At 34.4% G+C, this 57,671-nt stretch carries 56 protein-coding genes and 1 tRNA gene (2 of these 57 cut by a window edge); 42 read left to right on the top strand and 15 right to left on the bottom strand.

The genetic code is table 11. The features are described from left to right. The 20 genes from AC0NBN_RS15405 to AC0NBN_RS15310 form a co-directional block, all read left to right on the top strand. A protein-coding gene (locus AC0NBN_RS15405; protein ID WP_160813602.1) for an adenylosuccinate synthase crosses the window boundary here: on the top strand, positions 1 to 857 show its 3' portion. It extends 430 nt beyond the left edge of the window; only the last 857 of its 1,287 coding nucleotides appear in the window; its start codon lies off the left edge, out of view; it ends in the stop codon at positions 855 to 857. 322 nt (positions 858 to 1,179) lie between these two features. Further along, positions 1,180 to 2,028 carry an energy transducer TonB gene (locus AC0NBN_RS15400; RefSeq protein WP_160813604.1) on the top strand — a complete coding sequence of 283 codons (849 nt, stop codon included), beginning with the start codon at positions 1,180 to 1,182 and terminating at the stop codon, positions 2,026 to 2,028. Between the two features lie 165 nt (positions 2,029 to 2,193). Beyond that, complete coding sequence (locus AC0NBN_RS15395) at positions 2,194 to 2,967, top strand: ParA family protein (RefSeq protein ID WP_143884158.1); 774 nt, start codon at positions 2,194 to 2,196, stop codon at positions 2,965 to 2,967. A gap of 62 nt (positions 2,968 to 3,029) precedes the next feature. Next, entirely contained in the window at positions 3,030 to 3,920 is an 891-nt protein-coding gene (locus AC0NBN_RS15390; RefSeq protein ID WP_160813606.1) for a ParB/RepB/Spo0J family partition protein, read from the top strand. Beyond that, the gene (locus AC0NBN_RS15385) at positions 3,921 to 4,559 is read left to right on the top strand and encodes a DUF5683 domain-containing protein (RefSeq protein ID WP_160813608.1); all 639 of its coding nucleotides are present in this window, start codon (positions 3,921 to 3,923) and stop codon (positions 4,557 to 4,559) included. A gap of 22 nt (positions 4,560 to 4,581) precedes the next feature. After that, a complete protein-coding gene (gene dapB, locus AC0NBN_RS15380; RefSeq protein WP_160813610.1) occupies positions 4,582 to 5,283 on the top strand; it encodes a 4-hydroxy-tetrahydrodipicolinate reductase in 702 nt (233 codons plus the stop codon). A gap of 120 nt (positions 5,284 to 5,403) precedes the next feature. Next, positions 5,404 to 7,089 (top strand): signal peptidase I, encoded by a 1,686-nt coding sequence (lepB, locus tag AC0NBN_RS15375; RefSeq protein ID WP_160813611.1) that lies wholly within the window; start codon positions 5,404 to 5,406, stop codon positions 7,087 to 7,089. Positions 7,090 to 7,153: 64 nt separating this feature from the next. Next, on the top strand, positions 7,154 to 7,762 hold the full coding sequence (locus AC0NBN_RS15370) for a WbqC family protein (protein WP_160813613.1): 609 nt from the start codon (positions 7,154 to 7,156) through the stop codon (positions 7,760 to 7,762). 40 nt (positions 7,763 to 7,802) lie between these two features. Beyond that, positions 7,803 to 9,482 (top strand): S8 family serine peptidase, encoded by a 1,680-nt coding sequence (locus AC0NBN_RS15365; RefSeq protein ID WP_160813615.1) that lies wholly within the window; start codon positions 7,803 to 7,805, stop codon positions 9,480 to 9,482. Between the two features lie 186 nt (positions 9,483 to 9,668). Next, positions 9,669 to 10,166 carry a lipocalin family protein gene (locus AC0NBN_RS15360; protein ID WP_160813617.1) on the top strand — a complete coding sequence of 166 codons (498 nt, stop codon included), beginning with the start codon at positions 9,669 to 9,671 and terminating at the stop codon, positions 10,164 to 10,166. Positions 10,167 to 10,184: 18 nt separating this feature from the next. Continuing rightward, complete coding sequence (locus AC0NBN_RS15355) at positions 10,185 to 10,874, top strand: YiaD family glycine zipper/OmpA-like lipoprotein (protein WP_160813619.1); 690 nt, start codon at positions 10,185 to 10,187, stop codon at positions 10,872 to 10,874. Positions 10,875 to 10,983: 109 nt separating this feature from the next. Continuing rightward, positions 10,984 to 11,868: a UbiA prenyltransferase family protein gene (locus tag AC0NBN_RS15350; protein WP_160813621.1), complete on the top strand. Its 885-nt coding sequence runs from the start codon at positions 10,984 to 10,986 to the stop codon at positions 11,866 to 11,868. Further along, entirely contained in the window at positions 11,868 to 13,175 is a 1,308-nt protein-coding gene (locus AC0NBN_RS15345; protein ID WP_160813623.1) for an FAD-binding oxidoreductase, read from the top strand. The genes AC0NBN_RS15350 and AC0NBN_RS15345 overlap by 1 nt, the downstream gene beginning before the upstream one ends. Continuing rightward, the gene (locus tag AC0NBN_RS15340; protein WP_160813625.1) at positions 13,176 to 13,901 is read left to right on the top strand and encodes an SDR family NAD(P)-dependent oxidoreductase; all 726 of its coding nucleotides are present in this window, start codon (positions 13,176 to 13,178) and stop codon (positions 13,899 to 13,901) included. A gap of 3 nt (positions 13,902 to 13,904) precedes the next feature. After that, positions 13,905 to 14,492, top strand: coding sequence for an HAD family hydrolase (locus tag AC0NBN_RS15335; protein ID WP_160813627.1), 588 nt, complete (start codon positions 13,905 to 13,907; stop codon positions 14,490 to 14,492). A 24-nt stretch (positions 14,493 to 14,516) separates the two neighbouring features. Continuing rightward, entirely contained in the window at positions 14,517 to 14,975 is a 459-nt protein-coding gene (locus AC0NBN_RS15330) for a hypothetical protein (RefSeq protein ID WP_160813629.1), read from the top strand. Between the two features lie 2 nt (positions 14,976 to 14,977). Continuing rightward, the gene (locus AC0NBN_RS15325; RefSeq protein WP_160813631.1) at positions 14,978 to 16,153 is read left to right on the top strand and encodes a cysteine desulfurase family protein; all 1,176 of its coding nucleotides are present in this window, start codon (positions 14,978 to 14,980) and stop codon (positions 16,151 to 16,153) included. A 67-nt stretch (positions 16,154 to 16,220) separates the two neighbouring features. After that, the gene (gene trxA, locus AC0NBN_RS15320; RefSeq protein WP_040995543.1) at positions 16,221 to 16,538 is read left to right on the top strand and encodes a thioredoxin; all 318 of its coding nucleotides are present in this window, start codon (positions 16,221 to 16,223) and stop codon (positions 16,536 to 16,538) included. 103 nt (positions 16,539 to 16,641) lie between these two features. Next, a tRNA-Asp gene (locus AC0NBN_RS15315) sits at positions 16,642 to 16,715 on the top strand. 63 nt (positions 16,716 to 16,778) lie between these two features. Further along, a complete protein-coding gene (locus AC0NBN_RS15310; protein WP_143884135.1) occupies positions 16,779 to 17,111 on the top strand; it encodes a zinc ribbon domain-containing protein YjdM in 333 nt (110 codons plus the stop codon). 63 nt (positions 17,112 to 17,174) lie between these two features. On the opposite strand, the gene AC0NBN_RS15305 is transcribed toward AC0NBN_RS15310, so the two are convergent. Next, a complete protein-coding gene (locus AC0NBN_RS15305) occupies positions 17,175 to 18,110 on the bottom strand; it encodes an ABC transporter ATP-binding protein (protein WP_160813633.1) in 936 nt (311 codons plus the stop codon). 127 nt (positions 18,111 to 18,237) lie between these two features. On the opposite strand from AC0NBN_RS15305, the gene AC0NBN_RS15300 reads away from it, so the two are divergent. Beyond that, positions 18,238 to 18,897 (top strand): YceI family protein, encoded by a 660-nt coding sequence (locus AC0NBN_RS15300; protein ID WP_143884133.1) that lies wholly within the window; start codon positions 18,238 to 18,240, stop codon positions 18,895 to 18,897. Between the two features lie 397 nt (positions 18,898 to 19,294). Further along, a complete protein-coding gene (gene pheS, locus AC0NBN_RS15295) occupies positions 19,295 to 20,305 on the top strand; it encodes a phenylalanine--tRNA ligase subunit alpha (RefSeq protein WP_160813635.1) in 1,011 nt (336 codons plus the stop codon). A gap of 63 nt (positions 20,306 to 20,368) precedes the next feature. Here pheS and AC0NBN_RS15290 read toward each other — a convergent pair whose 3' ends face one another. The 5 genes from AC0NBN_RS15290 to AC0NBN_RS15270 form a co-directional block, all read right to left on the bottom strand. After that, positions 20,369 to 20,710: a YkvA family protein gene (locus tag AC0NBN_RS15290; RefSeq protein ID WP_143884132.1), complete on the bottom strand. Its 342-nt coding sequence runs from the start codon at positions 20,708 to 20,710 to the stop codon at positions 20,369 to 20,371. Between the two features lie 82 nt (positions 20,711 to 20,792). After that, positions 20,793 to 21,332: a TlpA disulfide reductase family protein gene (locus AC0NBN_RS15285; protein WP_160813637.1), complete on the bottom strand. Its 540-nt coding sequence runs from the start codon at positions 21,330 to 21,332 to the stop codon at positions 20,793 to 20,795. A 191-nt stretch (positions 21,333 to 21,523) separates the two neighbouring features. Further along, positions 21,524 to 22,522 carry an alpha/beta hydrolase gene (locus AC0NBN_RS15280; protein ID WP_160813638.1) on the bottom strand — a complete coding sequence of 333 codons (999 nt, stop codon included), beginning with the start codon at positions 22,520 to 22,522 and terminating at the stop codon, positions 21,524 to 21,526. Between the two features lie 70 nt (positions 22,523 to 22,592). Then, positions 22,593 to 23,063, bottom strand: a complete 471-nt coding sequence (locus AC0NBN_RS15275) for a VanZ family protein (RefSeq protein ID WP_160813640.1) — start codon at positions 23,061 to 23,063, stop codon at positions 22,593 to 22,595. Between the two features lie 183 nt (positions 23,064 to 23,246). Beyond that, positions 23,247 to 24,875 (bottom strand): carboxyl transferase domain-containing protein, encoded by a 1,629-nt coding sequence (locus tag AC0NBN_RS15270; protein WP_160813642.1) that lies wholly within the window; start codon positions 24,873 to 24,875, stop codon positions 23,247 to 23,249. Between the two features lie 367 nt (positions 24,876 to 25,242). On the opposite strand from AC0NBN_RS15270, the gene AC0NBN_RS15265 reads away from it, so the two are divergent. The 3 genes from AC0NBN_RS15265 to AC0NBN_RS15255 are packed head-to-tail and all read left to right on the top strand — an operon-like array spanning position 25,243 to position 27,988. Next, a complete protein-coding gene (locus tag AC0NBN_RS15265) occupies positions 25,243 to 26,121 on the top strand; it encodes a DMT family transporter (protein WP_160813644.1) in 879 nt (292 codons plus the stop codon). A 12-nt stretch (positions 26,122 to 26,133) separates the two neighbouring features. Further along, positions 26,134 to 27,216 carry a putative type IX sorting system protein PorV2 gene (locus AC0NBN_RS15260; RefSeq protein ID WP_160813646.1) on the top strand — a complete coding sequence of 361 codons (1,083 nt, stop codon included), beginning with the start codon at positions 26,134 to 26,136 and terminating at the stop codon, positions 27,214 to 27,216. Between the two features lie 16 nt (positions 27,217 to 27,232). Beyond that, on the top strand, positions 27,233 to 27,988 hold the full coding sequence (locus AC0NBN_RS15255; RefSeq protein ID WP_143884125.1) for a hypothetical protein: 756 nt from the start codon (positions 27,233 to 27,235) through the stop codon (positions 27,986 to 27,988). Between the two features lie 65 nt (positions 27,989 to 28,053). Here AC0NBN_RS15255 and AC0NBN_RS15250 read toward each other — a convergent pair whose 3' ends face one another. Next, positions 28,054 to 28,623 (bottom strand): fasciclin domain-containing protein, encoded by a 570-nt coding sequence (locus AC0NBN_RS15250; protein ID WP_160813648.1) that lies wholly within the window; start codon positions 28,621 to 28,623, stop codon positions 28,054 to 28,056. Positions 28,624 to 29,050: 427 nt separating this feature from the next. On the opposite strand from AC0NBN_RS15250, the gene AC0NBN_RS15245 reads away from it, so the two are divergent. Beyond that, a complete protein-coding gene (locus tag AC0NBN_RS15245) occupies positions 29,051 to 29,524 on the top strand; it encodes an RNA polymerase sigma factor (RefSeq protein WP_089745199.1) in 474 nt (157 codons plus the stop codon). Positions 29,525 to 29,529: 5 nt separating this feature from the next. Further along, positions 29,530 to 30,390 (top strand): anti-sigma factor domain-containing protein, encoded by an 861-nt coding sequence (locus AC0NBN_RS15240; protein WP_160813649.1) that lies wholly within the window; start codon positions 29,530 to 29,532, stop codon positions 30,388 to 30,390. 61 nt (positions 30,391 to 30,451) lie between these two features. On the opposite strand, the gene uvrC is transcribed toward AC0NBN_RS15240, so the two are convergent. Continuing rightward, positions 30,452 to 32,245: an excinuclease ABC subunit UvrC gene (gene uvrC, locus AC0NBN_RS15235; RefSeq protein WP_160813651.1), complete on the bottom strand. Its 1,794-nt coding sequence runs from the start codon at positions 32,243 to 32,245 to the stop codon at positions 30,452 to 30,454. A gap of 176 nt (positions 32,246 to 32,421) precedes the next feature. Between uvrC and hutH the strand changes: the two genes are divergently transcribed. Continuing rightward, a complete protein-coding gene (hutH, locus tag AC0NBN_RS15230) occupies positions 32,422 to 33,909 on the top strand; it encodes a histidine ammonia-lyase (protein WP_143884121.1) in 1,488 nt (495 codons plus the stop codon). A gap of 137 nt (positions 33,910 to 34,046) precedes the next feature. Beyond that, a complete protein-coding gene (locus AC0NBN_RS15225; protein WP_160813653.1) occupies positions 34,047 to 35,258 on the top strand; it encodes a type IX secretion system plug protein in 1,212 nt (403 codons plus the stop codon). Positions 35,259 to 35,327: 69 nt separating this feature from the next. Here AC0NBN_RS15225 and hemH read toward each other — a convergent pair whose 3' ends face one another. Together hemH and AC0NBN_RS15215 are read right to left on the bottom strand one after the other, a co-directional pair. After that, positions 35,328 to 36,350, bottom strand: a complete 1,023-nt coding sequence (gene hemH / locus AC0NBN_RS15220) for a ferrochelatase (RefSeq protein WP_160813655.1) — start codon at positions 36,348 to 36,350, stop codon at positions 35,328 to 35,330. A gap of 96 nt (positions 36,351 to 36,446) precedes the next feature. Beyond that, positions 36,447 to 37,325, bottom strand: a complete 879-nt coding sequence (locus AC0NBN_RS15215; RefSeq protein ID WP_160813657.1) for a NifU family protein — start codon at positions 37,323 to 37,325, stop codon at positions 36,447 to 36,449. Between the two features lie 162 nt (positions 37,326 to 37,487). On the opposite strand from AC0NBN_RS15215, the gene AC0NBN_RS15210 reads away from it, so the two are divergent. Continuing rightward, positions 37,488 to 38,003: a gamma carbonic anhydrase family protein gene (locus AC0NBN_RS15210; RefSeq protein WP_143884117.1), complete on the top strand. Its 516-nt coding sequence runs from the start codon at positions 37,488 to 37,490 to the stop codon at positions 38,001 to 38,003. A 52-nt stretch (positions 38,004 to 38,055) separates the two neighbouring features. On the opposite strand, the gene AC0NBN_RS15205 is transcribed toward AC0NBN_RS15210, so the two are convergent. Next, positions 38,056 to 38,496 carry a hypothetical protein gene (locus tag AC0NBN_RS15205; RefSeq protein ID WP_143884116.1) on the bottom strand — a complete coding sequence of 147 codons (441 nt, stop codon included), beginning with the start codon at positions 38,494 to 38,496 and terminating at the stop codon, positions 38,056 to 38,058. A 131-nt stretch (positions 38,497 to 38,627) separates the two neighbouring features. Between AC0NBN_RS15205 and AC0NBN_RS15200 the strand changes: the two genes are divergently transcribed. Then, positions 38,628 to 40,757, top strand: a complete 2,130-nt coding sequence (locus AC0NBN_RS15200; protein WP_160813737.1) for a helix-turn-helix domain-containing protein — start codon at positions 38,628 to 38,630, stop codon at positions 40,755 to 40,757. Between the two features lie 70 nt (positions 40,758 to 40,827). On the opposite strand, the gene AC0NBN_RS15195 is transcribed toward AC0NBN_RS15200, so the two are convergent. Next, on the bottom strand, positions 40,828 to 41,454 hold the full coding sequence (locus tag AC0NBN_RS15195) for a helix-turn-helix domain-containing protein (RefSeq protein ID WP_160813659.1): 627 nt from the start codon (positions 41,452 to 41,454) through the stop codon (positions 40,828 to 40,830). Between the two features lie 115 nt (positions 41,455 to 41,569). Between AC0NBN_RS15195 and AC0NBN_RS15190 the strand changes: the two genes are divergently transcribed. The 5 genes from AC0NBN_RS15190 (at position 41,570) to AC0NBN_RS15170 (ending at position 50,537) form a co-directional block, all read left to right on the top strand. Continuing rightward, on the top strand, positions 41,570 to 41,971 hold the full coding sequence (locus tag AC0NBN_RS15190; RefSeq protein WP_143884114.1) for a YbjN domain-containing protein: 402 nt from the start codon (positions 41,570 to 41,572) through the stop codon (positions 41,969 to 41,971). Between the two features lie 13 nt (positions 41,972 to 41,984). Beyond that, positions 41,985 to 42,686, top strand: coding sequence for a PspA/IM30 family protein (locus tag AC0NBN_RS15185; RefSeq protein ID WP_160813661.1), 702 nt, complete (start codon positions 41,985 to 41,987; stop codon positions 42,684 to 42,686). A 3-nt stretch (positions 42,687 to 42,689) separates the two neighbouring features. Beyond that, positions 42,690 to 43,331, top strand: a complete 642-nt coding sequence (locus tag AC0NBN_RS15180) for a hypothetical protein (protein ID WP_160813663.1) — start codon at positions 42,690 to 42,692, stop codon at positions 43,329 to 43,331. A 219-nt stretch (positions 43,332 to 43,550) separates the two neighbouring features. Continuing rightward, positions 43,551 to 45,560 (top strand): SPFH domain-containing protein, encoded by a 2,010-nt coding sequence (locus tag AC0NBN_RS15175; protein WP_160813664.1) that lies wholly within the window; start codon positions 43,551 to 43,553, stop codon positions 45,558 to 45,560. Positions 45,561 to 45,725: 165 nt separating this feature from the next. Continuing rightward, positions 45,726 to 50,537: a DNA repair ATPase gene (locus tag AC0NBN_RS15170; RefSeq protein WP_160813666.1), complete on the top strand. Its 4,812-nt coding sequence runs from the start codon at positions 45,726 to 45,728 to the stop codon at positions 50,535 to 50,537. Between the two features lie 35 nt (positions 50,538 to 50,572). Here the strand turns inward: AC0NBN_RS15170 and AC0NBN_RS15165 are convergent, their stop codons facing one another. Further along, positions 50,573 to 50,914, bottom strand: a complete 342-nt coding sequence (locus AC0NBN_RS15165; protein ID WP_160813668.1) for a helix-turn-helix domain-containing protein — start codon at positions 50,912 to 50,914, stop codon at positions 50,573 to 50,575. A gap of 27 nt (positions 50,915 to 50,941) precedes the next feature. Next, the gene (locus AC0NBN_RS15160; RefSeq protein ID WP_143884108.1) at positions 50,942 to 51,361 is read right to left on the bottom strand and encodes a transposase; all 420 of its coding nucleotides are present in this window, start codon (positions 51,359 to 51,361) and stop codon (positions 50,942 to 50,944) included. A gap of 925 nt (positions 51,362 to 52,286) precedes the next feature. On the opposite strand from AC0NBN_RS15160, the gene AC0NBN_RS15155 reads away from it, so the two are divergent. The 5 genes from AC0NBN_RS15155 (at position 52,287) to AC0NBN_RS15135 (ending at position 56,249) form a co-directional block, all read left to right on the top strand. Next, positions 52,287 to 53,345: a toxic anion resistance protein gene (locus AC0NBN_RS15155; RefSeq protein ID WP_474468756.1), complete on the top strand. Its 1,059-nt coding sequence runs from the start codon at positions 52,287 to 52,289 to the stop codon at positions 53,343 to 53,345. A gap of 108 nt (positions 53,346 to 53,453) precedes the next feature. Beyond that, the gene (locus AC0NBN_RS15150; RefSeq protein WP_143884106.1) at positions 53,454 to 54,479 is read left to right on the top strand and encodes a TerC/Alx family metal homeostasis membrane protein; all 1,026 of its coding nucleotides are present in this window, start codon (positions 53,454 to 53,456) and stop codon (positions 54,477 to 54,479) included. A 111-nt stretch (positions 54,480 to 54,590) separates the two neighbouring features. Continuing rightward, the gene (locus AC0NBN_RS15145; RefSeq protein ID WP_160813672.1) at positions 54,591 to 55,025 is read left to right on the top strand and encodes an FKBP-type peptidyl-prolyl cis-trans isomerase; all 435 of its coding nucleotides are present in this window, start codon (positions 54,591 to 54,593) and stop codon (positions 55,023 to 55,025) included. A gap of 110 nt (positions 55,026 to 55,135) precedes the next feature. After that, on the top strand, positions 55,136 to 55,546 hold the full coding sequence (locus AC0NBN_RS15140) for an Rrf2 family transcriptional regulator (RefSeq protein ID WP_160813674.1): 411 nt from the start codon (positions 55,136 to 55,138) through the stop codon (positions 55,544 to 55,546). 52 nt (positions 55,547 to 55,598) lie between these two features. Next, the gene (locus AC0NBN_RS15135) at positions 55,599 to 56,249 is read left to right on the top strand and encodes an NAD(P)H-binding protein (protein ID WP_160813676.1); all 651 of its coding nucleotides are present in this window, start codon (positions 55,599 to 55,601) and stop codon (positions 56,247 to 56,249) included. Between the two features lie 85 nt (positions 56,250 to 56,334). Here AC0NBN_RS15135 and AC0NBN_RS15130 read toward each other — a convergent pair whose 3' ends face one another. Then, positions 56,335 to 57,324 (bottom strand): M23 family metallopeptidase, encoded by a 990-nt coding sequence (locus AC0NBN_RS15130; RefSeq protein WP_160813677.1) that lies wholly within the window; start codon positions 57,322 to 57,324, stop codon positions 56,335 to 56,337. 223 nt (positions 57,325 to 57,547) lie between these two features. Here AC0NBN_RS15130 and AC0NBN_RS15125 point away from each other — a divergent pair, with 223 nt between their 5' ends. Next, positions 57,548 to 57,671, top strand: the 5' end (the start) of a protein-coding gene (locus AC0NBN_RS15125) for an NAD(P)H-dependent glycerol-3-phosphate dehydrogenase (RefSeq protein ID WP_143884101.1). 917 nt of this gene lie beyond the right edge of the window; the window shows 124 of its 1,041 coding nt (coding positions 1-124); the start codon lies at positions 57,548 to 57,550; its stop codon lies off the right edge, out of view.

Genomic DNA, 57,671 nt, shown 5'->3' with positions numbered 1-57,671 from the left:
GAATAAGAATGGTAGATTTACTTAATCCTGAAATTTTAAGAGAAAAAATTGAAAAAAACCTAAAAGTAAAAAATTCTCTTTTTGAAAAATACTACGGAAAACCGACATTAGATGTTGAAGAGATCTATAACGAATTTCTGGAAATCGGAAAGCAGCTTCAGGACAGAATTGTTGATACTGAAATTGAACTTAATGAAGCTATTCAGCAGGGTAAAAATGTACTTTTTGAAGGTGCACAAGCTTTAATGCTGGATATTGATTTCGGGACATATCCTTATGTGACATCATCTTCTCCATCAACAGGAGGAGTTTGTACCGGAGCCGGAGTTCCGCCGACTTCGCTCAAGAATCTAATTGGTGTAGCAAAAGCTTACTGTACTAGAGTAGGTAACGGACCGTTTCCATCTGAACTTGATAATGAATTGGGTGAAAAGATCAGACAAATTGGGCATGAATTCGGTGCTACGACAGGCAGGCCAAGAAGAACAGGCTGGTTAGATTTAGTATCATTAAAACATGCTTGTATGATCAATGGTATCAACAATTTAGTGATTACAAAACTAGACGTACTGACAGGAATAGACACCATTAAAATTGCTACAAAATACAAAACAGAAGACGGTAAAATCATAGATTATTTTACATCTTCCACTACCAAGCTATATGATTACGAAGCGATGTATGAAGAGCTTCCGGGCTGGACAGAAGACATAACCAAAGCAAGAAGTTATGATGAACTTCCTTTAAATGCTCAGAAATACATAGAATTTATAGAGGAATATTTAGGAATTAATGTCTATCTCGTTTCGGTAGGCCCTGAAAGAAGCCAGAACATTATCAGAAAAGAGTTGTTTTAATATTTCAAAAATATAAAAAAGAGACTGTCATTTGATGGTCTCTTTTTTTTGGAGCTAATTCCCGCTATCGCTACTCGCTTTTTCTAATTTCGGCGGCTTTCCGCCGGAATTAGAAAAGAGCTCAGATATGCCGCTCAATCGGGGCTAACAGGTTGTGCTAATTATTATTCAATGGATAGTTAAATTTTATTTTTATTACGTTTTTGATTTAATTTTCTGTTTTGTGCTAATAAATTGGCAAATATTTTGATATTAATCATGATAATTGAATGATTTATTGAAAACTGATAATTGTTCATCTTAACAATTAAATTTTACTGTGATGAAACACCTAGAACACAATCAGGAATTTAGGCTTAATGAAATCCTTTTCCAAAACCGTAACAAAGCGTATGGTGCGTATGCTTTAAGAAACGAATCAGACAGAATTTTAACTAAAGCACTTATCATAGGAGCAAGTTTATTAGCTACTGTAGCTGTAACTCCGCTCTTAATTAATGCTTTTAAAACAACTGAAGTATATGTCCCTTTTGAGCCTGTCTATAGACCGGTAGATATTATTCCTGTAGAACCTGAAAAACCAAAACCTACTGAAGTTGTAAAGCCTGCCCAGCCTGCACCGCCACCAAGCATAAAGCAATTTGATTCACAGGTGGTTACTCCCACCAGAAATGCAGATGAAAGTAATTTGGTAACGGAAATACCAAAGGATGCGATTGCGGGATTAAAAAATGATTTTGAGGCAAAACCTGCTGACCAGAATATCTACACTCCGGTAAGTGTTAACTCTGGATTGGGTACAATTGCTCCTCCAAAGATTGTTCCTCCTGCTGAAAGCGATTCTGATGATGCAGTGAAAAATCCGGACATACTTGTTATAAATGCAGATTTTGAAGGGGGAATTAATGCATTCAGAAATAAGGTTATGAATAAGTTTGATATATCACCATTTCAGGATGAAGGAAGCATAAGCACAACCGTTACATTTGTTGTAGAAAAAGACGGAACAATTTCAAATATTAAAACCAACGGGAAAGATGCAGGATTTAACGCTGAAGCTATTAGAACAATAAAAGCAGTAAAAGGAAAATGGATTCCAGGTAAAAATAAAAAAGGTGAACCTGTGAGAAGTTTATTTAAATTTCCTATCTCAATGAAATTTGATAGTTAGTTTGCATAAAAACCTATATATATAGTTATCCACAAAGAATTTTTTTTGTGGATAATTTTTTTACGATGTAATCTTCTTATTAACAATATTTTAACTCAATTTTCGTTTTAGCTATTCTTTAATAGCAGAGAAAAAAGTGTATTTTTGAGCATTAAAGTTTGAGCAATGGCAAAAATTATAGGTATCGCTAATCAGAAAGGGGGTGTAGGAAAAACAACAACCGCCGTCAACTTAGCTGCAGCATTAGGTGTATTAGAAAAGAAAATTCTTATTATTGATGCAGATCCGCAGGCAAATGCAACTTCTGGTTTGGGTGTGGAAGAAGTGCAGTATTCTACCTATAATCTTCTGGAGCATAGTGTCGATACTAGAAACTGTATTCAGAAAACCACTACTCCAAATTTAGATATTGTACCCTCTCATATTGATTTGGTTGCAGCAGAAATTGAATTGGTTGATAAAGAGAATCGGGAATATATGCTTAAAGAAGCATTAAAAGGAGTTAGAGATGATTATGACTATATCATCATAGACTGTGCACCAAGTTTGGGTTTGATTACAGTAAATGCTCTTACAGCGGCAGATTCTGTTATTATTCCTATCCAATGCGAATATTTTGCCCTTGAAGGTTTGGGGAAACTTTTGAATACTATTAAAAACGTACAGAAAATACATAATAAAGATCTTGATATTGAAGGGTTGTTGCTTACTATGTATGACAGCCGTTTGAGACTTTCTAATCAGGTGGTGGAAGAAGTGAATTCTCATTTTCCTGAAATGGTGTTTGAAACCATCATCAGTAGAAATGTAAGATTAAGTGAAGCTCCAAGTTTTGGTGAAAGTATCCTGAATTACGATGCAGAAAGTAAAGGCGCAATTCAATACATTCAGCTGGCAGAAGAAGTTTTATTAAAAAACGAAAAATTAGTTAAAAATTAATATGATTTTTGTAGTGAATAATTAATTCATCAATTATCATTTATAATAATCATTTATAAAGAATGAAGGACAAAAAAAGAGCAATGGGACGTGGTTTAGGAGCTATCCTGAGTGCAGAATCCAAAGCTACAGTCAATACGGCGACCGATGAAGGTGCAGATAAATTTGTTGGAAACATTATGGAAGTTCCGATAGAAGATATTTATCCTAATCCTACGCAGCCAAGAACTTATTTCGACGAAAAAGCATTGAATGAGTTAGCACAGTCTATTAAAAATCTTGGGGTAATTCAGCCGATTACTCTTAGAAAAGACCGGGAAAAATTCGAGATTATATCGGGAGAAAGAAGATTCAGAGCGAGTAAAATTGCAGGTCTGTCTTCTATTCCGGCATATATCCGTCTGGTAAATGATCAGGAGCTTTTAGAAATGGCTTTGGTTGAAAATATCCAGCGTGAAGATCTGGATGCTATTGAGATTGCTTTAACATATCACAGACTTTTGGAAGAAATAGGTCTTACCCAGGAAAATCTAAGTCAGAGAGTAGGTAAAGACAGAAGTACTATTACCAATTCTATAAGATTGCTAAGATTAAGTCCGGATATTCAGAATGCTATCAGAAGCGGAGAGATTTCTGCAGGACACGGAAGGGCAATTATCAGCCTCGAAAGCGAAGAGCATCAGAAAGCACTTTTTGATATGATCATCAAAGAAAAGCTTAATGTCCGTCAATCTGAACAGGCAGCTACTGCTTTGAAAAATCCTAAATCTCCTGCTGCAAAAAGAGCAAAAGCAGAGCTTTCTAATAACTATAAAAGAGCACAAAAAACAATTGCAGATATTCTTGATGTAAAAGTAGAAATTAAAACGACGGGCAGCGGAAAGAAGGGTAAAATTGTTTTAGATTTTAAAAATGAAGATGAGCTGGAATATATCTTATCGCATATTAAATAAATGAAAAAAAATCTTTTCACTTTCTTTATTTTTTTATCAGGTCTGATTTTTTCACAAATCAACCCGAGAGACAGTATAAGACTTGAACATTACGCTACCGACAGTATTCCTGTAGCAAAACCTCAGGCTCCTGCAAAAGTTATTCAGGAAATAGAGAGAGTAAATGCACCTGCAAAAGACAGGGTATCCAAACTAAATCCTACAAGAGCAGGTTTATATTCTGCGGTACTTCCGGGTTTAGGACAGACTTATAACAAAAAATACTGGAAAATTCCTATTGTTTGGGGAGCTGTAGGAACCGGAGTGGGAATTGCCATCTGGAATCAGAACAGATACAAAGAATATCGGGAGTATTATATTGCAAAACTAAACGGAACTCCAAATGAATTTTTGACGAGATTTCCGAATCTTGACGCCGTTGCTTTAGGAAATGCACAGGATCGTGCAAAAAGGCAAAGAGATTATGCCATTGCAATTACAGGATTGATTTATATTTTAAATATTGTTGATGCAGTGGTAGATGCTCATTTATATGAAGGAAGAAAAGACCCGGATCTCACCTTTACGCCTGCAGTAATTTACGATGATTACAATTTAAACCCGCCTAAAACAGGATTGGCATTTACCTATAGATTTTAAAGAAAAAATAGATTTTACTAGAATGAGAATAGCACTAGTCGGATATGGAAGAATGGGCAAAATTATAGACGATATTGCCACTAAAAGAGGTCACGAAATTGTTGCCAGACTGAAGGAAACACCGACTACGGAAAACCTTAATAATCCAGATGTTGTCATAGAGTTTTCGTTGCCGGAAGTTGCTTTTGATAATATTAAATCTTGCCTTGAAAATAAAATTCCCGTAATCTGCGGTACAACCGGCTGGCTGGAAAGAAAATCAGAAATTGAAAATATTGCTGTTCAGAATGAAACGGCATTTTTATATGGCTCCAATTTCAGTTTGGGTGTAAATTTATTTTTTGCTTTAAACGAAAAACTGGCAGGACTCATGAAAAATGTTGATCAATACACCTGTCAGATTGAAGAAATTCATCATATTCACAAACTGGATGCGCCAAGCGGAACAGCTATTTCTTTGGCAGAAGGAATTATCGGTAATTCGGACAAATATGATGCTTGGAAGCTCGAAGAAACTCAGGAAAAACAATTGGGTATTTTCGCGGTAAGAGAAGATGAAGTTCCGGGCACACACAGCGTTTATTACCGAAGTGAAGTAGACGAAATAGAAATTAAGCATACCGCTTTCAACAGAAATGGTTTTGCATTGGGAGCAGTTGTTGCAGCAGAGTGGATCAAAGATAAAAAAGGAAATTTCACCATGAAAGATGTTTTAGGACTTTAGTTTTGTAACAAAATTCCTACCTTGCAAACTAATAACAATGAATGATGATATGCAAATAGTAAATCTGTTATCATCTATCGCTCATCATTAATCATTTATATAGATTTAGGCACAAAATTTATGAATTACTTTTTAACGTATACAGTTTATGTCCTCATTTTGTCAGTACTGATGGGGATTTCCACATGGAAACTGTTTAAGAAACTAGGGTACAGTCCGCTTTTTGCATTCATACCTTTTTATAATTATTTTATTATTCTTAAAGAGACAAAACATCCGAAATGGTGGGCGGTTTTATCATATTTACCAATTGTGGGACCTATTATGATGAGCGTTTTTCATTTGTATCTGATGAAAAAGTTTGGGAAAACTCTTTTTAAAGATCAGTTGCTGACCGTAATCTTGCCTTTTATCTATATGGCAACGGTAAATTATTCAAGAGATGCTGAGATAGAGGATGAAAACGAAATCTATCTGACTCAGGAAGAAAAAGAAGCAAAAAAGAAAGATTCTTTTATAGGATCTATTACTTTTGCTGTTGTTTTTGCTACCATCATTCATACTTTTGTTACTCAGCCTTTTGGAATTCCTACAGGTTCAATGGAAAGAACTTTGCTGGTTGGAGATTTTCTTTTCGTTAACAAATGGAGCTACGGTTACAGGCTTCCGATGCGCCCATTAGCAATTCCTTTTCTACAAGGAACAATTTATGACCTCCAAAAGGATGGTAACCCCAAAAATGACGGAAAATCTTATGTAGAAGCTGTAAAATTACCTTACGAAAGAATTTTCCAGTTCAACAAACCGCAAAAAAATGATATTGTCGTTTTCAATTATCCACGTGATTCTGTGCACGTTTCATTAGACAGAGCCGATCCCTATGTAAAAAGATGTGTTGCTGTTGCAGGAGATACATTTGAGATGAGAGACGGCAGAATGTTTGTGAACGGAAAACCGGAAACAATTTTGGGAGATCAGGAAGTGCAGCACTCTTTTCTTATAGAAGCAAGTAGCGAAATTGATGTTCCTGCACTCTATAAAAGATTAGGTTTTATTACAGTGGCTGTTTTAGATAAGGAAAGATATTTTTCACCAGAAAAAGCTAAGAAGTATAAAATAAATCCTAATAATATCATTTACATGATGAATTTGACTTCTTCTAGGCTTGAAGAAATTAAGGCGTTACCACAAGTTGTTTCTACTCATGAAGAAATAATGGAAAGAGGAGAAGGCGGGATAACTTACAAAAACATAGAACGAACAAAAATTGATACAACAAATTCTATTTTTCCTATTAATAAAGGTTGGAATCAAGATCAGTACGGACCTTTAACAATTCCTAAAAAAGGCGATGTAGTTACCATCAATCAGGAAACTTTGCCGGAATATCAGTGGATCATCAAAAATTACGAGCATAATACACTGGAAAATAAGAACGGTAAAATTTTTATCAACGGAAAAGAAACCAATCAATACACAATTCAGCAGGATTATTATATGATGGTTGGGGATAACCGTGATGCTTCATTGGATGCAAGATTCTTTGGTTTTGTTCCTGAAGAAAATATTGTTGGAAAACCAATGTTTACATGGATGAGTATTGAAGGTGTATTTAGTGATTCTCAATCGTCTTATCAAGCAGATGGATGGAGGATCCGTTGGGATAGAATGTTCAAAGCAACTAATACAGGAGAAGCTAATAAAACATCTTATTGGTGGATTGCGGCAATGATTCTTATATTGTTTTTCGGATGGGAATATTTCGTGAAATTATTCAGCAAAAAGAAAGACAGCGACGAGATTTAATGATAATTTTAAAAAAAATAAATGAAGTATTTGAATAAAGTACTTCATTTTTCTATAAAAAACTATGCAAAATATATTACTACCCGTATTTTATTTACCGCCTGTTTCATGGTTTTCAGAATTTTTAAATGCTGAAAATAAAATTATTTTTGAGCAGTTTGAAAATTTTCCTAAGCAAACCTACAGAAACAGAACCAATATATTCGGAGCGAACGGGAAACTTTCATTAATTATCCCAATTAATCATAACGGAAGCAGAATTTTTAAAGATATAGAAATTTCTTACAGGGAAGATTGGCAAAAACTTCATTGGAAGTCTATAAAAACAGCCTATCAAAGCTCGCCATATTTTGAATATTACGAAGATAAACTGATTAAGCTGTACGAAAGCCGAAGTAAGTTTTTACTTGATTTTAATCTGAAAAGTATTGAGATCGTTCAGAATATTTTAAAAACAGAAAAGGCATACTCTTTGAATAATGAGTATGTTAAATTTCCGGAAGAAGTTAACTTTAGAGAAAGATTTTCGGCAAAAAATCCTTCAGAATACGAAATGAATGAATATTACCAGACATTTTCTGATAAGATGGGTTTTCTAAAAGATTTGTCGATTTTAGATCTAATTTGTAACAAAGGTCCGGAATCTGTTACTTATCTTAAAGAGATAAAGTAATTATTTAAATTAATTTTCAAAAAGAACAATAAATCTAAATATGAAAAAGGTATTTTTAGCAGCGGTTTTTTTAGTAGGTTTTACCTATTCATCTGCTCAGCAGATTTCTGATAAAAAAGAAGATAAAGATTTGATGACGTGGTATCACAAAGATTTTGCAACGTCAAATGTGTATGGAGTAAATACAGAAAATGCATACAAGTTTTTAGAATCAAAAGGTTTAAAACCTCAAACTATTATTGTAGGTGTTTTAGATAGTGGTGTTCAGGTTGATCATCCAGGTTTAGTAAAAAACATGTGGACAAATCCTAACGAGATTCCAGGAAATGGAAAAGACGATGATGGAAACGGATATATAGATGACATCCACGGATGGAATTTTATCGGAGGGAAAAATGGAGATATTGGTGTTGATAATATGGAAGTTACCCGTGTTGTTGCAAAATACAAACCTGTTTTTGAAGGGGATGACTCTACAAAAAACAAAGCAAATCAGGCAAAAATGCCGGAGGAATTTGCAATGTATATGAAATCTAAGGAAATTTTCAATAAGAAAAGTGTAGAAGGAAAACAGCAGTTCAAGCAATTCGAAATGATTAGTCAATCGATTCCAACGATAGTATCACTTTTAAATGGAAAGCCTTTGACAACAGAAAATATCAAAGGAATTACTCCGAAAAAACAGGAAGAGGCAATTGCATTGGAAATTCTTAAAAGTCTGGCAGGAAATCCTGAATTTACGGGTAAATCTCCACAGGAAGTAGGTGATATGATTGCAAAAGAAATAAAACCTGCGCTTGATCATTTTGGTCCGATGGCAAAACAATATGATTTAAGTTTTGATCCCCGTAAAGAAATTGTAGGAGATAATTATGATGATTATTCTGAAAAAGCATACGGAAACAATCATTACGAAGGTCCTGATGCAGAACATGGAACACACGTAGCCGGGATTATTGCAGGATTGCCTCAGGGAAAAGAAGTACAGTATGGAGTAGCTTCCAGAGTGGCAAAAATTATGACGGTAAGAACAGTTCCTAATGGCGACGAGAGAGATAAAGATGTAGCCAATGCTATCCGGTATGCTGTGGATAATGGAGCTAAAATTCTCAATATGAGTTTCGGTAAACCTGTTTCTCCAGGGAAGAATGTGATTTGGGATGCTTTCAAATATGCAGAAAATAAAGGTGTTTTATTGGTAAAAGCGGCAGGTAACGAGAATGAGGATGTTGCAGAACATCTGGCTTATCCTACTAACTTTAAAAACGTTAGTGATGCAGCTCCTTTTGTAAATAATGTAATGGTTGTAGGAGCCAGTACGAATAGAAACGAGGATCTGAGAGCAGGGTTTTCTAACTATAACAAAAAAATGGTAAATGTCTTTGCTCCTGGTGAAGAAATTTATTCTACGGTTCCTAAAAATGATTACAGTTATCAGCAGGGAACTTCAATGGCATCACCTGTTGCAGCTGGAGCAGCAGCAGTTCTGTTGGCATATATGCCCAATCTGAAACCTCATCAGATCATAGAAGCTTTAGTGAAAACAAGCAACATCAGTAAAGAAAATGAATTTGGAGAAAAATCTCAGGCAGGTGGCGTAATTGATGTTAAGAAAGCAGCAGAATATGCCTATAGCAATTTCTATGATGGAAAATCATCATCTCAGAACTCAAAAACTGGTAATAAGAAAAAAACTTCAAGAAAATCTGTAAAGAGATAGTTATCAGTTAGTTTTAAAAGAATAATTTATTTAAGCCTGTTTTTACAGGCTTTATTTTTTTGTTCATGAATTAAATTGGCACGGTTTTTTGTAGTATCTTTAAATGTTAAAATAAATAAACGGAAAGTGAATCTATTGTAATAAATGCTTTTGATTTACTTTAACATTAATAATAAACATTAAACTATGAAAAAACTATTACTTGCAGGCATAGTGGGAACTTCACTTTTTGCAGTGTCTTGTTCCGGAGTTAAAAAGGCAGGTGAGGCTCAGAACCAAAGAGCTGAATTTCTGAAAATGAAAGGTGATTGGCAAATCGTTAGTATAGACTACGATAAGTCTTATAAAATAAAGCCTTTTGACGAAGGAGCCGATGCTCAATGCTTTATTGGCAGTCACTGGAGATTTATTCCTAATAATTATTCAGGATCGTACACATTGAACGGTGGCGGATCTTGTCCAAAACTTATCCAGCCGATTAAGGTTGATATCAAATCCAATGTATTTAGTTTTAAAAAAATTGCAGAGGGAACAAAAGCTAAGCAAAACACGGTAGGATATACATTAAATCTAATTGATAGAGGTACTGATGAGTTTTCTTTAGAACAGAATGTTCCATTTGAGGGCAACACAATTAAGGTCGTATACAATTTTCAGAGAACAGGTATGGATTTTACCAGATAATTTTTAAAAATATTTACAATGAAATTTAATAAAACATATATTAGCGCATTATTTTTATCATCAGCTTTAATCTTGTCAAGCTGTGAAGCAGTACAAAATTCTAATCACCAGCAAAGAGGAACCGCAGTAGGTGTCGCTTCTGGTGCAGTAATTGGCGGAATTTTAGGAAATAATGTAGGAAAAGGAAAAAATGCGGCTTTAGGTGCAGTTTTAGGAGGAGTTATTGGTGGTGTTGCAGGTAATGTTATCGGTAGTAAAATGGATAAGCAGGCAAAAGAGATCAAAGACACTCTTCCTGGTGCGGAAGTTGAAAGAGTAGGTGACGGTATCAAAATTACTTTAAATGAAAGTATTGTTACTTTTGCATTCGATTCTTCCAATCTTACTGCTTTGGCAAAGACTAATCTTGATAAATTATCAGAGGTATTAGTTAATAATCCGGATACCAATATCAATATTTATGGTCATACGGACAGTAAAGGTTCTGATGATTACAACCAAAAGCTTTCTGAAAGAAGAGCCAATGCTGTAAAATCGTATTTAGTATCAAAAGGTATTGCGGCAAGCAGAATGTTTGCTTTAGGAGAGGGTGAGGCAATGCCGATTGTATCAAATGATACCGATGAAGGAAGAGCAAAAAACAGAAGAGTTGAGTTTGCTATTACTGCAAATGAAAAAATGATTAATGACGCTCAAAACGGTCAGTAATACATTTAATAAATAAATATTATTTCAAAAAACCGCCATGGCGGTTTTTTTTGTATTTTTATACGTAATTTTTTTATAAATCAGTATTTTTGCACTCGAAACTACATAAATGAAGAAATATCTAAAGCTACTTCGTGTAGAACAATGGGTGAAAAACCTGTTTGTCTTTGTACCATTATTCTTTTCCGGGAATATTAATAATATAGATTTACTGTCCAAAAGTATTTTTGCTTTTGTCATATTTTCTTTAGCTGCCGGAGTTGTTTATATTCTGAACGATTATAATGATATTGAAGCAGATCAGAAACATCCGGAAAAGAGAAGAAGACCATTGGCAAGCGGAGCTGTTTCCAAGCAGAAAGCAATAGCCATTCTTACCGGATTGATTATTACAGATATTCTTTTAGTATTATTTGCTCACTTTTTCTTTCATATTGAGGTGTGGAGATTTGCTTTAATCATCATCTTTTATTTTGTGATGAATCTGGCATATACTTTCAAGCTGAAACATGTTCCTATTATAGATATTTTTATTATCGCCATAGGCTTTGTCCTTCGTGTTCAGGCAGGAGGGTATATTACAGGAATTTTCATATCACAATGGGCAACATTGCTCACATTTGTTTTAGCATTGGTATTAGCAATAGGCAAAAGAAGAGGAGAACTGATTAATGCACAGATTTCAGGTAAAACCAGAAAGTCCTTAGATGGTTACAATGTTCAGTTTGCAGATATCACGCTTTCAATTTCAGTGGCTCTGGCAATTGTCTGCTATCTGATGTTTACTTTATCACCAGAAATTCAGGGAAGGCTGCATTCTGCGGTTTTTTATACGGTTATTTTTGTTGTATTTGCTTTTTTGAGATACCTACAGCAGACTTTGGTGTACAATCGTACCGAATCGCCAACCAAAATAGTTTATAAAGACCGTTATATACAGGTTACTTTAATATTGTGGGTAGCTGCATTTTTAATTTTAATCTATTTTAAATAATGAAGCCGGATTTCACACAAAAAGTTTCAAACTGGGGTAATTTTCCTGTGGTGGAAAAGCAAATGAAGTCGGAAGACAGCTTTAGAAAAATTAAAGAATTTATTCAAGACCACAATGAAGTTATCGCAAGAGGCAACGGAAGATGTTACGGTGATGCTTCTTTGGGTGAAAATATTTTCTCAACCAAAAAGCTCAATAAGTTTATCAGCTTTGATAGGTTAAACGGAATTATTGAATGTGAATCAGGGGTTCTTTTGTCAGATGTTTTGGAAATTTCTGTTTCGCAAGGTTATTTTTTAATGGTGACACCCGGAACCAAATTCATTACAATTGGCGGGGCTATTGCTTCAGACGTGCACGGAAAAGGGATTCACTGTTTTTCAGAATGTCTTATAGAGTTTAGTCTGATGAATGAAAGTGGAGATGTTTTAAAGTGTTCAAGGGATGAAAATTCTGAAAAATTTTGGGCAACAATTGGAGGAATGGGACTTACAGGAATTATTCTGTCGGCAAAATTCAGGCTTAAAAAAATTGAAACAGCGTATATTCGTCAGGAAAGTATAAAAGCGAAAAATCTGGATGAGATTTTTGAATTGTTTAAAGAATGCGAAAGCTGGACCTATAATGTAGCATGGATTGACTGCCTTCAAAAAGGTGAAAACATTGGAAGAAGTGTACTGCAAAGAGGTGAATTTGCTTTGAAAAATGAGCTTCCGGAAAAATTTAAAGGAAAGCCGCTTCGTTTGAAAACAAAAAAATTACCAGCCGTGCCCTTTTATTTTCCGGGTTTTGTGCTTAACAATCTTACGGTAAAAATTTTCAATTTTTTAATTTACAATAAGCAAAAAAATAAAATTGTAAAGAATATTATACCCTACGAAAGCTTTTTTTATCCCCTCGATATTATAGAAGACTGGAATAAAATTTATGGTAAGTCCGGCTTCATACAATACCAAATGGTTATTCCTAAAGAAAAAGGAAAAGAAGGAATGAGAAGAATATTAGAAACTATTGCTAATTCTGGGAACGGCTCTTTTTTGGCAGTTCTCAAATTTATTGGTAAAAACAATCCAATGGCATATAATTCATTTCCATTCGAGGGTTACACTTTAGCATTAGATTTTAAGGTTAATAATAAATTAAAAAAACTTGTGGCTGAGCTTGATCATATTGTAGAAGAATTTGGCGGAAGAATTTATCTTGCCAAAGACAGCATGAGCAAGTCTTCTTTAACGGACTATCTGCGAAATGTAGAAAGCTCAAAGTTTGTATCTCTGCAGCATAAAAGAATCTTAAATAATAAATAAATGATTGTTCTCGGTACAACATCCGAAGTTGCCCAGGCTTTTGTAGAAAAAGCTTTGCAGGAAGGGGAAAAGTTTGAAAAAATTTATCTCTTCACATCAAATCTGGAGTCTGCAGAAAGATTTGCCAGACATATTGATGTGAAATTCTTACAGCAATCAGAAGTTATTGAATTAGATTTAACAAAAGAAATAAAATATTCTGAGTTTGAGCACATCAATTCCAATGTATTATTTTGTGCAACAGGGTATTTAGGAGAAGGAACGGAAGAGGGTTTATACGATAATAAAAATACAGAAAGGATTATCGAAATTAATTACTCCAAGCTTGTTCCTCTGATTAATTATTTTGCCAAAAAGTTTGAAAGCAGAAGATTAGGAACCATCATCGGGCTTTCTTCTGTTGCAGGTGAAAGAGGAAGGCAGAGTAATTTTATTTACGGAAGTGCAAAAGCGGCATTCACAGCTTATTTGAGCGGACTGAGAAATTATCTTTTTGACAAGAAAGTCCATGTAATGACAGTAAAACCAGGCTTCATGGCTACAAAAATGACAGAAGGTCTGCCACTTAATCCAAAATTGACAGCAACTCCCAAGCAGGCGGCAGAATTCATTTTTAAGGCATACAAAAAGCAGAAAGACGTTGTGTATGTTTTGCCGGTGTGGGGAATTATTATGATGATTATCCGCAATATTCCGGAGTTCATATTTAAAAAATTAAAGCTTTAAGTAATGAAAAAACTGTATTGTTTTGATTTTGACGGAACAATTACCTATAAAGACACAATGTTCCTGTTTCTCCGATATTATAATCCGGTGAAATTCAGAATGCAGTTTATCAGGCATATTCCGCTGTTTGTTCTTTTAAAATTGAAACTGGCAGATACTGAAAAAGTGAAAAAAAGTTTCATTGGTTCTGTTCTGAGAGGTCAGCTTCAGTTAAAAATAGAAGAAAAAGCTAAAAAATTTTTTGAGGAAAATTATCCTAAAATCATCAGAGAAAACGCCTTGGATTTTATTAACAATATAGACAGAGAAAATACTCACAGTCTTATGGTAACTGCATCTCTTGATATTTGGGCTAAACCTTTTGCAGAAAAACTGAAGATGCAGCTGGTTTCTACTCAGGCAGAGTTCAGAAATGGTATTTTTACAGGAAATTTTATTGGCATTAATTGTAACGGAAATGAAAAGCTGGAAAGAATAAAAAAAGAAATTTCCGGACATAAGTATGATAAAATCATTGCTTTCGGTGATACTTCCGGAGATAAGACAATGTTAAAATGGGCAGATGAAGGTCATTACCGATTTTTTCATTAATTTTGAAGAATCAATAAAAATAAAATGAACAAATTGCTAATTTTGTTTTTTGCAACAATACTGAGTTGTACAGGAACTACAGCACAAAAAACTTCGAGTATGCAAAATCAGGCAGAAATTCTTGTTTCTGAAACTCAGGGCGGAACAGAAAAACAAGGATTCAGAATTTTAAATAACCGACAGGAATTGGCAGACGAAATCAAAGACAGGTATACTGCATCCGGACAAAGTCCTATAATAGAAACACCCACTTTCCCGAAAGATAAGAAAGTAGTGGTTTATTATATGGGAACTTTCAGTTCCGGGGATCACCAAGTCAATGAAATTAAAAATATTTCAGTAAAAAATAACACCCTTTTTATAGAAATACCAGAATATGAATCTGGTGGAATGGCAATTCAGGTAATGTCAAATCCTTGGTTTGTGTTTTCGGTTCCGGCGAGTTACCAATTTACTTCTGTACAACTAAAATCTTCAAAGTAAAAATGAATAAAATATATTTGGATAACGCTGCAACAACACCTCTTTCTGATGAGGTAATTGATGCAATGATTGATACCATGAAAATCAATTTCGGAAACCCGTCATCTACCCACAGTTTTGGTCAGGAAGCAAAAATCCTGATAGAAAATGTAAGAAGACAGGTCGCAGATTATCTTCATGTAAGTCCGGCTGAAATTATTTTTACTTCATGCGGAACGGAGTCCAATAATATGATTATTAAATCTTGTGTAGAGCATCTCGGCGTAGAAAGAATTATAAGTTCTCCTATGGAACATAAATGTGTTTCCGAAAGTATTCTGGATATGAAAAGCAGAAAAGGAGTAGAGGTAAATTATATTCGTCCCAATGAAAAAGGAGATATTGATCTGGCAAAATTAGAAGAACTTCTAAAATCTTCAGATAAAAAAACACTGGTAAGTTTAATGCACGCCAATAATGAAATAGGAAACCTTATTGATTTAAAAAAGGCTGCACAGATTTGCAAGGAAAATAATGCACTGTTTCATTCAGATACTGTGCAGACAATGGCTCATATGCACCTTGATTTTTCTGATATTCCTGTAGATTTTGCTTCATGCAGTGCACATAAATTCCATGGTCCGAAAGGAATCGGATTTGCTTTTGTTCGTAAAGCAACAGGTTTGAAAGGCATTATTACAGGAGGACCACAGGAAAGAAGCCTGAGAGCAGGAACGGAAAATGTTGCAGGAATTGCAGGTTTAGGAAAAGCATTGGAACTTTCCATCCAAAATATGGAAGATTATGCTGCTCATATGCAAAGCATTAAACAATATGCTGTAGAAAAACTTTCTGATGAAATTCACGGAATAAAATTTAATGGTAGAAGCGCAGAAGCTGAGAAGAGCTTATATACAGTAATAAGCATTTTACTTCCGTATAAAAATCCGCTTATCGGATTACAGTTGGATATGAAGGGTATCGCAGTTTCGCAGGGGAGTGCCTGTTCTTCTGGAGCTTCTAAGCCTTCTATGGTCATGATGATGGTACTGTCTGAAGACGAAATGGATCATTGTACACCACTGCGTGTTTCTTTCAGTCACTTAACTACAAAAAGTGATATTGATACACTTGTACAAGCTTTGAAAGAGATTTCAAAAGATTTTGTTATAGAAAATACAAATGTTGAGCATAGATAGTCTTATGGCTCAATAGTTGTAAATTTGTATCTATAAATTAGAATATTAATAATAAAAAAATAAAAACATGGCTTTAGAAATTACAGATAGCTCGTTTCAGGAAACAGTTTTAAAATCAGATAAACCGGTATTGGTAGATTTTTGGGCAGTATGGTGCGGACCATGCAGAACATTAGGACCAATCATTGAAGAAGTAGCCAGCGATTTTGAAGGAAAAGCTGTAGTAGGAAAAGTAGATGTAGACAACAATCAGGAAATTTCTATGCAGTACGGAATCAGAAATATTCCTACAGTATTGATTTTTAAAAACGGAGAAGTGGTAGATAAATTGGTAGGAGTAGCTCCAAAAGAAGTTATTGCAGAAAAATTAAGTGCACACTTATAAAAATAATTAATTTGATAATGAATGCTTTCCGGATTCGGGAAGCATTTTTTTGATCTGATGTTTGTAAAATAAGTTAAAAAGTGTATTTTTGCAGTACCAAAATGATCCGGTAGTTCAGCTGGTTAGAATGCCGCCCTGTCACGGCGGAGGTCGCGGGTTCGAGTCCCGTCCGGATCGCAATCCTGTAAGATATTACAGGATTTTTTTATTCATTAACCTTAAATAGCATTAAAAATCATTATGAGCGATACTATCATTTGTCCTAAATGTCAGTCAGAATATACGTATGAACAAGACGGAATGATGGTTTGTTCCCAGTGCTTTCATGAGTGGAATCCTTCTGAAGCAGCAGATGAAGATAAAATTTTTGATGTTAACGGAAATGAACTACAAAACGGAGATTCTGTGGTTGTAGTAAAAGATTTACCTGTAAAAGGGGCTCCGAAACCCGTAAAAGCAGGAACTAAGGTGAAGAATATACGTTTGAGACCGGGATCTGATCACAATATCGACTGTAAGATTGATGGGTTTGGAGCAATGGCTTTAAAATCAGAATTTGTGAAGAAAGCATAAACACAAGGCTATTATATATCAAATAGCTATTGTCTCCTGTGCTGGCTGAATTTGAGGTGAAAGTTAGATGAAAATGATTTTTACTGTACCTTCAATCTGTTTATCAGTAAACATCAAAAGTTTTTTATTTTTGTATCTGATTTTATTCCAGTAATGGTTTCCTGCAAACCTGCTTTCGAGAACTTCGGCAATACTTCCATTTTCTGAGATTTTGATCTGGTGCGGATAATAAAAAAAACTGTCGACTTCCAGTTCTTCCATTTCATTGGGTGAAAACAGGTTTACTTCTCCAAAAAGTTTTGCAACATATTCATTTTTTGGATTTTGATAAGTTGCTGCTGCATTATCGTTTTGAATTAAGTCACCATTTTTAAGAATAACAATTTCGTCAGTCCATGCAATAATATCCTGAAGTTCATGCGTAGAAATAATAAGGCTGATATTATTTTCTTTCACATATCTGAAAAGTTTCTCCCTAAGCTCAATTTTTCTGGCAAAATCAAGATTGCTGAATGGTTCGTCAAGCAAGAGTAACTTGGGCAAAACAGAAAGTGCTCTTGCAATGGCAACTCTCTGCTGTTGTCCTCCGCTCAGATTTTTAGGTAAAACTTTGGCAAATTCAGTTAATCCTACAACATCAAGCAGTTCTTCAATTTTTTCTTTTTTCCGGGTCAGATTAATATTTGAAATAAATTTTCCCACATTGTCAGCTACAGTAGCATAAGGCATGAGATCGAAACTCTGTGCTACAGACTTCATTTCAGATTCTCCCGGGACAAGATTTCCTTTAGGACCTAATAATTTTCTTCCTTCAAAAACAATATCACCTTTTTCCCAATCATGTAATCCATAAATGAGACTCAATAAGGTGGATTTCCCACATCCGCTTTCTCCGGCTAATGCAATAATTTTACCTTTTTCAAACTGAAGGTTGAGGTTTTCAAAAAGTTTTTGATCTTTTGAATAGGAAAAATGAAGGTTCTTTATCTCAAGTAGCATATTGCAAAAATAAGGTTTTTAGGTTAAGCTGGCATATTTTTAGTAATTTAGCAACAGCAAACTTATATAGATTTAAATTGAGAATCAATCAGTTTTTATGAAATCTGACAATAATAAACTTTTAAATATGAAAAAAAATATCTTATCTTTTGCTGTTACTGCATTTTTTCTGTCAATTATCATTGTTTCATGTTCTAAAGAAAAACCTGTTACAAGTGATTCTAATGAAGTTTCCACCACTAAAGAGGGTGCCAGGTTTGTAGTAGATACTTTAAACAGTAATATAGAATGGAAGGGATATAAAGTTTTTAAAACAGAAAGTTCAAGCCACTTTGGAACCATAAAATTTGAAAGCGGAGTAGTTACCGTGAAAGATGGAAAACTGGAAAGCGGAAATTTTGTTGCCGATATGTCTTCATTAACCTCAGAAGATTTGAAAGACAAAAAAGATGATCTTGAAAAGCTGAACGGTCATCTCAAAAGCGCAGATTTTTTTGAAGTTGATAAATTTCCAACCTCTTCCTATGAAATTACTAAAGTGAGTCCGACTGCTGAAGGTGATTATAACACAGTTCTTGATGGAAATCTTACGATAAAGGGAATTACAAAGCCTGTGCAGTTTAAAGCAAATGTGGCTGTAAAAGGAAATGAAGTAAGTATTGCTACAGAGCCAAAAGATATCATGAGAGAAGAATTTGGAGTTAAATTTCAGTCACCGGTTGAAAATGGAGTGATTAAAAACGAAATAACGCTGCAAATGAAAGTTAAGGCGCTAGAAAGAAAATAATTGTAGATTCTGATGAGTAAAGCAATTCTAATATTAAGTATTATCTGCATGATTTTTTTAGTAAGTCTGCAGTTATTCTTTTACTTATCTTTTAATCACCAGATTATCCGTATTTTGGGAGAAATGTTTACAATACCTTCGGTATTATTGTTAATTTTTCTGTTTTTCTTTAGTTTGATCAATTCATTAAGAACGAAAAAAGAATATTATTTAATTTTTGCCATCAATTTTTTTACGGTTCTCACAATTACGGTCACTACAATAATAGATCCAAAGTAATGATATCAAATAACAAAAGTCTGTTTCTGAGTGGAGTAGATTTTTTTATAATATTAGAAAAGGTTTTTAAGCCGAAAAGCGTATTTTTGCAAATACATTTTTTTTGAAAGTAAAAGCGATGATTGATAAGATAGAAGATTTACTTGAAGAAGTAAAAAACTTCAGCACTACAGGTAAAGACGAAATAGAGAGCTTCCGGATCAAATTTAACGGTAAAAAAGGAATTCTGAATGATTTTTATGAAACATTGAAAGAAATTCCTAACGACCAGAAAAAAGAATTCGGACAGAAAATCAATACTCTTAAGCAGGCTGTTAATGCTAAGCTGGAAGATTTAAAAAATGCTTCCGAATCTTCTGTTGTTGTTGAAAAAGAAGATCTTACACGACCTGCTTTCCCTTTGGATTTAGGTTCCCGTCATCCTATCAATCTTGTTAAAAACAGGATTATAGAAATTTTTAGATCCATAGGTTTTGCAGTTGCAGACGGTCCTGAAATTGAAGATGACTGGCACAACTTTACAGCACTCAATCTTCCTGAGTATCACCCTGCAAGAGATATGCAGGATACCTTTTTTATCGAACAGAATCCTGATATTTTACTTAGAACGCATACCTCATCTGTTCAGATAAGATATATGGAAGAAAATCAGCCGCCAATCAGAATTTTATCTCCCGGTAGAGTTTTCAGAAATGAAGCGGTTTCTTCTCGTTCCCACTGTATCTTTCATCAGATTGAAGGATTGTATATTGATGAAAACGTAAGTTTTGCAGATCTTAAACAGACCATTCAGTTTTTTACGACAGAACTTTTTGGAAAGTCTAAAATCAGAATGAGACCATCATATTTTCCTTTCACAGAGCCAAGTGCAGAAATTGATGTGTATTGGGGTTTAAACTCTGAGACAGATTACAGAATTACAAAAGGAACGGGATGGCTCGAAATTATGGGCTGCGGAATGGTAGATCCTGCTGTTCTGAAAAATGTTAATATAGATGCTGAAAAATATTCCGGTTATGCTTTCGGAATGGGAATTGAAAGAATTGTAATGTTATTGTATCAAATGAGTGATATCAGAATGTTCTTTGAAAATGATATAAGAACTTTAGAGCAATTTAAAACTTTATAAAAACAATAGTATTAATATTTAATGCTTTTAAATAGTAAAAAACCATCTTTACGATGGTTTTTATTATTTTACAATATCTGTGTCAATGATTCTCGTTTTGCTGAATTTCTGTTCTGTTTCCCAAAGAAGAAATTTGTCTACTTCTTTTATAAGTTTGGGAATGGTAAATGATAAAACTGCGAGATCGTCTAAAACTCCTACAACAGGGATGATAAAATCAGGAACCAGATCTATGGGAGAAATTACATATAAAATTCCCATTAGCGGCAAAATCATATTGATAGATTTTACAGGATACAATCCTTTTCTCCAAAGATTAACCATTCTGAAAATATCTGGTATTTTTCGCACAAATCCCTTGTGGCTGATTGCTTCTTTTGCTAAACTGATTTTTGAATACTTCATTTTTTGTGTTTGTTTTTATAACTTCAACATCATATAATTTCCAAATTGCGTACCAATGCAATATAAAATTTCGTTAAAGTTATTATTTGATAATATTGTCGATAAACTGATGCACAGACTCTGTATTCCAATCGGTATAAGCATCTTCTTTTATTAAAATTCTTCCGTTCTGATCCAAAAGGAATGTAGTAGGAAAAGCTTTTGGAAGCACCTTTTCTGAGATTGGGCTTTGGGCAATATATACAGGAACACTATAATTATTTTCCTGAAGAAATTTTCTCACTTTGGCTTCGTCATCTTTCATTGCAATTAATACAAAATTGATGTTTTCTTTTCTTGAATCATACAGCTTCTGGATAGTCGGCCATTCTTTAATGCATGGAGGGCACCAAGTTCCCCAAAAATTCAGGAATAGAGGTTTATTTTTGAAGTTTTTAAGATTGGTACTTGGAACATTAATTCCCTGTAAATCTATATCGTAATCAACTTCACTTATGTGAACTGCACTCTCAATGGTAGCAACCGGGAAAAACTGATCTTTCAGAAAGCTTTTAACTCCCGGAATGAAGGCTATAGCAGCAATTATAATGATGAGAACTAAATATATAAGGTTTTTTTTCATAGTAACAGTAAAATATAAGTCATTCTAAATCAGGTTTCTTTTTGGAGAATTTACTTAATGCAGATTCGTTAGAAATCTGGTTTTCAACCGACAACAATATTAAACATTTTGAAAGAAAACTGCAAAAGAATTTATCTCAATAAATCGCTAATTTATAAAAATCTACAATCACAAAGCAAAGCTGTTAAATATTACTTTTTTTGTTGGTCAATGATAAAATTTACCATGAGATTGCTGATCTCTTCAAGTTCTGCTTTGTCTGTAGTACTGAAACCGTGATTTCCTTTTTTAATAATGATAAGCTTATTTTCAGTATCGGCTTTTTTGAGCATTTTATGAAGTCTTTTTGAATGTCTTACCGGAGCAATTTTATCTTTATTGCCATGAATAATAAGGGTCGGCACAGTAATTTTATTATAGGAAAGGGGAGAAATATTTTCACAGAATTCTGCAATCTCTTTTCTGTTTTCTTTAGCATTCATTCCTGTAATTCCCATAATGAGTTTACTACGGAGATCAATAATTTTTTGTGAAATTAACCCAACAGCAAAAAGCAACGGCTGTGGAGCACGGGTATGAAGAAGCCTATTCATATCAGTAGGTCCGAAATTATCAACAACATAATTTACCTTTGCTGAGTAGGGAGAAAGAATGGGATCACCCGGAAATTGTATGTCTTCTGTATAAGCGCTCAGCAAAGAAAGATGAGCTCCTGCAGAAACACCCCACATTCCTATATTGTCGGAGTCTAACTGATACTGGTCTGCATTTTTTCTGATCCATCGCACTGCGTCTTTAGTGTCTTCTATCGGAGCGGGGAAATGAATGTTTTCACTGACTAAACGATAATTGATGCTGATTATCGCAAAGTTTTTATCTAAAAGTTTAGAAATGGTATTTTCTACATAATTATCAGCGTAGATTGTTTTGCTTCCTTCTACCCAAGCTCCTCCATGAACAAACATTACGACAGGAAATTTTTTTATCCCGGTTTTTTGTGGTGTATACAAATCAAGTAATATTTCTCTTCCGCTTTCGTCGGTTTTATAAATTATATTTTCCTGTACATTTGCCTTTTCAAACAGAAGGGTAGTTTTTTGCCGTTGAGAAAATAGTAAAGCTGAGAAAATCAGAAATTGTAATACAAGTATTTTCTGTAAAAATGCTTGATGTAAAGAGGTTGATTTCATAATGATGATAAATGAAATGTAAGTGCAATATTTGTGCAAAGATCAGCTGCACGCACAACAAACTTCATCGTTATGATACTGATGATAGAGTCTTACCTTTTTCCAAAAGATCAAAGTGAAATTTTATATTGGCAATATTTTTCCAGGTTGCATATTTGAAAAGAGTAAAACCAAGCAGCATTCCGAAGGTGTTGAGAAAGACATCATCTACATCTGCCACTCCTCTTCCTGATAAAAACTGGGCAGATTCTATCAAACTTATTGAAATAAGAAAAAATATAGTGATCGGAAGAAACCGGTTGAATTTTTTAATGCATAATCCCAGCCATCCAAACGGACTGAATAAAAATATATTCCCTAAAATATTTACAATAAAATCCGGATTTTTGATTTCGTTATTGGTGAAGAAATTTTGAATTGTGAGAAATGGCTTGTGCTGAAAGTAGGCGATCTCGGAAGGCTCTCTTCCGGAAGCATAAAACATCATGTACAATAAAACAGCCGTATAAATGGTAATAAAAACTGCAAAGTATCTTTTCATAGGTTTCCTTTTAAGGATTAGTAATAAAAAAAGTTTGTAGTTATTAGTTCAGATGTTCTTAACACCAATTATCTCACCTTTATTTCATGCTTTAAAAAAGTTTATTATTTTTTACGAGTATTTAACATAATAAAAAGCCTTACTTCATAAAAAGTAAGGCTTGTAAGTATTTTGGTTAAAAATTTAAACCTGAATAACTCCCAGGTTAAATTTTTCTGTGATAGGAGAGTGGTCGGCGGCTTCAATTCCCATTGAGATCCATTTTCTGGTATCTACAGGATTGATGATGGCATCAGTCCACAATCTTGCCGCAGCATAGGTAGCCTCTGTCTGTTTTTTATATTTTTCTGAGATTGAATTTAAAATTTCTTTATGCTCTTCTTCAGTAATTTCTTTTCCTTGCTTTTTTAAAGTGGATTCCTGAATTTGTGCTAAAACTTTAGCAGCCTGTGCTCCGCCCATTACAGCAAGATCTGCCCATGGCCAGGCTACGATCAATCTTGGGTCATACGCTTTTCCGCACATTGCATAGTTTCCTGCTCCATAAGAATTCCCGGTAATAATAGTAAATTTTGGAACAACTGAATTTGAAACCGCGTTCACCATTTTAGCTCCGTCTTTAATAATTCCGCCATGCTCAGATTTTGAACCTACCATAAAACCGGTTACATCCTGTAAAAATACCAAAGGAATTTTTCGCTGATTGCAATTGGCAATAAATCTTGTTGCTTTATCTGCGGAGTCGGAATAGATCACTCCTCCAAACTGCATTTCTCCTTTTCCGCTTTTTACCAGTTTTCTTTGGTTGGCAACAATTCCTACAGACCATCCATCAATTCTTGCAGTTGCACAAATGATGCTTTTGCCGTAATCAGGCTTGTATTCTTCGTATTCTGAATTATCTGTAAGACATTTGATGATATCTAAAGTGTCATACTGATCTGCTCTGGAAACCGGCATGATCCCAAATATATTTTCCGCTTTCTCTTTTGGCGGGAAACTTTCAATTCTGTCAAATCCTGCTTTTTCATAGCTTCCGACAGATTTCATGATGTTTTTTATACGATCTAAAGCGTCCTTATCATCTTTAGCTTTATAATCTGTAACACCCGAAATAGCACAGTGTGTTGTGGCTCCGCCTAGAGTTTCATTATCAATAGACTCACCGATTGCAGCTTTTACCAGATAACTTCCGGCAAGAAAGATTGAGCCTGTTTTGTCTACAATCATCGCCTCATCACTCATGATTGGAAGATAAGCACCTCCTGCAACACAGCTTCCCATTACTGCTGAAATCTGAATAATGCCTGCAGCACTCATTTTTGCATTATTTCTGAAAATTCTGCCAAACATTTCTTTATCCGGGAAAATTTCGTCCTGCATTGGCAGATAAACTCCGGCTGAATCTACAAGGTAAATAATTGGAAGCCTATTTTCCATCGCAATTTCCTGTGCTCTGAGGTTTTTCTTGCCTGTAATCGGGAACCATGCCCCGGCTTTTACCGATGCATCATTGGCTACAACAATGCATTGTCTTCCGGAAATATATCCCATGACAACAACAACGCCGCCGCTTGGACACCCGCCGTGTTCTTCATACATATCGTATCCGGCAAAAGCTCCGATCTCAATAGAATCTGAATCTTTATCAAGAAGATAATCAATTCTTTCTCTTGCCGTCATTTTCCCTTCTTCACGAAGTTTTTGAAGTCTCTTTTCACCGCCTCCTTTTTTTATTACATTTAAAAGACGGTTGATTTCTGACAATTTTAATTTATTCTGATCCTCTCTTTTATTAAATTCAATATCCATGAAATCTTTATTTTAAACTGCCTAAAGATACTATTTTTGGTAAAAATATGGCAAAATGATTGTGATCATATTTAAGTTTTTGGTTTTCAGAATTTTATGAAAAGTTTAACAAACTTATGTTTTGTTATGTTCATAATATTTTCTAATTTTACAACAGAGTAACAAAGGTTATACTTTGGTTATACTCTAAGTTCCTAGTTTATTTTTTTAATAGTTTATTATTTGAAGGCCCTGAAAGTTTCATAGACTTTCAGGGTTTTTGTTTTGAAGATGATTTTTGTTTAAATATATTATTGCTTCTTTAGATTATTGTTAAAAATATAAAAAGGTATTAGTAAATTTGCAGTTTGGTATTTTAAGATGATTCATGCAGAAATTAGCACTTTTCAGATTACATTTTATTGTTTTTCTATGGGGATTCACCGCAATATTGGGTAAAATGATTACCGCTGATGCGCAGATTCTTGTTTTTTACCGGATGCTTTTTGCTTCTGTATTTCTCTATGTATTCATTAGAATTTATAAAAAAGAAAGTATAAAAGTCTCAAAGAAACTCTTTTTTCAGCTGGCTGGCGTAGGTTTTTTCATGGCGCTTCACTGGTACTGTTTTTTTTATTCAATAAAAGTTTCCAATGTTTCCATAGCGTTAAGCTGTCTTTCTCTTTCTACGCTGTTTGCCTCTATTATGGAGCCTTTGGTTTATAAAAGAAAAATAGATGTTTCTGAAGTAATTATGGGGATTGTGATTGTTACCTGTATTTTGCTTATTTTTAAAACTGAATTTCAATATAAAGAAGGGATTTTCTTCGGAATTCTCTGTGCTGTTTTCGGAACTGTTTTTTCTGTTTTCAACGGAAAACTTTTTGGCAAGACAAGCTCAGGGAATATTATTTTTTATGAAATTTTTTCCGGATGGTTTATTTTAATGCTTTTTTATCTCATCACCGGACAAATTGTTCATATCAACGAAATAAACTATAAAGATTTAGCGTTAATAGGCTTATTGGCAAGTGTGTTTACGGCTTATCCGATGTTTGAATCTGTAAAGCTGATGAAATATATTTCGCCGTTTACATTAATTTTAACAGTAAATTTGGAACCAGTCTACGGAATTATATTAGCTTTTTTTATCTTTGGAGAATCAGAAAACATGAGTTCCGTATTTTATATCGCCTCATTGGTTATGATTCTGGCAATTGTAGTAAATGCCATAATTAAAAACAGAAAACAGAAAAAACTTAATTAAGCATCAATTTATATGATGAAAAAATATTTTTTATTATTGACTTTAATGATTGCAGTGACATTTCAGTCGCAGATCATCAGAAAATATTCCAACGAATTTCTCAATATCGGAGCCGGAGCAAGAGGAATTGGTATGGGAGGAGCTGTGATCACCAATCAGGATGATGTATACTCTCCAATGTGGAATCCCGCAGGATTAATGGGCATTCAGAAAGACTGGCAGGGAGCAGCAATGCACGCAGAATATTTCGAGTCTATTGCAAAATACGATTACCTTGCCTACGCCAAAGTTCTGGAAACCGGTGTTTTCGGTGTTTCGATTGTAAGACTTGGGGTAGATAATATTCTTAATACAACACAGCTGATTGATACAGAAGGAAACATAGATTACGATAAAATTACAAGATTTTCTCAATCTGATTATGCAGGTATTGTTTCCTATGCTTTTAATCCGGGCGGTAATCCTAATCTGGATGTTGGGATCAATGCTAAAATTGTTTACCGAAATGTAGGTAAATTTGCAAACGGTTATGGATTCGGATTTGATATCGGGGCTATTTATAAATTGGATAACGGCTGGAAGTTCGGAGGGATACTTCGTGATGCAACTACGACAGTGAACTTCTGGAATATCAATCAGAATGAATTATCAACGGTTGTCAATGGCGAAGAGTTTAACCCTGCTCCAACTGATAAAATGGAACTTACGATGCCAAAACTTAATGCAGGAGCAAGCAAATTGTTTGAAATCAACAGCAGTTTGTATGTGTTACCGGAGGCAGGAATTAACGTAGATTTTGCTAAAACAGCAGCGCTTCTTTCTACAGATTTTGCAAGTATTACCCCTTATGCCGGTGCCGAATTAGGGTATCAGAAAATGATTTTTGTTCGATTGGGAGTCAATAGATTCCAGTCCATTACCGATATTGAGGATCTTAAAAGAAAAGTTTCGTTTCAGCCGAGCGCAGGTATAGGAATAAGATACAGAGGTCTTACGTTGGATTACGCCATCAGCAATTCAGGAATCGGTGGTTCTAATTTTTATTCTAATTTCTTCTCTTTAAAACTTGATATGGGAGAGTTTAGAAATGATTAACTATTTTAATTTCAGCATGAAAAAATTATCTTTGGCAATACTTACTGCAGGTTTTACAATGACATTTGCACAGAAAGTGTCAGATTACAAATACATTGTAGTTCCGAATTCATTTGAAAGTTTCAAAAAACAAAATTACGGTCTCAGTAATGCGTTAGCAAAAAGCCTTAAAGCTAAACAGTATATTGTTATTTCTGACAACAGAGGAGAATGGTCTTCGGAAGCCAACTCAAATCCCTGTCATATTCTCAATGCGGATATTAAAAATGACAGCAGCTTTTTGAGAAACAAAATATTGGTTGAATTTAAAGATTGTAATAATAATGTGATTGCTTCACAGAAGGGAAGTTCTTCAATCAAAGAATTTGAAGAAGGTTTTCAGGATGCTTTAAAGCAGGCTTTAATGTCAGTTCCTGCTGCAAATCCTAAAGAAATTAAAACTGAAAATCTTACTCAGGAATTACAGACAGAATCGGTAAACGAAGCTGCTGTTCAAAAAATGGTGACTACAGCAGAAAAAACAGTTAAGTACAGCAATGGAAAAATAGTTCTTCAAAAAATACAGCTTGAAGATAATCAGTTTATTCTGGTTGAAAATAACAGCAGTGTTCCATTTGCTACTTTTAAAGCTACGACAAAAAAAGACAGCTTTAAGGCGAAATTACGGTCAGGGGAAAATACATTCGGTTATCTGGAAAATGGAAATGTTATCATTGAAATTCCAAAAGGGAATGATGAATATTCTAAAGAAGTATTTTCATTGGTTAAATAATAAAAACCCTGCCTAAATATCAATTTAGACAGGGCTTCCTTAAAATAAACCATAAAAAACTAAAACTACGGTAATAGAACAGTATCTATTACATGAATAACGCCATTAGATTGATTTACATCTGCAATAGTAACTTTGGCTTTGTTGCCTTTAGCATCTGTTACATACAGATCTTTTCCTTTTGTCCAGAATGTTAGCTGTTCACCTTGTACAGTATCCATCATTGCTTTCCCGTTACCGGCTTTCACAGCATCCCAAACCTGTTTAGAATTGTATTTTCCCGGTAAAACGTGATAGGTGAGAATTTTTGTAAGCATTTCCTTGTTTTCAGGTTTTACAAGATTTTCAACAGTTCCTGCAGGTAATTTAGCGAATGCTGCATCGGTAGGTGTAAACACTGTAAAAGGTCCGTCGCTCTGAAGTGTTTCTACAAGACCTGCTGCTTTTACTGCTGCTACCAATGTTTTGTGGTCTTTAGAATTCACTGCATTTTCTACAATGTTTTTAGAAGGATACATCGCTGCTCCGCCTACCATTACTGTTTTTTCTTTCATTTTCTGTGCAGCTGCATTTCCGCTGAATGCAAATGATAACGCTACCATTCCGAATACTGCGATTTTTGATCTTGTGTTCATTTCTTGATTTTTTAAAATTATTATTTGAGTATTGTTTGTTTCTAAACTCATTTACGAGGAGTATTTTTTTTTAGATTTAAAAAAAAATATTTTAACAGTTATTAACTTTTCAAGAAAGAAATGTAGTCAAATGCCAACCGAATCAAATATGATATGCTTAATCTGGCTGGGCAATTAAATTAATAAGGAATAATTAGTTTTAATTAAATACCTTATGATGTTTGTATAAAAATTAAAGTTATTGTGTAATTACTTTCTACAGCTTTATAGAACAAACACATTAATATTATATTTTTTTAATTTTTTTGAAATTGTATGTTTTATTTTACTAAATTTGGGATGAAAATTATTTACAATCAAAACAAAATATTCAGAAGAAGAGCTTGTAGTTTTACTGAGAGAGCGAAACGAGACTGGTTTTCATCATTTGTATGATAACTATTCTGGTGCTTTATACGGTGTTATTCTGCGAATTGTTCAGTCTAAAGAATATACCGAGGAGATTATTCAGGATGTTTTTGTTAAGATATGGAATTCAATTCAGCAGTATGACTCCTCAAAAGGAAGATTTTATACATGGATGATCAACATTGCCAGAAATACGGCGATAGATTATCTTAAATCAAAAAGTTTCCAAAATCAGCTAAAAAACCAACCTTTACCAGATTTCGTATATGAAAATGCGGAGCTTTCAACATCTAATAACTCAGATTTTATTGGGTTTAATAAAGTGCTCGAAAGTTTGGAATCTGATAAGCAGGAATTGATAAATCTTGCTTATTACCAAGGATACACGCAGAGTGAAATATCAGAAAAACTGAATATGCCTTTAGGTACTGTAAAGACGAAAATGCGAAATGCATTGGTGAAATTAAGAGATTTGTTAAAAGATTATCAATAAATAAATTGGATATCAAGGAATACATATCATCCGGAATTCTAGAATCTTATATTCTAGGTCTTGCTTCTCAGGAGGAAGCGAGTATTCTGGAGTGTGTGATGAAGAATAATGCTGAAGTGAAAGCCGCCTTTGAAGAGGCGCAGATAACTTTTGAGATGCTTGCAACTTCGCAGGCAGTTGCACCACCCCATGATTTGAAAGCAAAGATATGGGATAAAATTCAACAGGAAAGCGTTGTTGTAAATAACGAAAATATTGTTGTAAAAGAAGAAAATAATATTTCTGGACTATCTGAACAGAAAGATCAAGATCAATCTAAAAGGATGAATCATTCTTTGCAGATAGAGCGTTTTGATCAGCCAAGAAGTAATTTTAAAAACTTTGCTATTGCAGCTTCGGTTTTATTTTTAATCAGTGTAGGAATCAATCTTTACTGGTTAAACAGCCAGACTGAAACCAAAAAAGAGTTGGCGGATCTGAAATCTGCAGGTCAATCTCAAAAGCTGGCGATGCAGGATATGGAACAGAAACTTAAAATAACTTCCAATCCTGATATGCTTAAAATTGCTTTAGCAGGTGTTGATAAACACCCCGATTCTAAAGCTGTAGTTTTTTGGGATAAAAATACCAAAGATGTTTATTTGTCAGCAAATACTTTGCCAAAAGTACCACAGGGAATGCAATACCAGTTGTGGGCAATTTCTGACGGTAAACCTGTAAGTGCAGGGATGTACAGCGAGGATAAAGATTCAAAAATCTCTCTTTCAAATATTCCGAATGCACAAGCCTTTGCAATTACGTTAGAAAAAGAAGGAGGAAGTGATGTGCCCACAATGGAAAATATGTTTGTAATGGGCGGAGTTTAGGTTATCAGCAATTATTTTATAAAATAAAAGAAATCTTTCACCATTACGATGAAAGATTTTTTTATTCTGCATTAAAAAAGTCCCAGACAATCTTAGCTTTGTATTTTCCTAAGATTTCTTCCAGAGTTTCAAGATTGGCTTCTTTTATTCTTTTTACTGATTTCAGTTTTGATAAAAGCAGTTCGATGGTTTTGCTTCCTACGCCCGGGATTTCTTCCAATTCAGATTTTATGGTAGAGTTTTTTCTTCTGGTACGGTGGTGTTTTACTCCGAAGCGGTGCGCTTCGTCTCTCACACGCTGTAAAATTTTCAGAGTTTCAGATTTTTTATCTAAGTATAAAGGGATGGAATCTTCTGGGAAAAAAATTTCTTCCAGTCTTTTAGCAATTCCTATAATGGTAATTTTCCCGTATAGACCAAGGATTTTTAAGCTCTTTACTGCGGAAGAAAGCTGACCTTTCCCACCGTCAATCAAGATTAATTGTGGCAAGCTTTCCCCTTCATCAAGCATTCTTTTATATCTTCGGTATATAACTTCTTCCATGGTGGCAAAATCGTTCGGACCTTCTACCGTTTTCGGATGAAAAATTCTATAATCTGCTTTGCTTGGTTTTCCGTCTTTAAAAACCACACAAGCCGAAACCGGATTGGTTCCCTGAATATTTGAGTTGTCAAATCCTTCAATATGTCTTGGTTCTACAGGCATTCTCAACAGCTTTTGCATTTCTGCCATAATCCTGTTTGAATGTCTTTCGGGATCTACAATCTGTACCTGTTTCAGTTTTTCAATGCGGTATTCTTTTGCATTTTTTTCAGAAAGCTCTACAATTCTTTTTTTATCACCAACTTTAGGTACAATTAACTTTACATTTGGGATCTCGACACTCAGGTGAAATGGAAGCAGGACTTCTTTGGAATCTGAATCAAATTTCTGACGGATTTCAATCAGGGCTTCCTCCATGATTTCCTCATCTGTTTCTTCCAGCATTTTTTTAATTTCGGTGGTAAAGCTCTGTATAATATTTCCGTTTCTGATTTTAAAATAATTTACATACGCAGCTGTTTCATCGCTTGTCATTCCAAAAACATCTACGTCATCAATATTGGGATTTACAACCGTATGTTTAGACTGATAATCTTCCAGAATATTCAGTCTTTCTTTAATCATCTGAGCATTTTCAAATTGAAGATTAGCTGCATATTTTGTCATTTGATTGATCAGATATTCTTTTGCTCTGCGGAAATCTCCTTTAATGATTCCGCGGATAGCGTCTATTTTTTCGTCATAATCTTCTTTGCTTTCTAACTCTTCACAAGGTCCTTCGCAGTTTTTGATATGAAATTCCAGACAGACTTTATATTTTCCTTCATCAATTTTAGCAGGTGTCAAATTCAGATTGCATGTGCGAAGTTTATAAATATGCTTGATCGTATCCAGTAAAATCTTGGCAGGACGTACTTTTGCGTAAGGTCCGTAATATTCAGATCCATCTTTTATTTTGTTTCGGGTAAGAAAAACTCTTGGGAACTCTTCATTTTTAATGCAGATCCACGGATAAGTTTTGTCATCTTTCAGCATTACATTATAAAACGGCTGATGTTCTTTGATAAGATTGTTTTCCAGTAAAAGCGCATCGTATTCACTGTTGACAATAGTGGTTTCCAGACGGTTGATTTTCCCAACCATAATTCTTGTGCGGTAGCCCGAAAGTGTTTTGTTGAAGTATGAAAGTACTCTTTTCTTTAGATTTTTTGCCTTTCCTACATACAGAAGATTGTCATTTTTATCATAATACCGATAAACACCGGGTTCGGAGGGTAAGGTTTTAAGCTGTAATTCTAAAGACGGATTCATATAGCAAATTTAAGCATTATGAAGCAGAAAAAAAGTGAAAGAAAGTCCTTCAGCCTTATAATATGTGTTAAATTTAAATTTATGGTTACGCATTTAAGGATATTAATATCTCAACCTCAACAGATGGCTTTTCCGGTATGCTTTAAAATGTGTATTTTTAGGCAAATTTTTAAGTAATGACATACGGTATTGATACTTTCAGTTTTCATGATGTTTTGGAAATATGTAAAGACCCTAATAAAGCCCAGCTAAATGAAGCTGCAAAAGAGCAGATTTTAAATTCTCAGAAAAATGTTCAGAAAATTGTAGATTCAGATCGCTGTGTTTATGGTATTAATACAGGTTTCGGACCGCTTTGCGATACTAAAATTTCTGCCGATGAAACTGCACAGCTGCAATATAATCTGATTATTTCTCACGCAGTTGGTGTGGGAAAGCCTATTGATAAAGAACTTTCCAAAATCATGATGATCGCAAAAGTTCATGCGTTGTCTAAAGGATTTTCCGGAGTTTCTCTTCAGGTTATCGAAAGAATGATTTTGATGCTGGAAAAAGATATTATCCCAGTTGTTCCAGAGCAGGGTTCTGTTGGAGCATCAGGAGATTTAGCACCGCTTTCACATCTGGTTTTGCCGCTTTTAGGACTTGGACAAGTATGGGTAGATAACGAAATATTTGAAACAGCAGAAATTCTTGAAAAAAATAATCTGAAGCCTTTAGTTTTAGGTCCAAAAGAAGGATTGGGACTCATCAACGGAACTCAGTTTATTTTGGCTCATGCTATAAAAGGTTTAGAAAAGTTTGAATATCTTCTGGATCTTGCGGATCTTGCCGCTGCAATGAGTCTGGAAGCTTACAGAGGTTCAGCAAGCCCGTTTAAAAAAGAGCTTCACGAAATAAGACCATTTGAAGGAAGTAAAAAAGTAGCCGCAAGAATGCTTAATTTCTTAAAAGATTCAGACAATCTTAAAGCGCATGAAGGATGTGAAAGAGTTCAGGATCCTTATTCAATGAGATGTGTTCCGCAAGTGCACGGCGCAAGCAGAAATGCTTTTGAACATCTAAAAATGATGGCGGAAACAGAACTGAATTCCGTAACGGATAATCCGATTATATTAAGTGCTGAAGAATCTATTTCGGGCGGAAATTTTCACGGTCAATTAATGGCTTTACCTTTAGACTACGCAACTTTAGCGGCAGCAGAACTGGGAAATATTTCAGACCGCAGAAGTTATTTGCTGCTGGAAGGCAAATATGGTTTACCACGATTATTAACGGAAAGCTCTGGGTTGAATTCAGGATTTATGATTCCTCAATATACTTCGGCAGCTTTGGTCACAGAAAATAAAACACTTTGCTTCCCAGCTTCAGCAGATTCTATTCCGACGAGTTTGGGTCAGGAAGATCATGTGTCAATGGGAAGTATTTCGGGTAGGAAGTTTAATCAGGTTCTTGGCAATTTAGTCAATATTCTTGCCGTTGAATTGATGTTTGCAGCGCAGGGTCTTGAATTCAGAAGACCGGCAAAATGTTCCGATATTATTGAAGAAAATTACGCTATTCTTCGTTCTCAAGTAGCAAAGCTGGAAGATGACCGATTGATTGGAAAAGATATGTTGGCGATTGCGGAGCTAATTAACGATAGAAAGTTTATCGTCAATTAATTACCTTGAATTACTAGATATAAAAATCAAGCCCGGCAATAGTCCGGGTTTTGTTTTAAAGTAAAAGATAAAGTTTTTTTCAAAAATGGAAAACGGAAATCTTTCTTTAGTTCAAAATAATCATTATATTCGTCATAATGAAAACATTACAATTATTTTTACTGTCTTTAAGTGGATTTTTGTTCGGGCAGAATATTCAGAGTATACAGCTGTTTAATCCTCAGACAAATGACGAAACTCCCGTGATTTCAATGGGACAGCAATTGATTTTGAGATTTGATGACCTTACTAATTCCAGTGAAGTATACCGTTATACTATAAAACATTATGATAGAAACTGGCAGGATGATAATTTGTTTTTCAGTGAAATTGCCAATGGTCAAATGAATGCAATGCTGGATGAGTTTCAGTATTCCTTCAACACATTACAGCCTTACACGCATTACGTACTGAGGTTTCCCAATGAAAAAATTCAGCCTAAAATTTCAGGAAACTTTGAACTGATCGTTTATAAAAGATCTGCAGATCAGCCGATCATCAAAAGGAGATTTTCTATAGTTGAGGATCAGGTAAATCTGGCGTTAAATATTTCCCGTTTTGCAGATGCAAAAAATCCGGGTCTTAACCAGAGAGTAGAAGTGCAGGCAGTAGCAAAAGCAGGAGATCTCACTTCTAATGTTAATTCAATGACGCTCACTTTGATGCAGAACAATAATCCTCATATGGTAATTTCTGGTCAGAAGCCGAGTGCTACGATGGGAAATAAACTTCTTTTTCAGCAGCTTAATCTTATATTTCCTGGAAATAATGAATTTTATTATTTTGATAATAAAAATATGCGAATGGCAGTAGATATGGTAAGAGCCACGGAACTTTTAGACGGTGTTAATCAAACCTATCTACATCCGGTTTGGGCATATCCGCTGAATTATCAGTATCAGCCTGATGTAAATGGAGCATGGTATTACCGAAGAAACGATCTTGGATTGGAAAGAAATGCTGAACGTGAAGCAGATTATTCCTGGGTGCATTTTTCATTAGATTCCGAACCGATGAATAAAGAGCTGTATATTCTAGGAGGATTCAATGATTTTCAGCCTAGAAAAGAATTTCAGATGCAGTATGATGAGGCATCTCAAAAATATATAGCTAAAATTTATCTGAAACAGGGTTTTTATAATTATATTCTGGCAACAAAAGAAGCAAATGGAAGTTTGAATTTTGGCGAAATCAACGGTAATTTCTGGCAGACCGAAAACCTTTATCAGGCATTTTTGTATTACAGACCTTTCGGAAGGAATTATGATGGCTTAATTGGCTACGGAGAATTCAGGACGCCGGTAAGGTAAAGTCCTTCATAAAATAATTAAAAAGACACTTAGAAACCTAAGTGTCTTTTAGTTTGATGTAAATTTTGTTTAAACGAAATAAAACTCGTTGAGTTTTTCTTCACACAAAGTTTTAATCACTTCAATCCACCGGTCTTCATCATTCAGGCAGGGGATATAATGGAAGTTTTCTCCTCCTGCATGGGTAAACTGTTCTTTTCCTTCTACAGAGATTTCTTCTAGAGTTTCCAGGCAATCAGATACAAAAGCAGGACAAACTACTGCCAGATTTTTTATTCCTTTTTTAGGAATCGTCTCAAATGTTTCATCGGTGTAAGGCTCAATCCATTTATCTTTACCTAATCTCGACTGAAAAGAAACAATAGTTTTTTCTTTTGGAAGATTCAGTTTTTCTATTACCAGGTTGGTTGTTTTAAAGCATTGATGTCTGTAGCAAAACTGATGACTCGGATTGCTTTCTCTTGAGCAGCAGTCGTTAAGATTACATGTTTTGGTAGGATCTGTTTTATAGATATGTCTTTCAGGAACTCCGTGATAAGAAAATTGCAACGCATCAAAGTTCTCCGGCAGTTTTTCCTTAATACTTTCAGCCAAACAATTGATGTAAATTTCTCTGTTGTAAAACGGCTGAATGTAATTGATTTTTATATTCGGGAATTTTGCTTTTCTCACTTCCTCAGCTTTTTCAATTACTGTTTCCGTGGTACTCATTGCATATTGAGGATACAGCGGAAAAAGAACAATTTCCGAGACGCCGCGATCTATGAGTTTTTGAATTCCTGTTTCAATGCTGGGTTGTGCATAGCGCATCCCGATCTCTACAGGAATATCAACCAGTTTCTGTAGTTTTTTCTGGATTTTCTCTGTAATTACAATGAGAGGAGAGCCCTGCTCTGTCCAGACTGTTTTATAAGCTTCGGCAGATTTTGCAGGTCTTGTATTGAGAATAATTCCGCGAACGAGTAAAGCACGGAAAAACCAGCGGTAATCAATCACTTTTTCATCCATTAAAAACTCATCCAGATATTCTTTAACATCTGGGACAGCGGTAGATCTTGGTGAGCCGAGATTGACTAATAATATTCCTTTCATATAATGTATAAGCAATGAGTGGTATTTAATAAGTAAAAGTAATTTTGCTTCTAACTTCTAACTTCTAACTTCTAACTTCTAACTTCTAACGTCATTTTATCCGTTTACAGCTTCTACTTTTTCAACAAGATCCGGAACGAATTGCTTTAAAATGTTTTCAATTCCGCCTTTTAAAGTTGCCGTTGAGCTCGGACAGCCGGAGCATGCACCCTGTAAAAGCATTTTAGCGGTTTTGGTACTTTCATCGTATTCCATTAAAGAAATTTTACCGCCATCATTCTCTACCGCCGGAGCTACATATTCATTTAGAATATCTGAAATTTTTTGCTCGTCATCCGTATAATCTCTGTTGATGATCTTTTCAACAGGATTTTCATGTTTTTGAGCTTCAATATTTGAAATTTCTCCTCCATTCTGTAGATAATCTGCGATAAGTGCACGAACGGTAACCATTACCTGATGCCATTCTACACTGTTATCTTTGGTAACTGCAACAAAATTATCTGAAATGAAAACTTCATTCGCAAAATCAAATTCCTTAAAAATAGCCTGAGCCAGAGGAACTCCATTGGCTTCATCTCGGGATTTTATCTCAACAAATCCGTCCAGAAGAAGTTTGTTTGATACGAACTTCATTACATTAGGATTCGGTGTCATTTCAGCATAAATCTGATACATTTCTTTTTTCTTCTGCAGGTAGATTCTTGGGTTTGCCAATAGTTCATCTTCAATGACGTTTTTCAGACTTTCTACTACATGTTCCCATTCTACGGTATCCTGTTTTGCAACGGCTACGAAATTAGCAGTAATGAAGATTCTTTCTACAAAAGGATAGTTAAAAAGTTCCTGTGCAATAGGAATTTCGGATATATCTGAATCTCTGTCCAACTCCAATGATCCGGGAATCAAGTTGTAGTCGGCTACAAATTTAATCACTTTTGGGTTTTCTGTTGGTTCTATAAGGATTGTACGCATTTTTTCGTTAAATTTGAGAATACAAAAATACGGATTAGAAGTTAGAACGGGGAGGATTGAATTTAGATTTTTGCTATCGGTGTAATTTGAGTGGCAGAGCTTTTAAAATTCAATAATTTATGTTTTCGGAATAACTTAATTTTTCTAATGTTAAATTGAAATATGGCTTTAATAAAAGAACTTTTAGGAAAAACACCACAAATTGGTGACAATACTTTTTTAGCAGAAACAGCAACTGTAATAGGTGATGTCACAATGGGAGAGAACTGCAGTATTTGGTATAATGCGGTAATAAGAGGTGATGTGCATTATATAAAAATGGGAAGTAAAGTGAATGTGCAGGATAATGCAATGCTTCATTGCACGTACGAAAAATATCCTTTGGAAATCGGGAATAACGTTTCTATTGGTCATAATGCTATTGTTCATGGCTGTACCATCAAAGATAACGTGCTGATTGGGATGGGTTCTATTGTGATGGATAATTGTCTGGTAGAAGAAAATTCTATTGTTGGAGCCGGTTCTGTGGTAACTCAGGGAACGCACATCAAATCAGGTGAAGTTTGGGGCGGAGTTCCGGCGAAAAAAATTAAAGATATTTCTGCCGCTTTACTGGAAGGTGAAGTTAACAGAATTGCAGATAATTATGTGAAATATTCTTCATGGTACGAAGGATAAAAATCTATTTAGAATAACTTAAAGCTCTGATTGGTCAGAGCTTTTTTTAAGTTTAATAAATAAATACTGCGTTACCGTTTTCACATCGTACTCCCGTTGGCTCTGCTGCCAACATACAATCGGAAACGATATTATATTTATTGTTAAAGTCAGACATTTTTTGCGTGTAATCGCTGATTTTTGGGGCTATTACATCTTGAATTTTTTTAGGATAAGCAATATAGCGTACAGGACCTCCGCAAGCTTTTGATCCCATTGGGGCAAAAGTCCATTCTGAAGATTTGCTGCATTTTTCTTTAGCGATTGCTGATTCTATTTCTGTCCGCATTTCGTCCAATAAGGCTTGATCGTACTTTTCACTGTTTTCATCAGCTGGTCTTTCGGAGATGTCTTTAGGAAGTGTGGAGTCGTCCTGTGAATTTGCCGATTTACAGGAGTTTGCCATTGTTACGAAGGCTAAAATGATTAAAAAAATGCTGAAGAAATTTCTCATAATGCAGTTGTTTATCGGTTTATTAATAACGTCATTGTTGATGCTGATTTAGTACCATGCAAATTTCATTATTATTTTTTTAATTTAATCAAAATTTATTCCCTAAACTCTTTTTCGTAATTTTGCTGATGATGAACAATCATTTTTTTGAATTAATAGAATTTACCAGCAGAAGCGTTTTTCTTACCGGAAAAGCTGGAACTGGTAAGACCACATTTCTTAACGAATTTGTAAAAAAAACGAAAAAAAAGCATATCGTAGTAGCTCCTACCGGAATTGCTGCCATCAATGCAGGCGGAGTAACCATTCATTCTATGTTTGGTCTTCCGTTGCGTACTTTTTTACCGACTACAGATCGCATAGACAGTAATATAGCCAATAATATTGTTGATCTTCAGCAGCATTTTAAATATCGTAAAGATAAGCTCAAACTTTTGAGAGAAGTTGAAGTGATCATTATTGATGAGGTTTCTATGCTTCGGGCAGATGTTTTGGATATGATGGACTTTTCTCTCAGGTTTATCCGCAGAAATAATCAGCGATTTGGCGGGGTTCAGATGTTGTTCATCGGAGATTTGTACCAGCTTCCACCTGTTGTGAGAGACGAGCATGTGCTTAAAATGTTTTACAATTCTCCCTTTTTCTTCGATAGTATCGCCATTAAGGAAATTCCTTTGCTTACAATTGAACTCACGAAGGTATATCGGCAGACTGATGAGCATTTCCTTGAAATTTTAAATGCAATTAGAGATGGTGATGTTGCTAATATTGATTTTGAAGAATTAAACAAAAGATACACTCCTGATTTTGAATCAGGCGAAGAACCTTACGTTTACCTTTGTTCTCACAACAAAATGGCAGACGATATCAATCAGGAAAAACTGAAAGAGATCAATCTTGCACCGGGAATTTACGAAGCCAAGCTTTTTGGTGAGTTTAAAGAAAATCAGTTCCCTAATGATCAGTTTCTTGAGCTGAAAGTCGGAGCTCAAATTATGTTTATCCGAAATGATATTTCAGGCGATAAAAAATATTACAACGGTAAGCTTGGTGAAATTTCTGCTTTGGAAGAAAACGAGATAAAAGTTATTCTGGAAGGCAGCGAAAGAGAAATTACCGTAAAGCGGGAAGTCTGGGAACAAAAAAAATACTCTCTTGATTCTGATAAAATGATCAGAGAGGAGGTTTTGGGAAGTTTTGAACAGTTTCCGATAAAATTGGCTTGGGCAGTTACGATTCATAAAAGTCAGGGACTTACCTTCGATAAAGTTATTATAGATGCTGGTAAAAGTTTTACGGCAGGACAGGTGTATGTTGCTTTGTCTCGCTGCCGAACTTTGGAAGGAATTGTTTTAAAATCAAAAATTACTCCTGAAGTTATTTTTAAAGATAACAGAATTTTAAAATTTCAAGGTGATACCCATGCCAATGATCATGTGGAAACAATACTGAATCAGGAAAAATACGATTATGCCATCAGAAAACTTCTTCGGACATTAGATTGTCAGTGGTTGATGAAAGAAGTGGAGCAGTGGAATAATTTGTCTTTGGTCAACAAAAGTATTGATCGGGTAAAAGCGAATCAGCTCTACCTGCAGCTTAAGCATGAAACTCAGAACCTCAGCAAAATTTTTGAAAAACTGGAGCGGATTATTTTTCAGAAAGTCAGCCTGTTTATTCAGGAAAAAGAAGAATGGCTCGAAATTGAGAATAAATCCAAAGGTGCGGTTAATTTCTTTTTCAGTGAAATCAATAATAAAATTTTCAGTCCGTTGAAGGATTTTTATGCTGAAATTAAGGGTGTAAAAGGACTTAAACAATACAACGAGGAAATCAGAAGCTGGCTTGAAGATATTGAAGATTATCTGAATGGATTAAAAGAGAGTCATCTTTTGGATGTAAAACTTCTTGATGAGAAAAACAATAAAGAAGTAAGCATGAAAATAGCTAAAGTTCCTTCTCAGGTTCTCACTTTTCAATTATTTGAAGAAGGAAAAACAGTTTCTGAAATTGCCTTAGAAAGAGGTTTAGTAAAAGAAACAGTTCTGGGTCATTTGGCTAAATTTGCTGAACAGGGTTTGCTGGATATTTCCAGAATTATCACTTCAGATAAAATTAAAGCTTTCGAAAAAGAATTTTCTCAAAATTCCTATGAAAGTCTCAATGAATGGAAAAATGCTTTACCGAAAGATTTTGAATTTAATGAAATCAGAATACTGATCAACCATTTTACTTATCAGAAGACTAAACACGAAGCCTGATAATTATTTGCTGAATATTCGTTTTAAATAAAATAATTTAATTCAGGTTTAAAATGAATTATTTTCCAGATTAATTTTTCAGACTCTTTTCTAAAACCTCAATCCTGCTCAGAATGTCAGCAAGTATATTTTTTTGTTCAAAAGAAATATAACCTGCGACTTTATAGACTTCGGTTTTCTGCCATTTTTCTTCAGGAATTTCAGAAAGGTACTGAAGGTTTTCTCCTTGTAATGTAACGAGTGTTCCGGGTTTTTCAGACTGGAGATCTGTTTTAATAAGAAATAGAAAATCTCCGATATTGTAATGAGAAATAAGCTGTTTCTTTTCTTTGAACTCAAATATTAAATCAATTTTTGCTAATATTTTTTGCAAAATATGAACTTGGTCGGTATTTTCTGCTAAATTTTTAACGGTATTGTTTAGTTTACTAAATTCTTCAATTGGCGAAAACATGAGCGTGTCAATGACTGATCCGCTTACAAGATTGTTTACCTGTAGTGGTTTTGTCAGGAAATCGTTGATGTCCAGATTAAAATAATGGGCAACTTTTAGAAGTGTATCAATTTTTGGTTCTGCTCTTCCTTCTTCGTAAGCACTTATTACACCGCGATTTAGCTCGAATAAATCTGCGAAGGCCTTTTGGCTTAACCCTTTAACTTGTCTGATCTTCTTAATATTTGTTCCAAAAAAACTCATAAGTCTAATCTTTTTTGCAAATATAAGTTTATTAATGGAAAATTTTGCTAAAAATATTTGCAAATTGTAAAAATTTTATTACTTTTGCTTATCTAAAAGCTAAAACGCATGGAATATGAGCGAAAAGAATAAAATATTTAATAAGGTTAAAGAATGGTTGTTAGATTATGAATTTAACATAAGTTTTGAGGATGAAAATCAAAAAGTACTGATTATTGAGAAAGAATCTAACGGAATCAAGAACATGATTCTGATTGTTTCAGATTCAATATTAATTATGGAACAGTTTCTTTTTGAAATTAAAAATCCCACAGAAACAATGTACCGCACCTTGCTTCAAAAAAACAGGGATATTGTACATGGGGCATTTGTTCTGGATCATTCCGGGAAAAAAGTGATTTTCCGTGATACCTTGCCTACGGATAATATGGCGCAAAATGAAGTAATGGCTTCAATTAATTCTTTAGGGATTTTGGTCGGGGAGTTCAATAGCGAAATGATAAAAATGAGTAAATAATAAATATCAAAATATGAATATTTTTAAAAGATTATATGCAATAGGAAAAGCTGAAGTCAGTTCGGCATTAGAAAATTTTGAAGATCCTATAAAGCTTACAGAAGCCGGAATTGCTGATATGAAAGATCAGCTTGCGGAAAGTCTTGAAGCTTTGGCTCAACTGAAAGCGCTTTCAATCCGTAAAAAAAACGAAGCGGAAGCAGAAGATCATTCTGCGGGAGATTATTACGCAAAAGCAGTCTTGCTGGTTCAGAAATCTGAAAAAGGGGAAATTGAAGTTTCGGAAGGCGACCGTCTTGCAAAAGAAGCTTTGAAGAAGCAAAATGAATCACAGAAAAGGGCTGAAGTTTTAAAAACTGAAACCGAAAAGCTGCAGCAAGAATGTGAAAAAATGCAGACCAACATTAATCAGCTGAAATCTAATATTTCCAAATGGGAAAACGAACTGCGTACCTTGGAGGCGAGAGTGCAGGTAAGTGAGGCTACAAGAGATATCAACCGAAAAATGACTCAGATTGACAGCAGCAGTGCAGTTTCAATGCTGGAAAAACTAAAAGACCGAGTGGTTCAGCAGGAAGCGGTGGCAGAAGCGTATTCTGAATTGGCGAAAACCGGGAAGACGGTAGATGAGGAGATTGATGATTTGTTGAAAAATACAGACGGAGAAGCAGAGAGCGCTCTGCAGAAATTAAAAAATACACTTAAAAAAGGCTAAAATATGACCTTTCAGGAATTTTTACATATTGCTTTTACTCCGGTAAATACTGTTTTGAGTGTGCTGCTTATTTTGGCGGTTATCTACTGGCTTTTTACCATCATTACAGGTTTGGATATTGATGTCGGTATAGATGCTGATTTTGATGTAGAAACTCCGGATGGAGATGTATATGTTCCTGAAGATCCTTCTGCTTGGATTCAATTTTTAAAATTTCTGAATCTTGATATTGTTCCGGTGACCTATTTTTTAACGATTTCGCTGTTTTTTACATGGCTGGCTTCTTTTTATGTTGAGGTTTTTATTTCACCTGGTTTTTGGATGGCTGTTTTGATGGTAATTCCTGCTTTCTTGATCAGTATTTTGGCAACAAAAATTATTCTGAAACCATTAAATCCCTTTTTCAGGGAAATTAACCATAAAGGTGAAAAAGCGCACGATTTTCTGGGAAGAGAAGGTAGGATGAAATCAACCATTCAAGACCAAAAAATAGGAATACTGGAAGTTTTTATCGGGAGTGATCCTATGACACTGATGGTAAAAAGTAAAGACGGTGAAAGAATAGAACACGGAACCACCGTTATTATAGTGGATGAAGATCCTCAGAAGAAATTTTATTACGTAGCTACAGAAATCCGCTTTTAAAAACAACAAGTCATGCTTACTTTTTTTATAATGATTTTCAGCTATATCCTGGAAATGATTCTTTAATTGATTTGGAATCACAAATGTTTGAAATATATTTGCCGGAAATCCAGTGTAGGTAAATCTTTTTGAACGAAAATAGACTAAATAATATTAAATACTGCGCATTTACATTTAATAAATTAACAAAAACACAATAAAATAATAAACTAAAAAAATATGAACACAACTTTAATTGCAGGAATTGTTATCATTGTGATAGCTTCCATCGGGTTGATTTTCTGGATTTTATCCATGTATAAAAAAACCGTTCAGGGAATCGTTATTTTAAGAACAGGTTACGGAGGTACAAAAGTATTCTTCAATGCGGGAATCGTAATTCCGGTCATTCACCGAATGGAATCTATGGATATTTCCGTTAAAAAACTTGAAATTGCCAGAGAAGGAAGAGCGGGATTAATCTGTAAAGACAATATGAGAGCCGATATTCAGGTGGCTTTCTTTATCAGAGTTAATAAATCGGTTGATGATATTGTAAATGTGGGTCAGACCATCGGATGTCAGAGAGCTTCAGACATCAATACCTTAAGAGAATTATTTGAAGCTAAATTTTCTGAAGCCTTAAAAACCGTTGGTAAAAAGTTTGAATTTATCGAGCTTTACGAAGCAAGAAGCGAGTTTCGTCAGGAAATTCTTGACATTATCGGGACAGATCTGAATGGTTATGTTCTGGATGACTGCGCAATTGATTTTCTTGAGCAAACAAAAATCGAAAATTTAGATAAAGACAATATTCTTGATTCTGAAGGGATTAAAAAAATTACCGAATTAACAGCTAATCAAAATATTAAAGCCAATCAGGTTCGCCGAGACGAAGAAAAAACGATCACAAAGCAGAATGTTGAAGCTCGTGAAGCGATTCTGGAGCTTGAAAAACAATTAGCGGAAAAAGAAGAGTCTCAAAAAAGAGAAGTTGCCAATATTAAAGCCCGTGAAAATGCTGAAATTCTGAAAGTGGATGAAGAAGAGCGTTTGAAATATGAAACAGTAAGAATTGCGACAGAAGAAAAATTGCAGATTGCAGAAGAGAACAAACAGAGACAGGTTGTGATTGCTGCAAAAAATAAAGAGCGTGCCGATCTGGTAGAAACTGAAAGAGTGCAGAAAGACAAAATGTTGGAAGCAACAGAAAGAGAAAGAATTGTATCTCTGGCTCAGATCGAAAAAGAAAAGGCAATAGAATTAGAAAAGAAAAATATTCAGGATGCGATTCGTGAGCGTTTAACAATGGAAAAAACGGTTGTAGAAGAGCAGCAAACCATTAAAGATTTGGAAGCTTTCAAAACTGCTGACAGAACGAAACAGGTGGAAATTACTTTGGCAACTCAGGAAGCTGAGAAGAAACTTATTCAGGAAACAAGAGCTGCAGAAGCAAGAAAATTAGCTGCTGAAAAAGACGCTCAGAAATATGTAATCGAAGCACAGGCTAAACGTGATGCTGCTGAAAAAGAGGCTGAAGCACGTAAAATTATTGCCGATGCAAAAGCGAAAGAAGAAGCTACCGTTGGTTTATCTGAAGCTCAGGTTCTTCATGCAAAAGCAGATGCAGCAGAAAGACAAGGAATCGTAGAAGCAGTAGTGATTGAGAAAAAAGCAGATGCTATCAAGAAAGAAGGAATTGCTCAGGCAGAAGTTATCAAGGAAAAAGCTTTGGCAGAAGCTGCGAGAATTACCGAAAAAGCTGAAGCAATGAAAAAGCTGAATGATGCAGGAAAAGATCACGAAGAATTCAGATTGACTTTGGCGAAGGAAAAAGAAGTAGAATTGGCTCAAATTTCAATTCAGAAAGATATTGCGCAAGCTCAGGCGGGAGTTTTGGCGGAAGCATTCAAATCTGCAAAAATTGATATTGTAGGGGGTGATAATACCTTCTTTGATAATGTGGTTCGTCAGGTTTCTGCGGGTAAAGGTTTGGATAAATTCATCAGCCACAGCGAAAACGCAACTTTAGTGAAAGAAAATCTTTTGGGTGATGGAGAAAATATCATTGGTAAAGTGATGGGAATGGTTGATAAATACAACATTTCTTCAGATGATATTAAAAATATGAGCATTGCAAGTCTTATTTTTAAACTCAATGGTGTTGCTAATCAGCAGGAAAGAGGACTTTTGGACAGAGCGATGGATATGGCAAAACATTTAGGTGTAGATCAAAAACCGATTAAATAAGATTTAATTTTTCAGGAGCGTACAAAACACTCACTATATATCTGAAACTCTCATTGTATTATTTACTAGTACTTTGAGAGTTTTTAAACAAGCCATTTAAGCAGTTAAATGTATGCTTAAAGCATTTTAATAAAATCTAGCATCTAAAATCTAATATCTCAAAATATGTCAGAACAATTAAATTCAGGGACATACGAAATCATACAGAATCGTCTGAACGAGCAGAAAAATGATCTTATTCAGAGGCTTCAGAAACTGAACGAAAACCGTAAAGAAATTTTCGGAGGAGTAGATTTTTCGTTAATTGCCAATGAGAGAATTTCTACCGAACACAACTGTATTGCCAAAGATATTTTTTCTTTAAAAAATACATTGATTTTTGGTTCAAATGCTCATTTAGGTTTACAAACCGAGATTAATATTACTGATGTTTTTTCGGTGTATTCCATTAATAATAAAAGATTCGAGCCAAAGGATCTTTCTTTAATTTCAGATGAAATTTTCACTGAAGAATTTAAAAATCTCTATAAATATTACAGAAACACCTTTTTTGCACGCTTTCACTTTACCGAAAACTATTTGTATATGGTTTTCCAGTTATCAGAAAGTACTTCGGATATTAAAGCATTCAAATGGCTGATTAAAGAAGATCAACTGGTGTATGTAGATTCCAGAAGTGCTTCGGAAGTTACTTATCCTCCGCAACATGGTTTTGTATGGACAAAAGCAACCAGAGATATGCAGCGAAGCGGGAAATTTCCGCACGTTTCTTTGGCAGATAAAGTTTTCGTTGAATCGATTGGTGGTGACATTACCATCAAAATTGAAGACAACACCGACACCGGAAAAGGAATTTATTCGGAAGATGTTATTCACAAGGATCAAAATCTGGATGATGCTGAAATCCACTTTTGTGATTTGGATAATCTGGTTTTGTTTAAAATTAAACCTTATCAGGAAACAGAACGTTATTTCATTTATAACCATAAAGAAAAGAAAGTTTCAAGAGTAGATACACTGAAGCATTCTGCGGTTTTACTCCCGGAAAATCAGGGCGTCCTCTTTTCAAATGGTTATGCTTTGCAGACAGGAGGTTTGAAGGTGATTTCTCAGGATGTGAACAGACTTCATTATCTGAAAACTATTCAGGAGCCGAATGGTGAGAATTTTATGTATGTTTTTTATGATGATAAAACCAATAATTATCAGCTGATTTCGTACAATGTCATTACCCAGACTATAGAAACGCCTATCCGTTGCAGTGGTTTTTCAATTTTAAATGAGGGAAAACTGATTTATCTGAGAGAAAGTGTAGAAACGACGAAACATCATTTAGCTCAAATCTGGCAGACTCCGTATTCAAAAGAACTACAGCCGAATACAGAAAAATCTGATACGCTTCTTTACAAAATCGGGAATAAAGATATTGTAAGAGTAATGGCAGAAAGTCAGGAACTGATCACATTACTGAATAAGAAAGATTCTTACAGCGGATTGTATGATGATATTGTAAAACTTTCTACTACAATTTTAGATGCGTATTATTTTCTGGGTGACGATGAAGTTCAGAATTTAGATCAGCCTTTAAAGGAAATCAGAAAAATTGCTCATTCTGCCATTAATGAGTATGAAAAAGTACTTGAGCAGAAGAAAAATACGGCTGAAGCTGTTGAAAAAATAAAAGCAGCATCTGAAAAAACCTTAGATGACACCAAAAGAATCAATTATTCTCAGCTCACCGAATATATTGATATGCTTTCTACAATCAGAGCCCTGCGTGGTGAAATTACCGGAGCGCGAGATTTAAAATATGTAGATGTAGCGGTGCTTGATTCTTTGGAAAAAGCTTTGGCTGAAAGATCGGAAGAGCTTTCTAATGCTTGTGTGAATTTCCTTCTTCAGGACGATGCTTTGCTTCCGTATCAGAACAGATCTCAGCAGATTTCTGAAAATATCATCAGTTTACAGAAAGCGATTGATGCCAAAACAATTGAGGAGGAAATTAATAATCTTTCCGGGCAGCTTGAACTTTTGGTAGATATTGTCAATAATTTAAAAATTGAAGACACGTCACAGTCTACTCAGATCATTGAAAATATTTCGGTGATCTTTGCAAGACTGAATCAGGAAAGACTGGAACTCTCAAAAAGAAAGAGAGAAATTTCAGGAAAAGAATTATCTGCTGATTTTCAGGCGCAAATGACATTATTTGATCAGTCGGTGATTAATTTTCTTGAATTATCTCAGACTCCCGATAAATGTGATGAGTATCTTACGAAACTTTCCGTTCAATTGGAAGAGATGGAAACGAAATTCGTTGATTTTGAAGAATTTATCCGTAAAATTGAAGAGAAAAGAGAAGAAGTTTACGGACATTTTCAAAATAAAAGAGTTCAATTAACGGAATCCAGAAATAAGCGCACTCAGAGTTTGTACGATTCTGCACAGCGGATTTTAAAATCTGTTCAGACAAAATCGGAGTCATTTGATTCTGAAAATGAAATCAACGGCTATTTTGCAACCGATTTGATGGTGGAAAAGGTACGTGATATTTCACGACAGCTTATGGAAATGGACGATTCTGCAAAAGCGGAAGAAATTCAGACTTTACTGAAAACTTCACAGCAAGAATCCGTAAGAAAACTGAAAGATAAAAAGGAAATCTATGCAGATGGAGACAATGTAATTGCTTTGGGTGATTATAAATTTGCTGTAAACCGCCAGAAATTAGATCTGACTTTGGTGATGAGAAATGCACAGTATTATTATCACTTGACAGGAACTGCATTTTATGAGCCTTTAAATTTTGAAGCGATTTCAGATTACAAAGAAGTTTGGAATCAGGAATATATTTCTGAAAATCAAAAGGTGAAACGTTTTGAATATCTGGCTTGGAATGTTTTTTCTCAAAATAAAAACATCAATACCGAAGAGCAAAACCGAAATGCTGTTCAGCAGTTTATGACGGAGCATTTTGGAGAAGGTTTGGTGAAAGGGATTCATGATGAAGATGCATTGACGATTGTCTCAAAACTTCAGCAGATGCACAACGAACTGGGATTGATGCAGTTTACGCCTTCAGAAAGGGCTTTGGCGCAATTGTTCTGGTATTTTTTGAACCCGGAAAGAAAAGAATATTACCAAAAGCAGTTTGAAGCAGCAAATTTAATTTCAAAATCTTTTACAACAGATAAAGGTTTTCAATATCTGAATGAAGAATTGTCCAATGAAATAAAATTGTTTGCTCAGAATAATCAGCTTTTTGCTGAAGTAAATTATCTCAATGCTGCCATCTATCTGAAAAGAGAAAACAAATCAGCGTTTTTGGTTTCTGAAAAAGCGGGTTTGCTGTATGAATCATTTATAAAAGATCTGAAGGAAAAAGGAAAAGATTTAGAATTTATTGATCAGCTGAATGCTTTGAAAAAATATCCTGCAGCCTGTTTTTCTATTGCTGAAAGTGCTCTAAATGCGTTCTTGTTTAATTCAGAATCAAAGGTTGAAGATGATATTAAGAAAGAAGCTGCTGTATTCTTTGTAACGCAGAATTTTGATGCTAAAAATGTTTTTCACATTTCTTACGAAACAGTTCTGAAAGAATTAAAATCATTGGAAAAAGATGCCGATTATGCTTTAAATTATTATGAATTCAGTTCCCGTTTATCCAATTTTAATGAGGTTATTGTTCCGAAATACAAACAGCTTCAGGAATTGAAAGCAAAATGGGTCAACGATAAAAAGAAAGCTTTAAAAATTGATACGTTCAAATCTCAGGTGTTAAGTTCGTTTGTGAGAAACAGATTAATCAGCGAAGTTTATTTTCCTTTGATCGGAGCCAATTTAGCAAAGCAATTAGGAACGGTAGGAAACGACAAACGTACCGACAGAATGGGAATGTTGCTTTTGGTTTCACCTCCGGGTTACGGAAAGACAACCTTGATGGAATACATGGCAGACCGAATGGGATTGGTTTTTATGAAAATCAACGGTCCGTCAATCGGTCATGATATTGTTTCAACAGATCCGGGCGAAGCTAAAAATGCTGGCGCAAAACAGGAGCTTGAAAAACTGAATCTGGCTTTGGAAATGGGTGATAATGTGATGCTGTATCTTGATGATATTCAACACTGTAATCCTGAGTTTTTGCAGAAATTCATTTCTTTGGCAGACGGACAGAGAAAAATTGAAGGAATTTATAACGGAGAAAGTAAAACGTACGATTTACGATCCAAAAGGTTTTGTCTTATCATGGCGGGGAATCCTTATACAGAAAGCGGTGAGAAATTCAGAATTCCGGATATGTTGGCAAACCGTTCGGATACGTACAATCTGGGAGAAATTTCTGGCAGCAAAACAGATTTATTCGATTTAAGTTTAATCGAAAATGTATTAATGTCAAACGATTATCTCACAAGATTAACTCAAAACGGAATGGAAAATCTGTACAATTTATATGAAAGCATTCAATCTGATTCGGAAAATGTAGATCTGGCAGGAAACTTCAGCTCAAATGAGATTTCAGATTTCAGAAGAGTACTTGAAAATACGTTGAAAGTAAGAAGTACTGTTTTAAAAGTAAATAAACAATACATCTCTTCTGCAGCAATGTCTGACGAATACAGAAATGAACCTACTTTTAAACTTCAGGGATCTTACAGAAATATGAATAAACTGATTTCTCAGATTCAGCCAATTCTGAAAGATGAAGAAGTTACTCAGATTGTTTTGAATCATTACCAAAACGAATCGCAAACCTTAACAACAGGAGCTGAAGCCAACATGCTGAAGTTAAAAGAATTGATGAATATAATTTCTGAAAATGAAACAGAACGCTGGAGCGAAATCAAGAAAACGTTTATGAAAAATAAAACCATAAAAGGTCTTGGTGAAAATGATCGAATGACACAGGTAATTGCGTTACTGGCACAATTCAGCGAAGGTCTGGATGGGATAAAAGATGTTTTAAAGAAAGATTAGCAAAAAAAATACTACGCAGCTTGCGTAGTATTTTTCTATTTTTTTGAAGTTACAGACAATTCTTCTTCAAGAATTTTTTTCCATTTTGAAAAAGTTGTCCGGCTGATTTTGTATTTTCTGGACATGAAACTGGTAGATAAATCATGCTTTTTCTGGTAACTTAGCAGCTTCAGCATTGTTTTTTTATCATACGTTTTAAGCTGTTGATTGGTTTTTGCTGTTTCTTTTGTGGGTTTGAAAAGCTTTTCATTAAGCTTTAAAATTTCTTCGGTGGAATCTAGTCTCGTAAGCTGTTCCCTTACTTTCGGACATTCCAGTTTTTCAGGATACTGCATTTTCAAAAGATCCTGATAGATCTTGTTGTAATTTGGTCTCATAAGAATACTATAGTTTGATTGTTGGTGTTAACTTTTTTTCAAAATCCAGCGGTGCAGCGTGCTTTTCGGAATTGAATATTCTTTGATCACTTCTGCTTGAGTCATTTCGCCGGATTCTATTCTTCCAAGAATAAAATCTTTAATCTCCTGCGTGTAAATATTTTTTCTGAATTTAGGAGTGGTGTCGTTTTTTTTATCCGTTTTCTTGTTAGCTGCAGAAGGAGGAGCATACAGAATAAGGTGTGAAGTATACAATCTGAAAAAATCAAATTCAAGAAGTTTGCTCCATCTTAAAAGAATGTCGGTGTCTATTGATGGACTTTCATATACTTTTTCTACAAAATCTTCATCTTTTCCCAAAAAATTGCAGATTCGTTCCAAAGAAATTTCTTTGTTTGCTACCATTTCTTTGATGTACTTCCCTATGTGGATATTTTTATATAACATTTTTATTAAAAACTAATTATTTTTAAATTAATCGTATTTAATAAAGTAAAGAAGTGATTATAAGAGCTTTGTAATAGGGAAAAGTGAATTATCTTTTTAATTATTAAAAGATAATTTATTAAAGCTGTATCATTACTTTACAATATCAAATTTGCATTCAACTGTAAAATTTTGATTTTCAGCAATTTGTGTTTTGTGATCGGTGTGGTTGTAAAATAGTACACCATATGCAGTACGCTGCAATTCCCATGATAATTAAATATAATCTAAATTTTGTGAGTTAAATTATTCAATTAAAGCAACTCAAGGTGATTATGATTGTATTTAGCTGTTAGATTTAAAATCTTATTTGTTTCAGGGTTATTAGGTATTACTTGTGTCAAATTTATAAAAAAAAACAGGAGTTACAAACTATTTTTCTGTTTTATTAAATATGTAACAATAATTAACTTATTTTAGATCATATATATTTATTCTTTTTTTTGAATAGTGTATTGTTATTTTTATAATGTTTCTATTAGTTATTTTTAGTTGATGTTTTTTTAAGATTTGTTTGATTTATCAAGAAATGTTAAAGGATGATGTCTTATTAATATTTTTATTACCACAAGTGTGATAATTTCTTAATTTAAGTTCTCTTTTATGTATTATTTTTTGCAATTTTATTTTATGGTATATTTATTAAATGGTGTTTATTTTTAAATTTAATTTAATTTCGTTTTGATGATTTCAATTTTGATTAGTTAATGAAAAAAATCCTATTTAATAACAGTTTTTTTTGCTTATGCAATTGAAAATTTACGTAACTTACTGCTTGTATTGTGTAGTCACTGTTACTACTATTAAAATATAAATCATGGAAAACGAAGAAAAAAAATCTAGCAATATATTACATAATAGCAATAAAGAAACGGATAATTATCAAATGCTTGTAGTTGATAGAGAAGGAAACGTAGATTTGGGTCATTTAACAGATGAAGATCTCAAAAAATATGGAAAAGTAGCAGATTCTATTGATGAGAAAAACGCTTCTTCTGTAGTGAATTATGGTTCTGAGCTTCAGAAATTGCTGGCAAATCAAAGCGACAGTTTTTTAACAAATGTGCGTAAATCAAACTCAGGAGAAGTTGGGGAATTAATCAATAATCTTTTAATAGAGTTAAATTATATTGATATTGATGAATTGCAGGGGAATAAAGTAAAAAGCTTGCTTGGTAGACTGCCATTTATGAGTAAAATTTTCACTGAGGTTGATAATATTTTTGCTAAATATGATAAAATTACCAACAATATTGAACGGATTTCCCAAAAAGTAAACGCTGGAATCATTATCTCCACTAAAGATAATGCGGTTTTACAAAATATTTTTGATAGCAATATAAATTCAATTAAAGCCATTGAAGAACTTATTATTGCAGGTTATATAAGGATGCGTAAAGCAAATGATGAACTTTCGGGAATGGAATTGAATTTGCAAAATTATGCTGATTATCAGATAGCTGATAAAAGAGATTTTATCTTAAGATTAGACAGGAGGCTTGCGGATTTAAAGGTAGTACGTTTTATTTTGTTGCAATCCCTTCCTCAAATAAGATTAGTACAAAACAACAATATTTCAATTGCTGAGAAAGCACAGACAATACTCAATACTACACTACCTGTATGGAAAAATCAGCTTTCCTTAGCTGTTGCTATGCACCGGCAGCAGCAAAATATTGAAATTCAGCAAAAGGTTTCTTCTACAACTGAAAAAATTCTTAAGAAAAATGCGGAACGTTTAAATGAAAATTCTAAAAATGTTGCCCGAGCTAATGAGAAAACCATTATTTCAGCTGAAAGTTTAAGAGAAACTACTTCTTTGCTGATCAATACTCTTAATGAAGTTAAAGCTATCCAGAAGCAGGGAAATGAAAACCGCAGAAAGCTTGATCAGGATCTTGAAACTTTAGAAAAAGAGCTTAAATCAATAATTAAAAGTAACTGATTAAATCCAGGCTGATCAAATTTGATATGTAATTTATATTTTTTTAATGAAAATACTGTAATAGCTGTATCTTTACGAATGTTAATTTTTTACAATAAATTTTTTTAAGTGGATCATCAGAATATTTTAGATCTTCATCCCGGTTTGGTATGGGGATTTGCCGTAACGGTTATCGTTATGCTGCTACTTGATTTAGGAGTTTTTAATAAAAAAAGTCATGAAGTCTCTTCTAAAGAAGCGACTATATGGTCTGTTGTATGGATCTCGCTGTCTATGGTGTTTTCAGGAGTGGTATATTGGGTTTACAATTCTGATATGGGTCCTGGAAGCCACGAAATAGCGATAGAGAAATTTACGCAATACCAAGCTGCCTATTGGATTGAAAAAGCGCTTTCAGTTGATAACCTATTCGTATTTATCTTGGTTTTCGGTTTTTTCAAAGTTCCGAAACATCTCCATCATAAGGTCCTTTTCTGGGGAATTATCGGGGCATTGATTTTCAGGGCAATCTTCATTTTTGCAGGTGTTGGATTGATTAACTTAACCTATCTGCCTGAAATGAATATTTTCGGATATCCTGTAAAAATTAATGTAGTGATGACTTTGTTCGGATTGTTTCTGGTTTACGCAGGAATAAAATCCTGGGGTGGTGGAGATGATGATGAAGATGAAGATTACAGTAATACAGCAGGTGCGAGACTGATTAAACGATTTTGGAAGGTTTCGGATAATTATGACGGTGACAAATTTTTCACGGTTCAAAACGGGATAAAAATGGCAACACCGCTTTTGGTAGTTGTGGCGGTAATTGAATTTACAGACGTTCTTTTTGCAGTAGATTCTATTCCGGCAATTTTTGCAATTTCTAAAGATCCTTTTATCCTTTATACGTCAAACATTTTTGCTATTTTAGGGTTGAGATCTCTTTATTTTCTATTGGCAAATTTTATTCACATGTTTAGCAAACTGCCTTATGGTTTAGCGGTGATTTTGTCTTTCATCGGTGTTAAAATGTTGATTGCTCCGTGGTTTCACATTCCGTCTCCTGTTTCTTTGGGAATCGTTGGAGGAGTTTTGCTGATATCGGTTCTTGCATCAGTTTTATTTCCTGACAAGAAAATTGAAAAACTTTAATATTCTAAATTCATTATAAATTAAGGCTTTACTTCGGTAGAGTCTTTTTTATTACTATTTCAGCTCTTGTTCAGCTTCCAATCTTAAACCATATCTTTGCAATAAAAAAATATGGGAGTAGCAGATATGTTATTTAAACGTAAAAAAGAATTGGCAGAAAAAAACCTGAAAGACGGTCAGGAATATATGCTTGAATACGGAAAAAGAGAATCGGTGGTACAATTGCCAAGCGGTTTACAGTACGAAATTATAACAGAAGGAGATGGCGAAAAACCCGGACCGAAATCTATGGTGAAATGTCATTATCACGGAACAACTATTGCAGGGAAGGTATTTGACAGCTCGGTAAAAAGAGGTACACCTGCTTCATTTCCTTTAAATAAAGTAATTAAAGGATGGACGGAAGCGTTACAGTTAATGCCTGTCGGAAGCAAGTGGAAACTTATCATTCCGCCTCATTTGGCTTACGGAGATCAGCAGATCAGTAAAGAGATTGGTCCCAACAGTACTTTGGTATTTATTGTGGAGTTGCTTGATATCAAATAATCGGTAGAATATCATTTAAACCATTTGTATATCAGATGGTTTTTTGTTTATTTTTTAATGTAATTTATTTTGTTACAATTTAAAATTGTGTTACATTTGCAGCATCAGAGATGAATAATACAAGATTTGCAACTGCAGTACATATCATGACGATTTTGTCAAAATTTCCTCAGGAGTTTCTTACCTCTGATTGGATTGCGGGCAGCATTAATATTAATCCTGTAATGGTAAGAAAAGAAATTGGCGTGTTGAAAGATGCGGGTTTAATTATAAGCCGTCAAGGTAAAATTGGAGGGAGTCAGTTGTCAAAAAGTGCTTCTGAAATAAGCCTTTCTGAAATTTATACGGCTGTTAAAAACTCTGAAGTTCTGGGTAAAAAAAATCTTAATCCAAATCCTGCATGTTCTGTAGGTAAAGATATTAATGCCAAATTAAGTTGTCTTTTTGAAGAGACAAATGATTTGGTGCTTCAGTTTTTAGAAACGAAATCCTTAAAAGATTTTACTGATCAGTTCAGTTAAAAAATTTTATTTAAAAATGTAACAAATTTTATTACAATTAATAATTAATCACATGAAAAAAGTAGCAGTAATAGGAGCGACCGGTTTTGTAGGAACTCAAGTTGTAAAAGAACTCGAAAACAGAGGTTATAAAGTAGAAGCTATTGTAAGAGATGCTTCAAAGGTTAAGCAAAATGAAAATGTGACCGCTAAAAGTGTTGATGTAAATAATATTGAAGCTCTTGCTGAAAATCTTAAAGGCAATGATTCGGTAATCAGTGCTTTTAATGCAGGCTGGACGAATCCTAACCTTTATGATGATTTCTTAAATGGTTCAGTTAATATAGAAAAGGCAGTAGAAATGTCGGGAGTTAAAAGATTTATTACGGTAGGCGGAGCAGGTAGTTTGTACATTGATGGGCAGCAGTTGGTAGATAGTGAAAATTTTCCTTCCGATATTAAACCAGGTGCAACAGCGGCAAGAGATTATCTCAATAAAATTAAAGAAAACGAGACTTTGAACTGGACTTTTTTTAGTCCTGCAATCGAAATGCATCAGGGAACTGCAGGAGTAAGAACCGGAACATACCAAACCGGGCTTGAAAATCCTGTCTTTGACGAAAATGGCAGAAGTATACTTTCTGTGGAAGATGTAGCGGTGGTCTTGGTAGATGAGCTGGAGCAGAATAATCATATTCGTGAACGTTTCACAGCTGCCTATTAAAATGGTTTAAGATAAATTGATCTGATAAAAAAACGTCGAAACCTTGGTTTCGACGTTTATAAGTTATACTCTTATTTTGTACTCGTTACATATTCATAAATAATTTGGGATTCACAGGAGTATTATTTTTATGAACTTCATAATGTAAATGAGGTCCCGTAGAACGTCCCGAATTTCCAGATTTTGCAATAACCTGCCCCACTTTTACTTTGTCGTTGGTTTTAGCGACAAGTTGGGAAAGGTGTCCGTAAAGAGTTGCTAAGCCGTTGCCATGAGAAATGATTACACAATTTCCATATCCGCTTTTCTGCCCTGAAAAAATGACCGTTCCAGCTGCGGTTGCTTTTACATCTGAACCGGATGGCAGAGCAATATCCAGTCCTTTATGAAACTGCATTTGATCAGCTTCTGCGGGAGCATTATTAGCAGATTGTACTGGGTTTTTAGCAATATTTGGAGCTGTAGTGGCAGCTGTATTAGTTTTCGGAGTTACCATTACCTTTACTTCTCTTTTATTTCCGTAGCTGTCAGTCAGTTCAATGGTTTTTTCAACAGGTTCAGCTTTTATTTCCGGCTTAGGAGCAGATGCGGTAACATTTGCTGCAGATTCAGGTTTTACTGAAGCATACACTGTTTTGTAAGGAATGGGATTTTTTCTGATTCCAAAGTTGGAAGAAATATATCCTTCACTTGGCATTCCCAAAGGAACGTACATCAGCTTTTTCTGAAGATCCATCAGATACTGGCTGTATCGGTTGGTTTGTTTAGCCAGATAAATTGAATTTGAAATACTGTCTTGATCAAGTACCATCAGCTTTTCGTTTGTTATATTTTTTGCTTTAAGAAAAGAGTTAAGCTGAGTAATTGTTTTGTCTACCAAGCCAAGATCCGATTTCATTTTCAGGTAATCTATACTGTCTTTCTCGGTATTGATTTTCACAAGGTTCACTTCATAATTCTTATCGTCTTTTTCGGAAAATAATCTAGCAATAAAGATGCTTTGTGCAAAAACGATCAATAGTAAACTTCCTAAAGTAAAGGTTACTTTCTTTTTGCTGCTTAAAAATTTCTTCATTTTCTTTTTTAGAATTTAATAAAGGTTTTAAGATGGCAAATTTAATTAAAAATATATTTTTATGATGATTCTTAAATAAAATTTGAACAACAAGAGATATAAACGCAATTTTATAATTTTAATTGTGTTGAATGTAACCTTTTTCATTAAGCCAGCGGTTTTATAGGTAAATAAAGTTTTTATATGTTACGGTTTTAATATATTTGCAGTTCACATCTTCATTATGGCTAAAAAGAAAAATAATTCAGACAGTACAACGGGTAAGAAATCTAAAAATGATGTGGCTGTTGGAGTTGTAGGGAGCGGAAGTTTTGCAACGGCAATCGTGAAAATGCTGGTTGAGAACT

This window comes from Chryseobacterium sp. L12 (genome assembly GCF_056133985.1).
The sequence above is the reverse complement of the archived record's forward strand: the minus strand, read 5'-3'. Positions and strand labels throughout refer to the sequence as shown.

Coding starts and splice junctions, on each gene's coding strand:
- AC0NBN_RS15290 (WP_143884132.1), bottom strand. CDS start 20,710: ATGAAGTATTCAAAAATCAGTTTAGCAAAAGAAGCAATCAGCCACAAG.
- AC0NBN_RS15285 (WP_160813637.1), bottom strand. CDS start 21,332: ATGAAAAAAAACCTTATATATTTAGTTCTCATCATTATAATTGCTGCT.
- AC0NBN_RS15385 (WP_160813608.1), top strand. CDS start 3,921: ATGAAAAAAAATCTTTTCACTTTCTTTATTTTTTTATCAGGTCTGATT.
- AC0NBN_RS15395 (WP_143884158.1), top strand. CDS start 2,194: ATGGCAAAAATTATAGGTATCGCTAATCAGAAAGGGGGTGTAGGAAAA.
- AC0NBN_RS15155 (WP_474468756.1), top strand. CDS start 52,287: ATGCTTGTAGTTGATAGAGAAGGAAACGTAGATTTGGGTCATTTAACA.
- AC0NBN_RS15200 (WP_160813737.1), top strand. CDS start 38,628: ATGAACAATCATTTTTTTGAATTAATAGAATTTACCAGCAGAAGCGTT.
- AC0NBN_RS15145 (WP_160813672.1), top strand. CDS start 54,591: ATGGGAGTAGCAGATATGTTATTTAAACGTAAAAAAGAATTGGCAGAA.
- hutH (WP_143884121.1), top strand. CDS start 32,422: ATGACATACGGTATTGATACTTTCAGTTTTCATGATGTTTTGGAAATA.
- AC0NBN_RS15265 (WP_160813644.1), top strand. CDS start 25,243: ATGCAGAAATTAGCACTTTTCAGATTACATTTTATTGTTTTTCTATGG.
- AC0NBN_RS15190 (WP_143884114.1), top strand. CDS start 41,570: ATGAGCGAAAAGAATAAAATATTTAATAAGGTTAAAGAATGGTTGTTA.
- AC0NBN_RS15250 (WP_160813648.1), bottom strand. CDS start 28,623: ATGAACACAAGATCAAAAATCGCAGTATTCGGAATGGTAGCGTTATCA.
- AC0NBN_RS15180 (WP_160813663.1), top strand. CDS start 42,690: ATGACCTTTCAGGAATTTTTACATATTGCTTTTACTCCGGTAAATACT.
- AC0NBN_RS15330 (WP_160813629.1), top strand. CDS start 14,517: ATGAACAAATTGCTAATTTTGTTTTTTGCAACAATACTGAGTTGTACA.
- AC0NBN_RS15300 (WP_143884133.1), top strand. CDS start 18,238: ATGAAAAAAAATATCTTATCTTTTGCTGTTACTGCATTTTTTCTGTCA.
- AC0NBN_RS15165 (WP_160813668.1), bottom strand. CDS start 50,914: ATGAGACCAAATTACAACAAGATCTATCAGGATCTTTTGAAAATGCAG.
- AC0NBN_RS15270 (WP_160813642.1), bottom strand. CDS start 24,875: ATGGATATTGAATTTAATAAAAGAGAGGATCAGAATAAATTAAAATTG.
- AC0NBN_RS15160 (WP_143884108.1), bottom strand. CDS start 51,361: ATGTTATATAAAAATATCCACATAGGGAAGTACATCAAAGAAATGGTA.
- AC0NBN_RS15360 (WP_160813617.1), top strand. CDS start 9,669: ATGAAAAAACTATTACTTGCAGGCATAGTGGGAACTTCACTTTTTGCA.
- trxA (WP_040995543.1), top strand. CDS start 16,221: ATGGCTTTAGAAATTACAGATAGCTCGTTTCAGGAAACAGTTTTAAAA.
- AC0NBN_RS15255 (WP_143884125.1), top strand. CDS start 27,233: ATGAAAAAATTATCTTTGGCAATACTTACTGCAGGTTTTACAATGACA.
- AC0NBN_RS15365 (WP_160813615.1), top strand. CDS start 7,803: ATGAAAAAGGTATTTTTAGCAGCGGTTTTTTTAGTAGGTTTTACCTAT.
- AC0NBN_RS15325 (WP_160813631.1), top strand. CDS start 14,978: ATGAATAAAATATATTTGGATAACGCTGCAACAACACCTCTTTCTGAT.
- AC0NBN_RS15390 (WP_160813606.1), top strand. CDS start 3,030: ATGAAGGACAAAAAAAGAGCAATGGGACGTGGTTTAGGAGCTATCCTG.
- AC0NBN_RS15195 (WP_160813659.1), bottom strand. CDS start 41,454: ATGAGTTTTTTTGGAACAAATATTAAGAAGATCAGACAAGTTAAAGGG.
- AC0NBN_RS15170 (WP_160813666.1), top strand. CDS start 45,726: ATGTCAGAACAATTAAATTCAGGGACATACGAAATCATACAGAATCGT.
- AC0NBN_RS15135 (WP_160813676.1), top strand. CDS start 55,599: ATGAAAAAAGTAGCAGTAATAGGAGCGACCGGTTTTGTAGGAACTCAA.
- AC0NBN_RS15400 (WP_160813604.1), top strand. CDS start 1,180: ATGAAACACCTAGAACACAATCAGGAATTTAGGCTTAATGAAATCCTT.
- dapB (WP_160813610.1), top strand. CDS start 4,582: ATGAGAATAGCACTAGTCGGATATGGAAGAATGGGCAAAATTATAGAC.
- AC0NBN_RS15275 (WP_160813640.1), bottom strand. CDS start 23,063: ATGAAAAGATACTTTGCAGTTTTTATTACCATTTATACGGCTGTTTTA.
- AC0NBN_RS15225 (WP_160813653.1), top strand. CDS start 34,047: ATGAAAACATTACAATTATTTTTACTGTCTTTAAGTGGATTTTTGTTC.
- AC0NBN_RS15335 (WP_160813627.1), top strand. CDS start 13,905: ATGAAAAAACTGTATTGTTTTGATTTTGACGGAACAATTACCTATAAA.
- AC0NBN_RS15215 (WP_160813657.1), bottom strand. CDS start 37,325: ATGCGTACAATCCTTATAGAACCAACAGAAAACCCAAAAGTGATTAAA.
- AC0NBN_RS15280 (WP_160813638.1), bottom strand. CDS start 22,522: ATGAAATCAACCTCTTTACATCAAGCATTTTTACAGAAAATACTTGTA.
- AC0NBN_RS15355 (WP_160813619.1), top strand. CDS start 10,185: ATGAAATTTAATAAAACATATATTAGCGCATTATTTTTATCATCAGCT.
- AC0NBN_RS15260 (WP_160813646.1), top strand. CDS start 26,134: ATGATGAAAAAATATTTTTTATTATTGACTTTAATGATTGCAGTGACA.
- lepB (WP_160813611.1), top strand. CDS start 5,404: ATGAATTACTTTTTAACGTATACAGTTTATGTCCTCATTTTGTCAGTA.
- AC0NBN_RS15370 (WP_160813613.1), top strand. CDS start 7,154: ATGCAAAATATATTACTACCCGTATTTTATTTACCGCCTGTTTCATGG.
- AC0NBN_RS15350 (WP_160813621.1), top strand. CDS start 10,984: ATGAAGAAATATCTAAAGCTACTTCGTGTAGAACAATGGGTGAAAAAC.
- AC0NBN_RS15210 (WP_143884117.1), top strand. CDS start 37,488: ATGGCTTTAATAAAAGAACTTTTAGGAAAAACACCACAAATTGGTGAC.
- AC0NBN_RS15185 (WP_160813661.1), top strand. CDS start 41,985: ATGAATATTTTTAAAAGATTATATGCAATAGGAAAAGCTGAAGTCAGT.
- AC0NBN_RS15175 (WP_160813664.1), top strand. CDS start 43,551: ATGAACACAACTTTAATTGCAGGAATTGTTATCATTGTGATAGCTTCC.
- AC0NBN_RS15345 (WP_160813623.1), top strand. CDS start 11,868: ATGAAGCCGGATTTCACACAAAAAGTTTCAAACTGGGGTAATTTTCCT.
- AC0NBN_RS15340 (WP_160813625.1), top strand. CDS start 13,176: ATGATTGTTCTCGGTACAACATCCGAAGTTGCCCAGGCTTTTGTAGAA.
- AC0NBN_RS15205 (WP_143884116.1), bottom strand. CDS start 38,496: ATGAGAAATTTCTTCAGCATTTTTTTAATCATTTTAGCCTTCGTAACA.
- pheS (WP_160813635.1), top strand. CDS start 19,295: ATGATTGATAAGATAGAAGATTTACTTGAAGAAGTAAAAAACTTCAGC.
- AC0NBN_RS15310 (WP_143884135.1), top strand. CDS start 16,779: ATGAGCGATACTATCATTTGTCCTAAATGTCAGTCAGAATATACGTAT.
- hemH (WP_160813655.1), bottom strand. CDS start 36,350: ATGAAAGGAATATTATTAGTCAATCTCGGCTCACCAAGATCTACCGCT.
- AC0NBN_RS15305 (WP_160813633.1), bottom strand. CDS start 18,110: ATGCTACTTGAGATAAAGAACCTTCATTTTTCCTATTCAAAAGATCAA.
- AC0NBN_RS15130 (WP_160813677.1), bottom strand. CDS start 57,324: ATGAAGAAATTTTTAAGCAGCAAAAAGAAAGTAACCTTTACTTTAGGA.
- AC0NBN_RS15140 (WP_160813674.1), top strand. CDS start 55,136: ATGAATAATACAAGATTTGCAACTGCAGTACATATCATGACGATTTTG.
- uvrC (WP_160813651.1), bottom strand. CDS start 32,245: ATGAATCCGTCTTTAGAATTACAGCTTAAAACCTTACCCTCCGAACCC.